The 56,906-nt window shown below is 72.0% G+C and carries 51 protein-coding genes and 1 riboswitch (2 of these 52 cut by a window edge); of the genes, 19 read left to right on the top strand and 32 right to left on the bottom strand.

The features are described from left to right. On the bottom strand, positions 1-136 hold the beginning of the coding sequence (locus FLX07_RS05690) for a trans-sulfuration enzyme family protein (protein WP_142568375.1). The gene continues 1,043 nt to the left of window position 1, outside the view; the window shows 136 of its 1,179 coding nt (coding positions 1-136); the start codon lies at positions 134-136; its stop codon lies beyond the left edge, outside the window. A gap of 112 nt (positions 137-248) precedes the next feature. On the opposite strand from FLX07_RS05690, the gene FLX07_RS05685 reads away from it, so the two are divergent. Further along, the gene (locus FLX07_RS05685; RefSeq protein WP_142568374.1) at positions 249-929 is read left to right on the top strand and encodes an alpha/beta hydrolase; all 681 of its coding nucleotides are present in this window, start codon (positions 249-251) and stop codon (positions 927-929) included. Between the two features lie 36 nt (positions 930-965). Here the strand turns inward: FLX07_RS05685 and FLX07_RS05680 are convergent, their stop codons facing one another. From FLX07_RS05680 to FLX07_RS05660, 5 genes are all read right to left on the bottom strand, one after another. After that, positions 966-2,261 (bottom strand): esterase-like activity of phytase family protein, encoded by a 1,296-nt coding sequence (locus FLX07_RS05680; RefSeq protein ID WP_229689627.1) that lies wholly within the window; start codon positions 2,259-2,261, stop codon positions 966-968. 86 nt (positions 2,262-2,347) lie between these two features. Beyond that, on the bottom strand, positions 2,348-3,019 hold the full coding sequence (gene npdG, locus FLX07_RS05675) for an NADPH-dependent F420 reductase (RefSeq protein ID WP_142568373.1): 672 nt from the start codon (positions 3,017-3,019) through the stop codon (positions 2,348-2,350). A gap of 75 nt (positions 3,020-3,094) precedes the next feature. Beyond that, a complete protein-coding gene (locus FLX07_RS05670) occupies positions 3,095-3,877 on the bottom strand; it encodes an ABC transporter permease (protein WP_142568372.1) in 783 nt (260 codons plus the stop codon). Continuing rightward, positions 3,874-4,638, bottom strand: coding sequence for an ABC transporter permease (locus FLX07_RS05665; RefSeq protein WP_142568371.1), 765 nt, complete (start codon positions 4,636-4,638; stop codon positions 3,874-3,876). Before FLX07_RS05665 ends, FLX07_RS05670 begins: the two co-directional genes overlap by 4 nt. Beyond that, positions 4,635-5,336, bottom strand: a complete 702-nt coding sequence (locus tag FLX07_RS05660; protein ID WP_142568370.1) for an ABC transporter ATP-binding protein — start codon at positions 5,334-5,336, stop codon at positions 4,635-4,637. The genes FLX07_RS05665 and FLX07_RS05660 overlap by 4 nt, the downstream gene beginning before the upstream one ends. Positions 5,337-5,467: 131 nt before the next feature. Here FLX07_RS05660 and FLX07_RS05655 point away from each other — a divergent pair, with 131 nt between their 5' ends. Further along, entirely contained in the window at positions 5,468-6,322 is an 855-nt protein-coding gene (locus FLX07_RS05655; RefSeq protein WP_142568369.1) for a sensor histidine kinase, read from the top strand. Beyond that, the gene (locus tag FLX07_RS05650; RefSeq protein ID WP_142568368.1) at positions 6,319-6,993 is read left to right on the top strand and encodes a response regulator transcription factor; all 675 of its coding nucleotides are present in this window, start codon (positions 6,319-6,321) and stop codon (positions 6,991-6,993) included. The genes FLX07_RS05655 and FLX07_RS05650 overlap by 4 nt, the downstream gene beginning before the upstream one ends. 81 nt (positions 6,994-7,074) lie before the next feature. On the opposite strand, the gene FLX07_RS05645 is transcribed toward FLX07_RS05650, so the two are convergent. Then, entirely contained in the window at positions 7,075-8,223 is a 1,149-nt protein-coding gene (locus FLX07_RS05645; RefSeq protein ID WP_208762091.1) for a lipase family protein, read from the bottom strand. A 130-nt stretch (positions 8,224-8,353) separates the two neighbouring features. On the opposite strand from FLX07_RS05645, the gene FLX07_RS05640 reads away from it, so the two are divergent. Beyond that, the gene (locus FLX07_RS05640; protein WP_189104941.1) at positions 8,354-8,932 is read left to right on the top strand and encodes a hypothetical protein; all 579 of its coding nucleotides are present in this window, start codon (positions 8,354-8,356) and stop codon (positions 8,930-8,932) included. Positions 8,933-9,064: 132 nt separating this feature from the next. Next, positions 9,065-9,367, top strand: coding sequence for a CBU_0592 family membrane protein (locus FLX07_RS05635; protein WP_189104940.1), 303 nt, complete (start codon positions 9,065-9,067; stop codon positions 9,365-9,367). A gap of 95 nt (positions 9,368-9,462) precedes the next feature. Here FLX07_RS05635 and FLX07_RS05630 read toward each other — a convergent pair whose 3' ends face one another. Further along, positions 9,463-9,639, bottom strand: a complete 177-nt coding sequence (locus FLX07_RS05630) for a hypothetical protein (RefSeq protein ID WP_223852875.1) — start codon at positions 9,637-9,639, stop codon at positions 9,463-9,465. Between the two features lie 43 nt (positions 9,640-9,682). Between FLX07_RS05630 and map the strand changes: the two genes are divergently transcribed. Next, a complete protein-coding gene (map, locus tag FLX07_RS05625; protein WP_142568366.1) occupies positions 9,683-10,531 on the top strand; it encodes a type I methionyl aminopeptidase in 849 nt (282 codons plus the stop codon). A gap of 76 nt (positions 10,532-10,607) precedes the next feature. Here the strand turns inward: map and FLX07_RS05620 are convergent, their stop codons facing one another. The 3 genes from FLX07_RS05620 to FLX07_RS05610 form a co-directional block, all read right to left on the bottom strand. Then, entirely contained in the window at positions 10,608-12,602 is a 1,995-nt protein-coding gene (locus FLX07_RS05620; protein ID WP_229689626.1) for a bifunctional copper resistance protein CopD/cytochrome c oxidase assembly protein, read from the bottom strand. Further along, positions 12,599-13,171, bottom strand: a complete 573-nt coding sequence (locus FLX07_RS05615; protein ID WP_142568365.1) for a copper resistance CopC family protein — start codon at positions 13,169-13,171, stop codon at positions 12,599-12,601. The genes FLX07_RS05620 and FLX07_RS05615 overlap by 4 nt, the downstream gene beginning before the upstream one ends. A gap of 394 nt (positions 13,172-13,565) precedes the next feature. Beyond that, a complete protein-coding gene (locus tag FLX07_RS05610; RefSeq protein WP_142568364.1) occupies positions 13,566-14,858 on the bottom strand; it encodes a helix-turn-helix domain-containing protein in 1,293 nt (430 codons plus the stop codon). A gap of 1,008 nt (positions 14,859-15,866) precedes the next feature. On the opposite strand from FLX07_RS05610, the gene FLX07_RS05605 reads away from it, so the two are divergent. Both FLX07_RS05605 and FLX07_RS05600 read left to right on the top strand, forming a co-directional pair. Continuing rightward, on the top strand, positions 15,867-18,785 hold the full coding sequence (locus FLX07_RS05605) for an AfsR/SARP family transcriptional regulator (protein ID WP_167748129.1): 2,919 nt from the start codon (positions 15,867-15,869) through the stop codon (positions 18,783-18,785). A gap of 91 nt (positions 18,786-18,876) precedes the next feature. After that, positions 18,877-21,696: an AfsR/SARP family transcriptional regulator gene (locus FLX07_RS05600; protein WP_167748128.1), complete on the top strand. Its 2,820-nt coding sequence runs from the start codon at positions 18,877-18,879 to the stop codon at positions 21,694-21,696. Positions 21,697-21,743: 47 nt separating this feature from the next. On the opposite strand, the gene FLX07_RS05595 is transcribed toward FLX07_RS05600, so the two are convergent. Then, positions 21,744-23,267, bottom strand: coding sequence for a PucR family transcriptional regulator (locus FLX07_RS05595; protein WP_142568361.1), 1,524 nt, complete (start codon positions 23,265-23,267; stop codon positions 21,744-21,746). Between the two features lie 107 nt (positions 23,268-23,374). Here FLX07_RS05595 and FLX07_RS05590 point away from each other — a divergent pair, with 107 nt between their 5' ends. Further along, positions 23,375-25,639 carry a molybdopterin cofactor-binding domain-containing protein gene (locus FLX07_RS05590; protein ID WP_142568360.1) on the top strand — a complete coding sequence of 755 codons (2,265 nt, stop codon included), beginning with the start codon at positions 23,375-23,377 and terminating at the stop codon, positions 25,637-25,639. 12 nt (positions 25,640-25,651) lie between these two features. On the opposite strand, the gene FLX07_RS05585 is transcribed toward FLX07_RS05590, so the two are convergent. From FLX07_RS05585 to FLX07_RS05575, 3 genes are all read right to left on the bottom strand, one after another. Continuing rightward, positions 25,652-26,362, bottom strand: a complete 711-nt coding sequence (locus FLX07_RS05585) for a hypothetical protein (protein WP_142568359.1) — start codon at positions 26,360-26,362, stop codon at positions 25,652-25,654. 133 nt (positions 26,363-26,495) lie between these two features. Beyond that, positions 26,496-27,011: a hypothetical protein gene (locus tag FLX07_RS05580; protein ID WP_208762090.1), complete on the bottom strand. Its 516-nt coding sequence runs from the start codon at positions 27,009-27,011 to the stop codon at positions 26,496-26,498. 231 nt (positions 27,012-27,242) lie between these two features. Beyond that, on the bottom strand, positions 27,243-28,817 hold the full coding sequence (locus FLX07_RS05575) for a SecDF P1 head subdomain-containing protein (protein ID WP_142568357.1): 1,575 nt from the start codon (positions 28,815-28,817) through the stop codon (positions 27,243-27,245). 178 nt (positions 28,818-28,995) lie between these two features. Here FLX07_RS05575 and ald point away from each other — a divergent pair, with 178 nt between their 5' ends. Further along, positions 28,996-30,114 (top strand): alanine dehydrogenase, encoded by a 1,119-nt coding sequence (ald, locus tag FLX07_RS05570; RefSeq protein WP_142568356.1) that lies wholly within the window; start codon positions 28,996-28,998, stop codon positions 30,112-30,114. Between the two features lie 83 nt (positions 30,115-30,197). Here the strand turns inward: ald and FLX07_RS05565 are convergent, their stop codons facing one another. Further along, positions 30,198-30,875 carry a DUF3105 domain-containing protein gene (locus FLX07_RS05565; protein ID WP_142568355.1) on the bottom strand — a complete coding sequence of 226 codons (678 nt, stop codon included), beginning with the start codon at positions 30,873-30,875 and terminating at the stop codon, positions 30,198-30,200. A gap of 106 nt (positions 30,876-30,981) precedes the next feature. Between FLX07_RS05565 and FLX07_RS05560 the strand changes: the two genes are divergently transcribed. Beyond that, positions 30,982-31,662, top strand: coding sequence for a DUF305 domain-containing protein (locus FLX07_RS05560; RefSeq protein ID WP_229689625.1), 681 nt, complete (start codon positions 30,982-30,984; stop codon positions 31,660-31,662). Between the two features lie 48 nt (positions 31,663-31,710). Here the strand turns inward: FLX07_RS05560 and FLX07_RS05555 are convergent, their stop codons facing one another. Beyond that, positions 31,711-32,559: an alpha/beta fold hydrolase gene (locus tag FLX07_RS05555; protein ID WP_142568354.1), complete on the bottom strand. Its 849-nt coding sequence runs from the start codon at positions 32,557-32,559 to the stop codon at positions 31,711-31,713. 102 nt (positions 32,560-32,661) lie between these two features. On the opposite strand from FLX07_RS05555, the gene FLX07_RS05550 reads away from it, so the two are divergent. After that, positions 32,662-33,489, top strand: a complete 828-nt coding sequence (locus FLX07_RS05550; RefSeq protein ID WP_142568353.1) for a helix-turn-helix domain-containing protein — start codon at positions 32,662-32,664, stop codon at positions 33,487-33,489. 137 nt (positions 33,490-33,626) lie between these two features. Here FLX07_RS05550 and FLX07_RS05545 read toward each other — a convergent pair whose 3' ends face one another. The 3 genes from FLX07_RS05545 to FLX07_RS05535 all read right to left on the bottom strand — a co-directional run bounded on the left by FLX07_RS05545 (position 33,627) and on the right by FLX07_RS05535 (position 37,591). After that, positions 33,627-34,715 carry a threonine aldolase family protein gene (locus FLX07_RS05545; RefSeq protein ID WP_142568352.1) on the bottom strand — a complete coding sequence of 363 codons (1,089 nt, stop codon included), beginning with the start codon at positions 34,713-34,715 and terminating at the stop codon, positions 33,627-33,629. Positions 34,716-34,779: 64 nt separating this feature from the next. Continuing rightward, positions 34,780-35,433, bottom strand: coding sequence for an SDR family NAD(P)-dependent oxidoreductase (locus tag FLX07_RS05540; RefSeq protein ID WP_142568351.1), 654 nt, complete (start codon positions 35,431-35,433; stop codon positions 34,780-34,782). 22 nt (positions 35,434-35,455) lie between these two features. Further along, the gene (locus FLX07_RS05535; protein WP_142568350.1) at positions 35,456-37,591 is read right to left on the bottom strand and encodes a DUF6421 family protein; all 2,136 of its coding nucleotides are present in this window, start codon (positions 37,589-37,591) and stop codon (positions 35,456-35,458) included. A gap of 176 nt (positions 37,592-37,767) precedes the next feature. Here FLX07_RS05535 and FLX07_RS05530 point away from each other — a divergent pair, with 176 nt between their 5' ends. After that, entirely contained in the window at positions 37,768-38,475 is a 708-nt protein-coding gene (locus FLX07_RS05530; RefSeq protein WP_142568349.1) for a hypothetical protein, read from the top strand. On the opposite strand, the gene FLX07_RS05525 is transcribed toward FLX07_RS05530, so the two are convergent. Together FLX07_RS05525 and FLX07_RS05520 are read right to left on the bottom strand one after the other, a co-directional pair. Beyond that, the gene (locus FLX07_RS05525; RefSeq protein ID WP_142568348.1) at positions 38,415-39,077 is read right to left on the bottom strand and encodes a response regulator; all 663 of its coding nucleotides are present in this window, start codon (positions 39,075-39,077) and stop codon (positions 38,415-38,417) included. The genes FLX07_RS05530 and FLX07_RS05525 overlap by 61 nt on opposite strands. Continuing rightward, a complete protein-coding gene (locus FLX07_RS05520) occupies positions 39,074-40,258 on the bottom strand; it encodes a sensor histidine kinase (protein ID WP_167748127.1) in 1,185 nt (394 codons plus the stop codon). Before FLX07_RS05520 ends, FLX07_RS05525 begins: the two co-directional genes overlap by 4 nt. 193 nt (positions 40,259-40,451) lie before the next feature. Between FLX07_RS05520 and FLX07_RS05515 the strand changes: the two genes are divergently transcribed. Both FLX07_RS05515 and FLX07_RS05510 read left to right on the top strand, forming a co-directional pair. Continuing rightward, the gene (locus FLX07_RS05515; RefSeq protein ID WP_142568346.1) at positions 40,452-42,080 is read left to right on the top strand and encodes a zinc ribbon domain-containing protein; all 1,629 of its coding nucleotides are present in this window, start codon (positions 40,452-40,454) and stop codon (positions 42,078-42,080) included. A gap of 28 nt (positions 42,081-42,108) precedes the next feature. Further along, positions 42,109-44,001, top strand: coding sequence for a serine/threonine-protein kinase (locus FLX07_RS05510; protein WP_142568345.1), 1,893 nt, complete (start codon positions 42,109-42,111; stop codon positions 43,999-44,001). Positions 44,002-44,073: 72 nt separating this feature from the next. On the opposite strand, the gene FLX07_RS05505 is transcribed toward FLX07_RS05510, so the two are convergent. The 6 genes from FLX07_RS05505 to FLX07_RS05480 all read right to left on the bottom strand — a co-directional run bounded on the left by FLX07_RS05505 (position 44,074) and on the right by FLX07_RS05480 (position 49,904). Further along, the gene (locus tag FLX07_RS05505) at positions 44,074-45,102 is read right to left on the bottom strand and encodes an aldo/keto reductase (RefSeq protein ID WP_142568344.1); all 1,029 of its coding nucleotides are present in this window, start codon (positions 45,100-45,102) and stop codon (positions 44,074-44,076) included. 171 nt (positions 45,103-45,273) lie between these two features. Further along, positions 45,274-46,173 (bottom strand): AraC family transcriptional regulator, encoded by a 900-nt coding sequence (locus tag FLX07_RS05500; protein WP_142568343.1) that lies wholly within the window; start codon positions 46,171-46,173, stop codon positions 45,274-45,276. A gap of 95 nt (positions 46,174-46,268) precedes the next feature. Continuing rightward, the gene (locus FLX07_RS05495; RefSeq protein WP_142568342.1) at positions 46,269-47,003 is read right to left on the bottom strand and encodes an adenosylcobinamide amidohydrolase; all 735 of its coding nucleotides are present in this window, start codon (positions 47,001-47,003) and stop codon (positions 46,269-46,271) included. Then, the gene (locus tag FLX07_RS05490; protein ID WP_142568341.1) at positions 47,000-47,815 is read right to left on the bottom strand and encodes an ABC transporter ATP-binding protein; all 816 of its coding nucleotides are present in this window, start codon (positions 47,813-47,815) and stop codon (positions 47,000-47,002) included. The genes FLX07_RS05495 and FLX07_RS05490 overlap by 4 nt, the downstream gene beginning before the upstream one ends. Then, a complete protein-coding gene (locus FLX07_RS05485) occupies positions 47,812-48,840 on the bottom strand; it encodes a FecCD family ABC transporter permease (RefSeq protein ID WP_142568905.1) in 1,029 nt (342 codons plus the stop codon). Before FLX07_RS05485 ends, FLX07_RS05490 begins: the two co-directional genes overlap by 4 nt. Before the next feature lie 113 nt (positions 48,841-48,953). Beyond that, positions 48,954-49,904: an ABC transporter substrate-binding protein gene (locus FLX07_RS05480; protein WP_142568340.1), complete on the bottom strand. Its 951-nt coding sequence runs from the start codon at positions 49,902-49,904 to the stop codon at positions 48,954-48,956. Between the two features lie 79 nt (positions 49,905-49,983). Then, positions 49,984-50,120: riboswitch (cobalamin riboswitch) on the bottom strand. Positions 50,121-50,613: 493 nt separating this feature from the next. On the opposite strand from FLX07_RS05480, the gene FLX07_RS05475 reads away from it, so the two are divergent. After that, complete coding sequence (locus tag FLX07_RS05475) at positions 50,614-51,882, top strand: acyltransferase family protein (protein ID WP_229689624.1); 1,269 nt, start codon at positions 50,614-50,616, stop codon at positions 51,880-51,882. On the opposite strand, the gene FLX07_RS05470 is transcribed toward FLX07_RS05475, so the two are convergent. Further along, the gene (locus FLX07_RS05470; RefSeq protein WP_142568339.1) at positions 51,845-52,717 is read right to left on the bottom strand and encodes a Gfo/Idh/MocA family protein; all 873 of its coding nucleotides are present in this window, start codon (positions 52,715-52,717) and stop codon (positions 51,845-51,847) included. The two genes, FLX07_RS05475 and FLX07_RS05470, sit on opposite strands and share 38 nt — an antisense overlap. Before the next feature lie 102 nt (positions 52,718-52,819). Here FLX07_RS05470 and FLX07_RS05465 point away from each other — a divergent pair, with 102 nt between their 5' ends. After that, positions 52,820-53,398 (top strand): histidine phosphatase family protein, encoded by a 579-nt coding sequence (locus FLX07_RS05465; RefSeq protein ID WP_142568338.1) that lies wholly within the window; start codon positions 52,820-52,822, stop codon positions 53,396-53,398. A 28-nt stretch (positions 53,399-53,426) separates the two neighbouring features. On the opposite strand, the gene FLX07_RS05460 is transcribed toward FLX07_RS05465, so the two are convergent. The 3 genes from FLX07_RS05460 to FLX07_RS05450 form a co-directional block, all read right to left on the bottom strand. Continuing rightward, on the bottom strand, positions 53,427-53,702 hold the full coding sequence (locus tag FLX07_RS05460) for a hypothetical protein (RefSeq protein WP_142568337.1): 276 nt from the start codon (positions 53,700-53,702) through the stop codon (positions 53,427-53,429). Positions 53,703-53,832: 130 nt separating this feature from the next. Then, positions 53,833-54,066, bottom strand: coding sequence for a DUF397 domain-containing protein (locus FLX07_RS05455; RefSeq protein WP_079314287.1), 234 nt, complete (start codon positions 54,064-54,066; stop codon positions 53,833-53,835). Next, a complete protein-coding gene (locus FLX07_RS05450) occupies positions 54,066-54,887 on the bottom strand; it encodes a helix-turn-helix domain-containing protein (RefSeq protein ID WP_142568336.1) in 822 nt (273 codons plus the stop codon). The genes FLX07_RS05455 and FLX07_RS05450 overlap by 1 nt, the downstream gene beginning before the upstream one ends. A 199-nt stretch (positions 54,888-55,086) precedes the next feature. Here FLX07_RS05450 and FLX07_RS05445 point away from each other — a divergent pair, with 199 nt between their 5' ends. Continuing rightward, positions 55,087-55,596, top strand: coding sequence for an ATP-binding protein (locus FLX07_RS05445; RefSeq protein WP_229689623.1), 510 nt, complete (start codon positions 55,087-55,089; stop codon positions 55,594-55,596). Between the two features lie 421 nt (positions 55,597-56,017). Beyond that, on the top strand, positions 56,018-56,906 hold the start of the coding sequence (locus FLX07_RS05440) for a helicase-associated domain-containing protein (RefSeq protein ID WP_142568334.1). The gene runs 1,499 nt beyond the window's last position; 889 of the gene's 2,388 nt are visible here — the first part of the coding sequence; it begins with the start codon at positions 56,018-56,020; its stop codon lies beyond the right edge, outside the window.

Below are 56,906 nucleotides of genomic sequence, written 5' to 3'. Positions count from 1 at the left end.
TGCCGTCGGCGAAGACCGCCGGGTCGTCGAAGACGAATCCCGACGTCTGATAGATCGGCATGGAGATCGGCGTGCTGGTCTCCGGCGTGGGCCGGGGCAGGTGGACGACGCGCGTCTCAGGATGCAGGGAGCTCATGCCGTCCAGAATGAACCAAAAAGGCCGCTCTTGTCAGATTGGCGCCTCGCGACCGGTTACGCGCCGAGCGGAGAACGGTCCCGGCCCCGCCGTCCATGGCGAGGATGAGGGAGTGGATGTCAGCTTCCTGCTCGTACACAGCCCCTCCGTCGGCCCCTCGACCTGGACCCCGGTCGCCGAGATCCTGCGGGCGCGCGGGCACACCGCCGTGATTCCCCCGCTGACCGACGTGACGGCCGGTCCGCCGCCCTACTGGCCGAGAGTGGTGAGCGAGGTGGTGGCGAGCGCACCCCGCGGGCCGCTGGCCGTCGTGGCGCACAGCAACGCCGGGCTGTTCGTGCCGCTGATCGCGCAGGCCCTCGCCGGGCAGGTCGCCGCGTGCCTGTTCGTCGACGCCGCCCTGCCGCCGCGCAGGGGCGCGTGCCAGGCGGCGGAGCCGGAGCACCTCGCCTTCCTGCGCGGGCTCGCCGACGACGCGGGCGTCCTGCCCCGCTGGACCGACTGGTGGCCCGAGGACGACGTCGCCGCCCTCCTGCCCGACCCGGTGGTCCGCCAGGTGGTCGTGGCCGAGCAGGCGCGGCTGCCCCTCGCGTACTACCTGGAGGAGATCCCGGTGCCCGCCCGATGGGACCACCTCAGGAGCGGCTATCTGTGGTTCGCGGACGCGTACGCCACCCTCGCCCACGAGGCCGGGGAGCGCGGCTGGCCGGTCGCCCGCGTCCCCGGCGAGCACCTGCACCAGCTCGTCGCCCCCGAGGCGGTGGCCGACTGGCTGCTCGCGAGCGCCGCGTAGCCGCGCCCGCGAGCGGGTGCCCGCAGTGGGCCGCGCTCAGCGGGCGTCGAGCGCGCGAGCGAGCCGGACGACGACGAGGCGGTTGGGCACGCCGCTGTCCACCAGCCTGCCGTCGGGGCCGAAGTCGCCGAGGCCGAAATCGTTGTCGTTGGCCAGCGCGATCGTGTGCGGGTCGAGCACCGCCAGCCCCTCGATCTTGCCGGGCAGCGACGGCACCAGCGCGTTCGGCTCCAGCACGAGCGACTTGGCGGGCAGCCTGAGGCCGGACGCGCCGGTCAGCTCCTCCAACGACGGGCTGGTCTCCGGGTCGTCGTACGGCCCGCCGAGCAGGTTCGTCGCCTTCTTCAGGTCGATGGAGTACACCCGCGCGACGTTGTCGGTGCGCTCGTCCACGAGCAGGCGGTCCCGCCCGGCGTACGCGAGGCCGGAGATCTTCATCTCGCTCTGGTCGCCGTTCACCTTCGGATCGAAGGTCGTGACGTCCTCGAACTGGTACGGATACTCCCCCGTCACCTTCCGGCTGCGCAGGTCGAAGGTGAGGATGCGCCCGAACCGCGACTTCTTCGCGGCCTGTTTGCCGGGGTTGGCCAGCGGGCTCTGCACGGCCAGGTACAGCGTGCGCTGGTCGGACGAGATCGCGAGGCCCTCGAACCCGCGGTTCTGCTGACGGCTCGCCAGGATCGCGGGCAGCGTCTCCTTCACCGGGTAGTCCGCGCCCGTCAGCCCAAGCCCCGCGGGGACGTGCCGCTCCAGCACCCGGCCGTCCGGCGACACCCGCACCAACGACGGGCCGTACTCGTCGACCAGCCAGAAGTCGCCGTCGCGGGTGCGCACGAGATCCTCGACGTCCAGCCCGCTCGGGTTGTACGGCAGAACCGTGCGGGCGTCCCAGGTGTAGGGCGTCTCGTCGTGCCCTGCCTGGTTCGACAGACCGGTCACGGACCGGCCGGAGGCGCCGACGATCGGAATGTACTGCTTGATCTTCGCCGTGCCGCGCGCGAGGGCGACCCGGACGATCGCCGGGGCGAACTCGGGCACCGGGAAGGTCCGGCGCTTCTCCCCGTCAACGGTCGGCTGGCCGTTCGGGCCGCGGTCGGTGACGAGCCAGAACTCCCCTGCCGGGCCGGCCGGGAACAGGCCGCTGCCGACGCCGCCGAGCCGCACGCCGCGGTCGTCCGCGATGGTCGGCTGCACCTGCTTCAGCGCGGGGGCGGGGAGCGTGACGTCGGCGACGACGACGGGGCCCTTGGCCGGGCCGGCGGCGGCCGTACCGGTGGTGGTGAGGGTGAGCGCGGCGGCGATCGCCAGACCGGCGGAGACGTGACGTAGCACTGGATACCTTTCAGACAGCGACGACAGCGCCCGAAGGTAGTGAACGACCACGTCTCCGACGTGACGATCAGATGAAGCGCGGGTGGCTAGACGTCGGTCACCCGGATACCGGCGTGGGCCTTGTATCGGCGGTTGACCGAGATCAGGTTCGCCGTGAACGCCTCGACCTGGTGGGCGTTGCGCAGCCGGCCCGCGTAGACGCCGCGTGCGCCGGGGATGCGGCCGGCGAGCGCGCGTACGACGTCGGTGGCCTCGCGGTCGTCGCCGAGCACGAGCACGTCGAGGTCGATCTCGGCCACCGACGGGTCGAGCAGCAGCACCGCCGACACGTGGTGGAAGGCCGCGACCACCCGGCTGCCGGTCAGCACCGCCGCCGCCTGCTGCGCCGCGCTGCCCTCCTCCACCGGCAGCGCGTACGCCCCCTGCTTGTCGAAGCCGAGCGGGTTGACGCAGTCCACCACGATCTTGCCGGTGAGCGGCTCGCGCAGGGACTCCAGCAGGGCCTTGTGCCCCTCCCAGGGCACCGCGACGATCACGACGTCCGCCTCGGCCGCCACCTCGGCGTTCGCGGCCCCGCGTACGCCCATCTCACGCGCCGCCTCCTGGGCGCGCTCGGCGCTGCGCGAGCCGATCAGCACGGTGTGCCCGGCCAGCGAGAACCGGCGGGCCAGTCCCTTGCCCTGGTCTCCGGTCCCGCCCAGGATGCCGATGGTCAGCGCGGAGACGTCGGGCAGGTCTACGGAGGTGTGCTCAGCCATGGGTCAGATCATGCCAGCAGGCCGGCGCCATGAGCCCTCGGGGGCGTCCCCGCCACGATGTCCGCCGATTGGGTGTCACACGTCCCATCGGCGGTATCCGAGCACGCCGGCGGCGATCAGGACGGCAGTCCAGGCCACGAGCAGCAGGGCACCCTGCGCCGGCGTCACCGCGCCTGCGTCGCCGGCCGACGGAAACCGCGCCGACGGAAACCACATGGCGAATCCGGCGCTGTCCGGGAGGTACTTCGCCGCAGGGACATGGTCGCGCAGGAGCGGTCCGGCGACGAAGAGATACCCCAGCAGGACGACGACCGCCGCAAGAGTCCGGCGCACGAGCGCACCGACGGCGGCGCTGATCAACGTCGTGAGCGCGAGATACGCGGTCACACCGATCAGTGCCCCCGCGACGTGACCTGAGGTCACCGGCGCGGCGGTGCCACCGAGCACACCGGCCGTGAGCACGACTCCGGACGCAGCCGTGCTCGCCGCCGCGGGAAACACGACGATCGCCAACGCGAGGTGCTTGGCGGTGAGCTGAAGGGCGCGGCGGGGCATCGCGGTCAGAGTGGTGCGGATCTGCCCGCCGGTGTACTCGGAGCAGGCGGCCAGGACGCCGAGGATGACGAAACCGGCCTGCGCGTAGCCGATCGACGCCAGTCCGATGTCGACGGCGCTCTTGGTGCCGGTGGAACCCTGAAGGCCGGCGGTCGTGAACGCGGTCGCGAGGATCAGATTCACCACCAGAGTGCCTCCGAGCGTCAGCCAGGTCGCCGGTAGAGACACGAGTTTCGACAGCTCCGCCGCGAGCGCCTGGGCTCCTTCCCGGCCACGGGTGCGAGTCGCCGGGGGGACCGTCATGCGTCCCTCCGCGTGAACGAGATCGCGGCGACCACGAGCAGCACCGCCACCCAGGCGGTCATCACCAGTCCTCCGGTGAGCGGGCTCATCTCGGCGGTGCTGCCGGGGAGCTTCCGGATGAACATACGGACTCCGGCCATGTCGGGCAGATAGTTCGCCAGCGGTGTGATCTTGGTCAGCAGGTAGGTGACGGAGACGACCGACGTGTTCGCGATGAGCACCGCGAGCGGAACGACCCCGTGGCGGGTGAGCACGGTGATCCCGGAGGCGAGGAGCGCGGTGCACACCCAGTAGCAGACGACACCGGCCAGCCGCGGAACGTCGTCCGCTCCCATTGCCGGGGTGTGCTCGCCGAGCACCACGTGGATGACGCCCATGGTGGTCCCCGACGCGATGATCGCGAGTACCGCGCCGGTGATCGCCACTGCGGCGACCTTCGCGAGCAGGAACCGGAGCCGGGAGGGAACGGCGGTCAGGCTGGTGGTGATCTGACGCCCGCCTCCGGACTCCGCGCTCTCGGTGAAGTGCTCACTGCTGATGGCGACGACACCGAGGATGATCGCGCCGACCACGCCGAACGCCAGTTCCTGATATCCGGTGTCGGCCCCCGCGACGGTCGCGGCGCCGCGGGCGATCGCGCCGCGGGTCGACGACGCGGTGATCGCGGCGACGACGCCCGGCACGAGCACCCCGGCCGCCGCCGCGATCCACGCCGCCGGCAACGAGGCGAGCTTCGAGACCTCCGCGGCGAGCGCCCTCATGGTGCACCCGTGGTGAGGGCGAAGAACGCGTCCTCAAGGGTGCGGTGGGAGCCGGTGACCTCGTCGAGGGTGCCGTCCGCCACGACCGTGCCCTCGTTGACGACCACGACGTCGTCCACTGTGGCCGCGAGCTCCTCCATCAGGTGGCTGGACAGCAGCACGGTCCGGCCGGACGCGGCGCGTTCGCGCAGGAGGGTCCTGATCCACCGGATGCCGTCCGGGTCCAGCCCGTTCACCGGCTCGTCCAGGACCAGAATCTCCGGGTCGCCGAGCAGCGCCGCCGCCAGCCCGAGGCGACGCCCCATGCCCAGGGAGTAGCCGCCGACCCGCTTCGACGCGGCGTTCGTCAGGCCCACGATCTCGAGCACCTCGTCGACGCGCGCACGCGGCAGTCCCGCGGAGCGGGCCACCCACCGCAGGTGCGCCCGGCCCGTCCGCGCCCGATGCGCGCCGGAGCCGTCCAGCACGGCCCCGACCGTGGCGAGCGGATTGCGAAGCTTCACGAACGGGACGGAACCGATGAGCGCCGTGCCGGAGGTGGCCCGATCCAGGCCCAGCAGAACGCGCAGTGTGGAGCTTTTGCCCGCGCCGTTCGGGCCGAGGAGCCCGGTCACCCTCCCGGGGCGGGCCTGGAAGCTGATGCCGCTCAGAATCGTTCTGGAACCCCGCCGCTTGACGAGGTCGTCGATCGTAATCACCTCCACATCTGAACGCGGAGCATCACCTCCGGTCATCGGACCGGCGACCGGACTCGGATTCGCGGCTCGGACCCAGATCTCTCGGACCCTGGTCCGATGCGCCGTCCGGGGCGCGTCCGTAGATTTGGAGCATGGGGGCCGATCAAGCACTTCCGAGTCGCGGGCGGCGAGTCTGGCCACCGGCCATCGCCGTTCACGTCGTCCTGTTACTCGTCCTTCTCTCGGTCAACCGCGGAGGGCGGGCCGCGGTCGTTCTCCCCGTCGTCATCGCCGCGCTGGCGTTGGCGGTCACCGTGTGGGCGGCGTTCCACGCGCGCCGGCAGCGCATCGCGTACGAAGCGCGGATCGCCGCGTGGGCCGGTGAGCGCGCGGCACAGGCGGAACGGCTCCGAATCGCGCGCGAGCTGCACGACATCGTCTCCCACGGCCTCGGCCTGATCACTGTCCGCGCGAGCGCGGCACGCTATCCCGGCACCGGGGACGACCCCTCTGCGGCGCTGTCGGACATCGAGCGCATCGGACGGCAGACCACGACGGAGCTACGCCGCATGCTCAACGTGCTGCGTGACTCGACTGGCACGACCGCGCCTCTGCGGCCCGCGGAATCCCTTCACGACCTGCCGGCCATCATCGAGGACGCCGAAAGGGCGGGCCCGGCCGTCACCCTCAAGCTCGGCGAGATCGACGACATCAGCTCCGGGGCACAGCTCGCGGTCTGTTCCATCGTGCGCGAAGCCCTAACGAACACCGCTCGGCACGCCGGACCGACCAGCGCGAACGTGTACGTCCGCCGCGACGGCGACTGGATCGTCACGAGCGTCTGGGACGAAGGCCCGGTGGACGGATGGACCCCGCACCCGGGAGCCGGGCACGGAATCGAGGGGCTGAGGGAACGCGTCACCGCGATCGGCGGGACCTTCGACGCCGAACACGCCGACAACGGCTTTCGCGTCACCGCCCGTATTCCCGAGGCCGGAATGTCATGAACGACGGCGGAACCTCGATTCGCGTCGTCATCGCCGACGACCAGCCCCTGCTGCGCCACAGCCTCGCCGCCGTCATCAACGCCAATCACGACATGACGGTCGTCGGCGAGGCGGGCACCGGCGATGAGGTCGTCGGGCTCAGCGCCGAACTGCGTCCCGACGTCGTGCTCATGGACATCCGGATGCCGGGCACCGATGGAATCGCGGCCACCCGCCGCGTCACGACCGGCGCAGGAACCGGATCCGTGAAGGTCATCGTGCTCACGATGTTCGAGCTCGACGAGTACGTCCGCGCCGCCCTCCACGCCGGCGCCAGCGGCTTCCTCCTCAAGGATTCCCACCCCGACGCCCTCCTTGACGCGATCCGCCGGACTCATCGGGGCGAATCGCCGTTCGCCCCGAAGGTCCTCACCCGCATGATCGAGGCGTACATCGCGCAGCCGGCGCGCGCGAAGCCGGCGCGCCTGGACGCTCTCACCGCGCGGGAGACCGAGGTCCTCACCCTGGTCGGCCACGGGCTCTCCAACGACGAGATCGCGGCGCGGCTCACGATCTCGATCAAAACCGTCAAGACCCACATCGGCAACCTGCTGAGCAAGCTCCAGGCACGAAATCGCGCGCACCTCGTCATCGCGGCCTACGAGGGCGACCTCGTCCACTCGGCTCGCTGAAGCGCGCGGGCGATCGGCGTCATGGCCACCCGCCCGGCGTTCCGCGCCCGAGGAGCGCGCCGGCCGTGGTTTCCGGGGCGCTCAGCAGTTCGGAATCGCGGGGAGGCCGGCGACGCGGGTGGCCAGCCACGCGACCGCCGGCGGGCCGCCCTCGACCGCGCCGAGCACGTGGCTGCCGGCCGGCAGGCCGGTCCACAGGACGTTCGCGCCCTGAGCGCAGTATTCCTTGCGCAGGGTTGTGCCCACCTCGTACGGGATGATCTCGTCGCCCGTCGCGTGGTAGAGGAACAGCGGCACCCGCGGCGCGGACGCGCCGAGGCGGTTCTCGGCGAGACGGGCCCGCCAGTCCGGCAGATTCAGCACGTCGGCGGTGGTGAATTCTGCCAGCCGCCGCCCGCCTAATTTCGCCCGCAGGTCGCCCACGCAGTCGTCGCGGGCGTCGCCGAACAGCGTCGCGCCTTCGGGGGTCAGGTAGCCGTCCAGGTGCAATTCGGGATAGGCGGCGTCCAGCCCGATGCCGGCGGCCGCGGCGAGCCCGAAGTCGCCGGTGCCGTCCAGGTGGTCGGCCACGGCCCGCAGGTCGGCCGGCACCCCGCCCGCCGCGACGCCCTTGAGCCGCAGCTCGGGCGCGTACGACGGCTGGAGCTGGGCGGCCCAGGCCGCCGACGACCCGCCCTGCGAGTAGCCCATGACCACGACGGGGGCGGCGGCGGACAGGTTCGCGCCCGGCACCCGCGCCGCCGCCCTGATGGAGTCGAGCACGGCGCGCCCCTGGGACAGGCCCGCCATGTAGGTGTGGTCGCCTGGCGTGCCGAGACCCTCGTAGTCGGTCACCGCGACGGCCCAGCCCTTGAGCAGCATCAGGCTCATGATGGCCAGCTCGGCCTCGGTGCCTCCCGCCATGGCGGCCGACGGGGCGCACTGGTCGCCCATGCCGTGCGTGCCGACCGCGTACCCCGCTATGGGCCGCTTGCCGAGGGGATAGGGAGTGCCGGGCACGAGCAGGGTGCCCGAGACGACGTTCGGCCGCCCGGTGGCGGATGTGGATCGGTAGCGGAGGTGCCAGGCCTTCACCGGCACCTCCAGCAGCTTGCCGGGCACGAGGTAGACCGTCGTACGGCTCGCTTCGACGACGGCGCCGGCGGAGGTCGCGCGTGCGGTGCCGGTGAGCGCGGGCAGCAGCAGGAGAGCCCCGATCATGGACAGGGTGGCACGAACGCGAAGGTTCATGAAGCCGCCTTCCGGCTGTTGGATCACGTTCCGTACTCGGCACCGCCGACCGATCGTCACGTGTTGGTAACGGTGTGTCAAGGACCGATTGGCGGGACTTCATGCGCTCGTGTCAGGCACCATGACGTTCATGGACGCCGCATCGGTGAACCTCTTGCGCGAGGTGCTCGCCTCCACGGGATGGCTCGAACGCACCCGGGAGCTCGGCCTGGCCCTGCGGGCCACCCGGTCACCCGGGGGGCTCCTCGTCGTCGGCACCCCCGAGGACGAGCCGTGGCACGTCACCGCCCACCTCGCCGACGAGGCTCAGGTGTCGGGGCTCGCCCAGCTCTCCCCCACTCTGGTCCGCTGGGCGCCGCCGCCCGGCGCGCCCGCCCATCTGCGGGTAGGGATGGAGCGCCTGCGCGGCACCGGCAGGGGCGAGACGGTGTTCGTGGTCGCCGAGCAGCGGGCGCCCGTGCCCCTGCTGGAGCGGGTGGACGACGCCCGCCGCAGCGGCGCCACGATCCTCGCCGTCGACGGCGGCGACCCCGAGCTGGAGTCGCTGGCCCACGACGCGATCGCCGTGCCGGCCAAGGGGGCCGTCCTGAGCTTCGACGCGGCGCAGCACCTGGTGAGCAGCGCGGCCGGGGAGGTGCGGCAGCTCGGCCTGCGGGAACGCCTCGCCCGCCTGGCCGAACGGATCACCGGCCCGCACGTGAGCGACTGAGCGAACGGCGCCCGGCGTCGGTATCGATGCAGGAGACCTTATCTTCGGATCAAGAATGCTTCACTTGCTCTTCACTCTCCAAGGGCAGGATCATCGCACCATGACCATTTGTGCGGACGGCGAGCCGTCCTGATGTCCACCTTCATCACGATCATCGGCACCGCGGGCGCGGTCGTCCTCCTGCTGGCGTACGCGATGGTGTCTTCCGGCAGGATGTCCGCGGACGGGCTGACCTACCAACTGCTCAACTTCGGCGGGGCGGCCACCTTGATGATCAACAGCGCGTACCACTCGGCCTGGCCCTCGGCGATCCTCAACCTGGTGTGGAGCGGCATCGGCGTGTGGACGCTCAGCCGGTTCGTCGCCCGCCGCGCCACGGCCCGGCGACACACGGCCGAGCCCGCCCCGGCCCCTGCCCCGGCCCATGGACAGTGAGACAGGGCACGCTGAGATCCGGGGCAGGTGAGGCAGGGAGAACCGGGCCCGGGGAGAGACTCCTGAGGGCCGGGCCCGGGAAGAGGGTCAGGGGATCAGTCGTCCCAGTCCTTGTCCTGCTCCTTCCAGCGCTCGTTGCGCTCGGCCGCCGTCTGCAGAGCGTGGGCGGCGGCGTCGCGGGTGTCGTAGGGGCCGAGCCGGTCCTTGTTCGGGCAGCCCTTCTCGGGCTCGACGCTCATGTGCTTCAGACAGAACCACCATTGATCGCTCACGTCCTCAATCGTGCCCCCTTCACACGCAACTAGACTTGCCCGCATGACCACGCTGCTCCGCCCCGGGCGGATCTCGCCCATCCGTAAGGTTCCCGCCAACATCCCCCGGCCCGAGTACGTGGGGAAGGCCGAGCCCAAGAAGGGCGACAGCGACATCCAGACTCCCGAGACCATCGAGAAGATGCGGATCGCGGGCCGGATCGCCGCGCAGGCGCTGGAGGAGGTCGGCAGGCACGCCGCCCCCGGCGTGACCACCGACGAACTCGACCGCATCGGGCACGAGTTCCTCTGCGACCACGGCGCCTACCCCTCGACGCTCGGCTACCGCGGCTACCCGAAGTCGCTGTGCACCTCGATCAACGAGGTGATCTGCCACGGCATCCCGGACGACACCGTGCTGCGCGACGGTGACATCGTCAACGTGGACATCACGGCCTTCATCGGCGGCGTGCACGGTGACACCGACGCCACCTACCTGGTGGGGGAGGTCGACGAGGAGTCCCGCCTGCTGGTCGAGCGGACCCGCGAGGCGATGATGCGGGCGATCAAGGCCGTCGCGCCGGGCCGCCAGCTCAACATCGTCGGCCGGGTGATCGAGGCGTACGCCAAGCGTTTCGGCTACGGCGTCGTCCGCGACTTCACCGGGCACGGCATCGCGACCTCGTTCCACTCCGGGCTCATCGTCCCCCACTACGACGACCCCTCGCTGTCGGTGACCCTGGTGCCGGGGATGACGTTCACGATCGAGCCGATGCTCACGCTCGGCACGATTGACTACGAGATCTGGCCCGACAAGTGGACCGCGGTGACCAAGGACCGCAAGCGGACCGCGCAGTTCGAGCACACGATCGTCGTGACCGAGACGGGTCACGAGATTCTCACTCTGCCGTAGCAGCTTCAGGAGCCGGCGGACCGCCCGGCCCGGGTGTTCCGTGCCCGGCGCGCGAGCTTCGGGACGGCGGGGCGGTCTACTCGGCGGCCCTGTCCCGCTTGTTCAACTTCGCCAGGTAGTCGTTGTAGGAGTCCAGCTCCGCGTCCCCGGTGCCGCCGGATCTGGCGGCCGCGGCGTCGGCCCGGCGGTCGGCCCGGCGCGCGACGCGCTCGTCGTCGCGCCACCACTGAAAGCCGAGCGCGAGCAGCACGATCAGTGTGGGGATCTCGCCGAAGGCCCAGGCGATTCCGCCGCCGGTCTGCTGGTCGATCAGCGCGGAGGCGCCCCAGGTGCGCCCGAGTTGGTCGTAGTAACCGGACGCGAGCACCGTGCCCATGCTCATCAGGGCGATCCCGAAGAACGCGTGGAACGGCATGGTCACCATGAGCAGCAGCAGCCGCCCGTAGTAGGGCAGCTTGTACGGCGCCGGGTCCACGCCGATGATCACCCAGAAGAACAGGGAGCCGCTCAGCAGGAAGTGCACGGTCATCGCGATGTGACCGAGGTGCTCCTCCATCGCCGCGGCGAACAGCGGGGTGAAGTACAGGGCGAAGGTCGACACCACGAAGATCGAGGTCGCGATGGCGGGGTGGCTGACGAACTTCATCACCCTGCTGTGCAGGATCACCGTGAGCCACTCGCGCGGGCCCCGGTCGCCCCGGCGGGTGGCGGGCTTGACGGCGCGCAGCGCCAGCGTGACCGGAGCGCCCAGCACCAGGAAGATCGGGACCAGCATCGACAGGACCATGTGCTCGGTCATGTGCACGCTGAACAGCACGGGCGAGTAACGCGCGATGCCGCTCTGCGTGCTGAGCACGAGGATGACGACGCCGAGGTACCAGCTGACCGTGCGGCCCACAGGCCACCGGTCGCCCCGGCGGGCCAGCCGCACGACGCCCGCGCCGTACAGACCGGCCATGACGACGGCGAGCACGGCGAAGAACAGGTCGAACCACCACAGTGTCAGCAGGTTCGCGAGCGTCAGCGGCGGCGGGACCAGATAGCCGAGCAGCTCGAAGGCCCGGTCGACCGGCGTGTCGACGGGCGGCGGGGCGGTCCGGGACAGCGCCACGGCGAGGCCGATCGTCGCCCCCATGACCAGGACCTCGCCGAGGGCGAGGCGGAGGAAGGCGTGCGGCTCCCCCGCCGACAGCCTCGGCAGCGTACGGCCGCGGTGGCGCCAGCCGACGAGCCCGAGCACGGTGAACGCGACGATCTTGGCCAGCAGGAGCAGGCCGTAGTTCGAGGTGAACAGCTCGCCGATCGAGGTGAGGCGCGAGGCGGCGGCGGCGAGCCCGGAGACGCCGACCCCGGCGAAGCACCACAGCGCCATCCGGGAGAAGCGCGCGGCGGCGACGTCCAGGAGCGGCTGCCCGCGCAGCGCGTGCACGCAGACCACCCCGAGGCCGCCCACCCACAGCGCGAGGAAGAGCAGGTGCATGGCGACCGAGGTGGTGGCCAGCCCGTGGTTGGGCGAGGAGGAGGAGTGCCCGGTGAGCGCGGGCGGCAGCAGCGTCACGAGCGCGAAGACCAGCAGGCCCCCGGCGGCGCCCGCTGTGATCGCGCCCCGGGCGAACAGCGCGATGGCGACGGCGAACAGCACAACCAGGGTCAGCGCGATGCCCTGCGGCACCTGGCTGGCGTAGCTGGTGAGCTCGTTGCCGGCGAGGATCTGCCCCACCGGCGCGCCGAGGGTCTCCGACAGGCTGAAGACCAGCGCCACCGCCGCGGCGACCGCCCAGGCCAGCGCCGACCATGACGCGCCCTTCACGTAACTCTGCGCCTGCTTGCCGAGCAGGCCCTTGTCATTCGGCAGGAACCCCGCGGCCGCCGCGAGCAGGCCGACGGTCAGGACGCCGGAGACGTCCATCGCGAGCTTCGACAGCGGCAGCATCCAGCGGGTCAGGGTGCCCTCGTCGGGCAGGCCGGGGATGATCCGCGGCGTCGCGGCGCCACCGAGCACCATCGCGATGACGAGTGCGCCGACGGCCGCGCAGAGCGCCGCGGCGGTCAGGCGCACCGCCCTGTTCACGGCTTCTTCCGCAGGCTCAGGAACATCCCGATGCCGATGCCGGCGATCCCGAAGATCACCGCCCAGATCCACCCGGGGACGCCCCCCTGCCCGCCGTCATCGGCCTGCGCCGCGGGCGCCGCCGCAGGCGCGGCGGCCGCCGGCGCGGATGCCGCCGGCGGGTCGCCGGGAGCCGCCGCCGAGGTCGCCGCCCCCACGGACTGGTCGCCGACGACGGTGAACGGGATCTCCCCCTCGAGCGGGTGCCCGTCGGGAGAGACCACCCGCCAGGCGATCGTATAGCGACCTGGAGGAACCGGCTCGGTCACCGCCTCGGTGACCTTGGGCCCGTCGACGACCGGCTCGCCTTTCTCGTAGCTTTTGCCGTCCTCACCGCGGACGACCACGACCGGGAACTGGACGGAGTCCGCGAATTCGAGCGTGACCTTTTGCAAGGTCTTGACCTGCGCGTTCTTCTGCGGGTCGCTACTCTTGAGCGAGGTGTGCGCCTGAGCCGGCAGGGCCGGCGCGACACATAGCAGGAGAGCCGCCACGAGCGCGGCGAAGGCGGCGAGGAAGGGTGTCTTCATGGCACCTCCCAGGCTACCGAGGTGGGGGCCCGGTCCATACCTCGCACCGGAGTACTGAGGATGACCCCGGCGAGCCCCTTGCCGGCAGACCAGGGACAGCCGCAAAACCCGTGGCGCCTCCGCCGGTGTCCCGGAGGCCCACCGTTCGGGAACGCGCCGGGAAGCGTCCCGAGGCGGGATCCGTCCGCCATCGCCGGAGCGCCAGTGCGGCGGCGATGACGATACGCGCTCCTCACCGGCCGGAGACGGGCTGAGCGGACGACTCAGACGGCCGGGACCGCTCAGACCGACGGAAGGCACGGGTGCGTCCACGCCGCTCGAGGCCCGGCTCCGGGCCGTGCGGGCCTTTCGAAGCACCGCACGCGCTACCAGATCGTCCTGAAACGACGGCTGGTCACAGTCCGGCGGAGGCAAGGGCGCGCTGATAGGCGGCCACACTCTGCGACTCGTCGCCGATGCGGCGGCGCATCTCCGCGATCGTCGTCCAGTCTTCGGCCGCTTTCCGTGTGGCCCGTGCGCTCTCCAGCCAATGGCTCACATTGTCCAGCTCCGCGGCCGCCTCCTCGTCCTGGTGGAGCAGGAAACGCGCCTGGCTGAGGATCAGGGCGGCCCGCGTCTCCAGCCACCCCGAGGTGCCGCGCACCAAATCGACGGCGGCCTGCGCGTACTCGACGGCCTGCTCGGGGTGGTGAAGGACGATCTCCACCCATGCGAGGTCGAGAGCGCCCTGCGCTCTGTCGAAGGCGCTGGTAGCGGCGCCTTCCATGTCCCGCTGCGCCCTGAGCAGGAGGTCGCGTGCCTTCTCCGACTCCTCCGGGTGCAGCCTCAGCACCATGTTCGCGTGCGTCTGCCGGAGGCGCGCCAAGTTGCGCGGCTCGCCGGTCTCCGACTGGATCACCAGCGCACGCTCAATCAGGGCAAGGGCCTCCTCCCCGCGTCCCGCCCGCTCGGCCACATGAGCGGCGTTCCAGGACGACGCGACCGTCGCACGGGGGGTTCCCAGGGCTTCCGCCGCCGCGATCAGTTCGGCGGCGAAGTGCCCTGCCCGCAGCAGGTCGCCCCGCGCCAGGTAGACGCTCAGCAGCGTGGCACCGAGCTCCACTAGAGCGTCGCTCCATCCGGATCGGGACATGGTGTCGAGCGCGTGCTCACCCACCTGTACGGCGGCCGAGTAGTCGCCCCGCTCCCGATGGCACCGGCACAGCGCCAGGGCCACGGCGATCTTGCGCTCCTTCGGCATCGCGTCCGACTCGGACTCGCCGAGTTCCTCGAGCACGGAGATGGCCTCGGCGAGCTCGCCACACGCCTCGGAGGCCAGTGCGTAACCGTAGCGGGCATCCACCCGGAGCGACGCGAGACCCTGCAGGTTGCCGTCGGCGAGCAACTCCGCGTACCGGCGGCGAGCCTCGGCGACCTCGCCGTTCTCCAGCGCCATGCGAGCGAAGCTGAGGCCGACTTCCAGGTCTTCCATCTGCTCGGCCGTGACGCCGTTGACGAGGTAGGTCAGCGAGCAGTCCAGCTTCTGCGCGAGCAGTTCGAGGACGGCAGGGGTGGGCGTGCGCTTGCCACTTTCGATGAGCGATACATAACTGTCGGAGAGTTCGGGATGCGCCAACTGGGCTTGCGAGAGCCCACGCTGACGGCGAATCGCCTTGATGCGCTGTCCGACCAGATCTTGCGCCGCCATTGGCAACTCCTGCAATATTGTAGGCCCGGCAGTCTGAGCTGATGGGAGATCCACCGTGCGCCGCCTTGCCCTACCCGTTCTTACCGTCATCATTTCCGCCATACTGGCGGTTGGTGGTGATGTTACGCCCGCGAGCGCTTCCTCGTCTCCTACGGAGGCGAAAAATCTGCTTCGGTTGGACTGCTGCTGATCGAAGCCGCCTGGTAGCCGCGCCGGGACGCCAGAGATGCACATCAGGAAGCGCCCCGTACCGTCCATGCATCCTCTCTGGCGCCCGGTGGACAGCGGCACCCCACCCAGAATTGTTCAGGATTTGCGACGCCGCCCGATTCAGGACTATCGCCATTCCAATTTTCATTCGATCGGCCGGCCCCAGACGCCCTCATTGTTCGTCGAACGATAAGTGCCCCTTCCGTCGATCGTTTTCATTTTTATGAATCATCTCCATACACTCGGAAAATGGGGCTCGACCGGTGATCCGGAGTTGCAATTCGGCGGGCTCGGACCGAGCATTGTTGATTGAAAGATCATGACGGCAGACGCTGAACCCCGTCTCGGCCGCCCTCCCCGGTCTCGCCCGTGGCGGGCTCAACACCGACGTACGCCCGACTCAGACCTACGTTCACACAGGGCGCAGACCCCCCGTCGTAGGGGCGCATCAGGCTCAGACCGGACGGAGCCCTCCCGCGTTCAGTCCGAGCGACGCGGCTGTCGGCGGGGAGGTTCCCTCCTTGAGTCCGACCACGAGGGGCGTGACCTCAGGGCCTACACATATCTAGACGAAATTTAGATACCTGCTGGCATATTTGAGGTTCTGTCGAAGTCGGCGGGCCTGGGCCGCCGCGAGCGGCGAACACGGGATGACTTGGTAATGCAGTAGTAGTGGAGGAACGTCGAGGGACGCTGTGAGTGATGGAGCGCGGGGTTCCCGCACCAGCGCCGCCAGCCGGTCCCGACAGTTCTCCACAGAACGCGTCTGTGCCGCTACCGCATGGAGTCCGACGACGTATGGATAACGCGAAAGAGCGTGAAACACCCCAGCACTTACCTTTTCGCCTCCAGTTGCTGGGGCCCGTCGCCGCATGGCGCGAAGGCCGGCCCGTCGAACTTGGGCCGCCTCTGCAGCGCGCGGGCCTGTGCCTCCTCGCCGCACGGCCCGGTCAGGTCACGACCAAGGACATGCTGATCACTGGTCTTTGGGGGGATCGCCCCCCGAACACGGCCGAGCAGAGCGTCTACACCTACATCGCCGGCCTCCGGCGGGTGCTGGAGCCCCACCCCGGCAGGCGCGGTCCATACGCCGTCCTGGTGAACCGGTCGCGCGGCTACGCGTTAGAACACGGGCCCATGCAGGTGGACGTGGAGGACTTCGAACGCCATCTGGCCGAGGCGCGCCGGCTGCACGGCGCGGGCGACCGCCGCAGCGGCCTGCGCGCACTGGACGCCGCCCTGTCGTGCTGGTCGGGGCCCGCCCTGTGCGGCATCCCCGGCCCCTTCGCGGAGGCGGAACGGGCCCGGCTGGAGGAGTTGCGCCTGTCGGCGCGGGAGGACCACGCCGACACGCTGCTCGACCTCGGGCTGCACCAGGAGGCGGCGGCGGCGCTGACCGAGCTGGCCGCGGAGGCTCCCCTGCGGGAGCGCACCCGCGACCTGCTCATGCTCGCGCTGTACCGCTGTGGCAGGCAGGCCGACGCTCTCCAGGCGTACATGGACGTCAAACGCCTGCTGGCGGAGCGGCTCGGCGTGGATCCCGGCACGCCCCTGCGTGAGCGGTACGAACTGATCCTGCGTGCCGATCCCTCGCTCGCGCTGGCGCGGGACGGCGTGCGCGGCGTCGAGTCCCCGGCGCGGCCTCCCCGCCAGCTGCCGCGGCCGACGAGCGGCTTGGTGGGCCGGACCGAGGAACGGGTCCGCCTGCGGTCCCTGCTCTCCCCTTGGGACGGCGGACCCCCGCAGGCGGTGGTCGCGATCACCGGGGCCCCCGGGTCGGGCAAGTCCGCACTTGCCGTACAGGCCGCCCACGCATCCTCCCATGCGTTCCCGGACGGACAGCTGTACGTCAACCTCCAGGGGGCGACGCCGGGGGTCGAGCGCCTGAAGCCGATCGACGTGCTCAGCCGGCTCCTGCGCGCCCTGGGGCTGCCGGGCGGGGCCGTGCCGTCCGAGGAGGACGAGGCCGCCGCGGTGCTGCGCGACCGGCTGGAGGGACGCAGGACCCTCATCCTGCTCGACGACGCGGCGGGGCCCGGGCAGGTGCGCGCCCTGCTGGGTCTGCCGTCCGGCAACGCCGTGCTGATCACGAGCCGCGAGTCGCACGCGGAGACCGACGACTGCGTCCAGCTCGTGCTCAGGAGGCTGCTGCGGTCGGAGGCGGTCACCGTGCTGGCGAAGCTCGTGGGAGCGGAACGGATCGCGGCGGACCCGGCCGCCGCTGACCGCCTGGCGCACCTGTGCGACCTGCTGCCGCTGGCCCTGCGCCTGGCCGCCGCCCGGCTCGCCGAACGTCCGGACTGGACGGTGCGGGATCTGGGCACGAGGCTGGAAGACCGGCGGCGTACGCTGCACGAGCTGGAGGCGGGCCGAAGGGCCGTCCGCTCGAGTCTGGAACTGAGCTACGAGGGTCTGGCCCATGGCGGCGAACTCGACCGGCTGGCCGCGCGGACGATGTGTCGCCTCGGCGCCCTGCACGTGGCGAGTTTGACCCCAGAGCTGGTGTCCGCCCTCCTCGGCGAACCGGTCGACGCCGCCGAGCGCGCCCTCGACCGCCTCGCACGCGCACACCTGCTGGAAATCTCGGGACCAGGCCGCTACCGCCTCCACGACCTCGTGCGGCTGTTCACGATCGAGCTCGCGGACGCCCGTCTCACGCCGGAGGCGCGCAAGGACGCGCTCATGGGCGCGCTCGGTTTCTACGGGGCGACCGCACGCCACGCCAGCACGGTGCTCGACCCCCACCGCGTGCAGCTTCCCTGGCCCGCCGTAACACAGCCTCCGCTCGCGCTCGCGACAGGGGACGAGGCCAGGGACTGGCTGGAGGAGGAGCTGCCGGACGTGGTCGCCACCGCCACACAGGCGATGCAGAGCGACAACGACGACGTCGCACGGCTGGGGGCCTACGTCGGGTTCGCCCTCACCTGGCAGCTGGCGAGGGGCGCGCACCGCCGCGAGCAGCGCGACCTCAACAGGCAGGCCCTGGCCGTGGGCGAACGGACCGGCGACCAGGAAATCCAGTCCCTGGCCCACGGCCAGATCGCCTTCGCGCTGCTGAACCTCGGCAGGGCGGCCGAGGCCCTGCTGCACCAGCAGGCCGAGCTCGAACTGAGACGCCGCCTGCGCGACCGGTTCGGCGAGATGCGCGCCCTGGGCAACCTGGGCGTCGCCCTTCTCAAGCTCGAGCGGTACGCGGAGGCCCGTGAGCAGACGGAGGTCCAGCGCGCGATCGCCAGGGAGATCGGCTCCGAGGTCGGCGAGCGTCATTCGCTGCTGACCGGGGCGATTGCCTGTCGGAAGCTGGGCGACCTGACGGCGGCCATGAGCCTGGTCGAGGAGGGACTCGCACTCGCGCAGGCCGCAGGAGACCGCTACCACGAGACGATCGGCCTCTCGTTGCTTTCCGAGCTGTGCCTGGACCGAGGCGATCCGCAGACGGCGAAGTCCTACCTCGAGCGCGGCCTGCGTCAGGCCCGGGAGATCGGCTTCCGGGTCAACGAGTGCGAGTCGCTCGCCTTGCTCGTCAGGGTGCACCGTCTCCTGAACGAGCCGGCACAGGCCCTGGCCTACGCCCGGGAGGCGCTGGCGGTGCGGCAGCGGTCCGGGGACGAGCATCTCTCCCGGTTGCTGGAAGACGAACTGCGCGTCATCGAGACGGCCTTCCCCGAGCTGAGCCTGGCCCGAGGGGTGCCGCCCCGCGCGGCACTCATCAGTTGATCGTCGGCGGGGGAGGGACAGGACGTCCATGGGGACGGCACAGGGTGAATTCGGCGGGGGTGGTGGGCTCCGGCTCCGGGTCCTCGGACCGGTGACCGCGTGGCTGACGGACCGGCAGGTGAACCCGGGGCCGCCGCTACAGCGGGCCACCCTCTGGGTGCTCGCCGCGCAGGCGGGCCGCCTCGTCACGAAGGACAGGCTCATCGACGCCCTGTGGGGTGCCGCCGCCCCGAAGACCGCCGAGCAGAGCCTCTACACCTACGTGGCCGGGCTGAGGCGGCTGCTCGAACCGGAGCGCGGCAGGCGCGGGCCGTTCACGTTGCTCACCCAGTCCGCGAACGGCTACAGCCTGGCGCGGGACGCGTGCCGGACCGACGCCGAGGACTTCGAGCAGCGCCTCGCCGAGGCCCGCCGTTTCCAGGCCAAGCAGGACCTCCCCGCCTGGCTGCGCGAGCTGGAGGCCGGGCTGGGGCTGTGGGCGGGCCCCGCGCTCGGCGGCCTTCCGGGCCCCTTCTGCGAGGCCGAACGGGCCCGGCTCGAAAGTATGCGCCTGACGGCGCGGGAGGACTACGCCGACGCGTTGCTGCGACTGGGCCGGCACCAGGAGTCGCTCGACGCGCTCACCGCGCTGACCGCGGAGGCCCCGCTGCGGGAACGCCCCCGGGAACTGCTGATGCTCGCGCTGTACCGCTGCGGACGGCAGGCGGAGGCACTGGAGGTCTTCCACGACACGAGGCGTCTGCTCGCCGAACACCTCGGCGTCGATCCCGGCGAACCCCTGCGGCGGGCGTACGAGCTCATCCTGCGAGCCGACCCCTCCCTCGCCGTCCGGACATCCGGGGAGAGCGCCCTGCCACCGCCGGCCCGGGCCCCTCACCAGCTTCCGCGCGACAGCCGTGTCTTCGTCGGACGGACCGCGATGCTGGTGCGCCTGCGGGCGCTGCTCGCGCCCTGGGACGGGGGCGACCCGCAGTCCGTCGTAGCCGTCACCGGCACGGCCGGAGCGGGCAAGTCCACGCTCGCCGTGCATGCGGCGCACGCGGCGAGCGACCACTATCCCGACGGCTGCCTGTATGTGAACCTGCTCGGGGCGACACCGGGGGTCACCCGGCTGAGCTCTCTCACCCTGCTCGGCAGACTGCTGCGGGACCTCGGGGTGCATGCGGAGGCGGTGCCGTCCGACCCCGGCGAAGCCGCGAGCATGCTCAGGGACCGCCTGCTCGGGCGGCGCATGCTGATCGTCCTGGACGACGCCGCGGGTCCCGAACAGGTCCGCCCTCTGCTGGGCCTGCCGGCCGGGAACGCCCTGCTCGTGACGAGCCGGGAGTCGTTCGCGGTGGCCGACGACTGCGTCCAGCTCGTCCTCGGCAGGATGTTGCGGTCGGAGGCGGTCACTGTGCTGGCGAAGCTGGTCGGCGCCGAGCGGGTCGCCGCCGACCCGGCCGCCGCCGCCGAGCTGGCGGACCTGTGCGGCAGGCTGCCCCTCGCCCTGCGCCTCGCGGCGGCACGCCTCACGGAAAACCGGCACATGCCCCTGTCGGAGCTGAACTCCCGGCTGCGCGACCAACGGCGGGCGCTGCACGAGCTGGAGTCGGGCGATCTCGCGGTGCGCGCCAGCCTCCAGCTCAGCCACGACCTGCTGGCGGCGGGCCCGAATCAGCTCGACCGGGCGGCGGCCGCGGCCCTGTGCCACCTGGGGGTTCCACACGTGCCGGACGCCACGGCCGACGTCGTGGCGGCCCTCCTCGACGTGCCGCGGGACGCGGCAGAGCGCACCGTGGCCCGCCTGGTGCGGGCGAATCTGGCCGAACCAGGCGAGCACGGCCGGTTCCGTCTCCATGACCTGGTCCGGCTCTTCGCGATGGAACTGGCCGAGCGGCGCCTGAGCGAGCGCGACCGCGACGACGCCCTCGACCGCGTGATCGGCCTGTACGGGACGACCGCGCGCCTGGCCATGAAACTGATCGACCCGCATCGGGTGCATCCACCACACGAGTTCGCCGGGTGTGAGCAGTTCGCGCTGACCGGCAGCGCGGACGCGTCCGCGTGGCTGGTGCGGGAACGCGCCAACGTCATCGCCGTGGCCGCCCAGGCGATGGCGTCCGGGAACTCGTGTCTCGCGCGTTCCGGCGCCCACCTGATTTTCTCCTTTCACTGGCCCCTCGTGTTCACCGGCCACAACCTTGACATCCTGACCCTCAGCCGCAAGGCGCTCGAGGTGGGCGATCGGCTCGATGACCAGGGGATCTCCGCCCTCGCACACGGTTACCTCGCACAGGGTCTGGACCACAGCGGACGCTACGAGGAGGCCCTCCTCCACCAGCGTGCCGAGGTGGCCCTGCGGCGCACGATCGGGGACCCCTTCTCCCGGATGAGGGCCCTGGGAAACCTCGCCGTCATGCTCACCTCGCTCAAGGTGCACGAGGAGGCCCTGTCGTCGGCGCGGGAGCAACTGCGCATCGCGAGGGAGATAGGCGCGGCGGTGGGCGAACGCCACGCCCTCTTGTGCGTCGGCTCGGCACAACTCGGCCTGGGAGACGTGGCGGCCGCCGTGGCGGCGTACACCGAGATGGAGTCGCTCGCGAGAGAGGCCGGGGACGCCATGCACCGCGCGGACGCGCTGATGGCCATGGCCGAGGTCCACCTGGTCCAGGAGGATCACCCGTCCGTGGCAGAGCTCTACGAGAAGGCCCTCGTCCTCATGAGGGAGAACCGCTTTCGCGGCATGGAACCGAGGTGCCTCGGCCGGTTGGGCCAGGCCGAACGCCTCATGGGCAGGTTCGACAGGGCGCGCGCGTACCTGCGGGAGACCTTGGCGGTCGCGCAGGGGTGCGGGGCCGGCTACTGGGTGGACTTCGCCCGGGAGGAGCTGGCCCTGCTCGACGGCGGGCGCGCCGCCCCGGACGGCTGAGCGGCGCGGGCGGCTCACCGGCGCGGCCGGCTGACCAGCGCGGATGACTATCCGGCGCGGAGGGCGAGGAAGAGGTCGACGCGGTCGGCCATGGATGACAGGTCCTTGCCGGTGAGCTCCTCGACCCGCCTGATTCGGTAGCGCACCGTGTTGACGTGCACGTGCAGCCGCTCGGCGCAGGCGTTCCACGATCCCGTGCAGTCGAGGAACGCGCCGAGCGTGCGCACCAGCTCGGCGCCGTGCCGCCGGTCGTAGTCGAACAGCGGCCCGAGCAGCCGCCCGGCGAACGAGGACCGCACGTCGCCCGGCACGGTCGCCAGCAGCAGCGCGTGCGTGTAGATCTCGTCGCTGGTGACCACTCCCCCGCCGCGCGCCTCGGCCATCCGCCGGGCGTGGCCCGCCTCCTCCACGCCGCCCCGGATGGCCTGCGGCCCGGTCAGCGCGCCGCTCAGCCCGGCCGACACCGTGGTCGAGGGCAGCCCGCCGGCCAGCACCGCCGTACGGGCGCGCAGCAGCGCCGCGAGCGCGTCGCGGTCACCCCAGAGGGTGTCGTCACGCAGCGGGACGAGCGCCACCGACGCGTCGGCGCCCGCGGCGGCCACCACTCCGCGGTCCAGCAGCTCCTCCATCACCTGACCGCCCAGCAGGGCGGGGTCGGGGCCCTCCGTCGCCCCGCGCCTGCCGGCCGTGGCGGTGACCACCGCGTACGGCTCGGCCGGGTCGATGCCGCAGGTCCGCAGCCGGGCCGACAGCTCCGCGAGGTCGCCGCCCGCGCAGGCCAGGGCGATGAGCTGCTCGGCCAGCCGGCGCTCCACCCGGCGGCCCTCCTCCGCCCGGGTCCGCTCCATCGCGACGCACGCCGCCAGCTCGTAGCCGATCTCCGCGTCGACCTCGCCCCGGCAGACCAGGGCCCAGCCGGCGGCCCGGTGCGAGCGGTCCACGGCGAACAGCGTGAACGGCCCCCCGCGGTCGACGACGACCGGCAGGCGGACGGCGGCGAGATAGTCGTGGGCCAGCCGTACGGCCTGCTCCTCGGGCAGCGCGCCCGCGACGACAGCGCCGCAGGCCGACACGGCCGCGGCCGTGACCCCGAGCTCGGCCTGGACCAGGGTGAACAGCTCGCCGAGCCCTGCCCCTTCGGCCACCGCCGCGACGATCCTGCGGTGCCGCCCGAGCGCGCCGCGCAGGTCGCCCGCCTGCGCGGCGGCGACCCGCCTGCCGACGAGTTCCGTGACCGCTCCGAACGACACCTCGACGGGCACTTCGAGGAGCGGCAGCCCGCGCGCCCGGCACGCCTCCACCAGGTCGTCGGGAACTGTGCCCAGCCGCGCGTCGCCCGCGCCGAGCGCGGCCACGCCCGCCTCGGAAAGGGCGTCCACGAACCGGGCGGAGTCGGCGGGCGACTGGCGCCACATCAGGCCGGTCAGCACCAGTTCGCCGCCCGACAGGTATCGCCGGGGATCGGGCAGGTCGGTGATGAGCACGCCCTTGATCTCGCGGTCCAGCCGCTCGTCGCCCGCGAGCAGGGTGAGCCGCAGTTCCGGCGCGGCGAGCAGATCATGCAACAGCACGAATGACAGCGTATTTGGAGATATCTACAAGCATCGACTACGCCCGTCCCCCGGTTTCATCGCCGCGCCGATAGGCCTCGCCGCCGCCCGGTTGCTGTACTACGACCATGGAGCAGCGGATTACGACCGAGGAGACGGCGGGCGAGCGGACGAGGATCGGGACGCGTTCGGGCCTCGGTGAGAGCGCGCCGCGCCCCGACGGCACGCTGAAGGTGACCGGGGAGTTCGCGTACTCCTCGGACCTGTGGCTTGAGGGCATGCTCTGGGGCGCCACGCTGCGCAGCCCGCACCCGTCCGCGTGGATCCGCTCCGTCGACGTCGGCCCGGCGCTCGCGATGCCCGGCGTGTTCGCGGTGCTGACCCACGAGGACGTGCCCGGCGAGAAGTTCCACGGGCTTGAGCTCCGCGACCAGCCGGTGCTCGCCGTGGACCAGGTCCGCTACCAGGGCGAGCCCGTCGCGATCGTGGCCGCCGACCATCCGGAGACCGCGCGCCGCGCCGCCGCCGCGATCGTCGTGCGCTACGAGGAGCGTGAGGCGGTGACCGACCCCCGCCGGGCCGTCTTCGACCCCTCCTGCCCCGCCGTCCATCCGCGGGGGAACCTCGTACGGCACCAGCCGGTGAGGGTGGGCCGGACCTTCGAGGCCGAGGTGGTCGTCACCGGCGACTACGAGGTCGGGATGCAGGACCAGGCGTTCCTGGGGCCGGAGTCGGGCCTGGCTGTGCCCGCCGAGGACGGCGGGGTGGACCTGTTCGTCGCGACCCAGTGGCTGCACGTCGACCAGGACCAGGTGGCGCCGTGCCTGGGCCTGCCGAAGGAGAAGGTGCGACTGACGCTCGCCGGGGTCGGCGGCGCGTTCGGCGCCAGGGAGGACCTGTCGATGCAGGTCCACGCCTCGATGCTGGCGCTGCGGACGGGCCGCCCGGTGAAGATGGTGTACGGCCGCGAGGAGTCGTTCTTCGGCCACGTCCACCGGCATCCGGCGCGGATGCGCTACGAGCACGGCGCCACGGCCGACGGGCGGCTCGTCTACGTCAAGGCGGAGATCCTGCTCGACGGCGGGGCCTACTGCTCGTCCACCCCCGCCGTGGTCGGCAACGCCGCATCGCTCGGCGTCGGTCCGTACGAGGTGGGCAACGTCTGGATCGACGCGTACGGCGTCTACACCAACAACCCGCCCTGCGGGGCGATGCGCGGGTTCGGGGCGGTCCAGGCGTGCTACGCGTACGAGTCGCAGATGGACCGGCTCGCGGCGGCCTGCGGGCTGTCGCCGGTCGAGATCCGCGTCCGCAACGCGGTGTCGCAGGGGTCGCGCCTGGCCACCGGGCAGGTGATCGACAGCCCGGCGCCGCTCGCGGACATGCTGGCGGAGCTGGCCGCGATGCCGCTGCCGCCGGCGCCGGCGGACGAGCCCGACCTGCGCCTCCTGCCGGGCGGCGTCGCGCAGACCACCCACGGCGAGGGCGTGCGGCGCGGCGTGGGCTACGGCGTCGGCATCAAGAACATCTGCTTCTCCGAGGGCTTCGACGACTACTCGACGGCCCGGGTGCGGGTCGAGCTGGCCGGGGACGAGCCGCAGGTGCTCGTGCACACCGCCGCCGCCGAGGTGGGCCAGGGGCTCGTCACCGTCCAGGCCCAGATCGCGCGTACGGAGCTCGGGATCGCCAGGGTCACGGTCGCCCCGGCCGACACCGCGGTCGGCTCGGCCGGGTCCTCCTCGGCCTCCCGCCAGTCGTACGTCACCGGCGGGGCGGTCAAGACGGCGTGCGAGGCGGTGCGGGCGCGCCTCGACGCGCTGCGGGCGGCGCATCCGGAGCTGTCGCTGGAGGAGGTGCTGGAGCGGTTCGGGCCGGTCGAGGAGACGCGGGAGTATCGCCACCGGCCCACGTTCCCCATGGATCCCGTCACCGGTCAGGGCGACTCCCACACGCAGCTCGCGCTGTGCGTGCACCGGGCCGTGGTCGACGTCGACGTGGAGCTCGGCCTGGTCAAGGTCGTCGAGCTGGCCGCCGTGCAGGACGTCGGGAGGATCCTCAACCCGTCGGCCCTGGAGGGGCAGATCCACGGCGGCTCCGCGCAGGGCCTGGGCCTGGCGCTGATGGAGGAGATCCAGGTCAGGGACGGCCGGGTGCGGAACCCCTCGTTCACCGACTATCTGATCCCCACCATCCTCGACATGCCGCCGATGCGGCTGTCGGTGCTGGAGAACCCCGACCCCCACGCGCCGTACGGCCTGCGGGGCGCGGGCGAGCCGCCCACGCTGTCGTCGACTCCGGCGGTGGCCGCGGCGGTCAGGGCCGCGACCGGGCTGGATCTGCCCCGTGTCCCGATCCGGCCCGAGGACATTGCGCTGTCGCCCGTCGCCGGCTGAGCCCCCACCGGATCAGTCGGCGATGTAGCCGATGGACGTCACCTCGTAGCCGCGGCTCTTCGAGCCCCGCACATGCATGAACATGCCGCCGCCCTCGTAGGAGTAGGCGCAGCTGTGGCCCTTGGGCTCGGAGTTGCAGCCCTGGAAGAAGTACTTCACGCCCTTCGGGTCGAACTTCGTCCGGAACAGCGTCTTGACCGCCGTGCTCGTGGCGATCTCCAGGCCCTTGTTGCGGTCGCCCTTGCGCCAGGCGTCGAACAGGTGTCCGGCGGCGGCGGACGGCTTCACGAGGTGGCGCGATTCGTACACCTTGGTGACCTTGCCGCCCGACACGATCATCAGGATCCCGTCGAGCCCGCCGGGCACGCGCACGCTGGTGTGGACGAACCGGCAGGTGTTGCCCGAGCAGCCCGCGAACTTGTCCGGCGCCCGGAAGGGATAGGAGAAGAGCGTGGAGACCGCGCTCGCGGTGGCGACTCGGGAGGCCGCGTGGCGGTCCGCGCGCAGCCAGGCGCGCAACAGCTTCTTCGCGACGGCCGCCGGTGCGGCTGTGCCGTGCGCGGACGCCCGCGCAGGGGCCTGCATCGGAGCCCGCACAGGGGCGTACGCAGGGGCCTGCGCTGTGTGGGCGAGCGCCGGGCCGGCGGCAAGCAGGGAGGCGGGGACCAGGAACGCGGCGGTCGCGGCCGTGGCGGCCGTGCCTCGCAACCATCGTGCTGACACGTGCCGCACGCTACGGGGATCTGCTTGCACCCGGATTGACCCCGGCTTGCACCTACTGCCCCCGTCCTCGCGACGGCCCGCACGGGGCCTGTCACGGGGCCGTCGCCGGGCCGTCTCCGGGCCGTCTCCGGTGTCAGCCCGAGGCGAGGGACCGCTGGGCGGCCAGGCCGCGCCCGGCGGCGGCCAGGCATCCGGCCAGCAGCGTCACACCGGACAGCACTCCGCTGACCAGGGGCACCCACGCCACGGCCGAGGTGGCGGTCATGACGAGCCCGGCGACCCCGAGCACGGTGAGGACCGCGCCGGGCACCATGATCGTCCTGTCCCTCCAGATCGGTCCGAGGGCGACGAAATGGACGCCGACGACGACAGCGATCCAGGCGACGTTGCTCTCCTCGGGGCGGTTCAGGGCGCGCAGCACCGCGATGCCGCCGAAGAGCGCGACCGCTTCGATCACGACGACCACCGCGAAGCCGACGCCGAACATCTTTCCGGCCTTACCGCCTTCACCGATGCCGGGTTCGGCACCGGTGGACCTGGCGCGTCCGGCGGAGAGGAACCACGTGGCGACGACGCCGGCCAGGGCGACGGCCGCAGCGATCCGGAGGACGAGGGCGAGCGCATGGCCGAGGGGCGGTTGCGAGTTCACGAACACGAAAACAACCCCGAAAACCCCACCTATCAACAAACCAGTCATACGCCGCATGGCGGTGACTCTACCGGAATCTTGATCATCGGCCGGGCGCGCCCCGGCCGTCGGCCGGTCGGCTCAGGTCCGGGAGGGGCGGTTCGGAGGGGCCGTTCGAGAGGGGTTGGAGAGGGGTTCGGGAGGGGCGGTTCGGGAGGCCGTTCGGGGGGCCGTTCGGGTCGCGATGAGCGCTCACTGGAAGCCCTCAGGGGTGGACTGCGTGCCTCCCGGCTGTCCCGCGCCGCCCGGTTGCGCCCCGCCACCCTGCCGGGTCCCGCCCTGCTGGGTGCCGCCCGTCTGTGACCCTCCCGGCTGGCCGCCCTCGTACACCGTCCCGCCCGGCTGCGTTCCGCCGGGCTGGGTGCCATTGGTCTGGGTGCCGCCGGGCTGCGTTCCGCCGGGCTGCGTTCCGCCGGGCTGGGTGCCGCCGGGCTGCGTGCCGCCTGGCTGGCCGGCGTCGGTGGCGGCGGGCGAGGCGCCCGGGTTCTGCTGGCCCGCCGGCGCGGATCCGGTCAGCAGCGCCATGATCGCATCGGCCTGGGCCTTGTCGAAGCCCGCGACGCCGAGGCTGTCCTGGGTGATCTCCTGGGCCACCCGCGGCGCGGCCACCACCTTCTCCCCCACCACGATCGCGAGCTGCTGTTTGACCGTCTCCCGGGTGAGCGCGGCGATCTGCTCCTGGCTGGAGGGAGACAGCACGAGCCTGATCGAGTAGGTGCCGTCGTTGTCCGGCACCTCCTCGATCTTCTGCACGGTCGTGACCGTGACACCCGGGTCGAGCTGGTAGCAGGAGGTGCCCTTGTCGTCCGGGATCGCGTCCGTTCCGCTGCAGGGCGCCGCCCCCACTCCGGTGACCGGGGCGAAGTGCACGGGCGTCAGCAGGGTGCGTACGGGCGTCTGCGCGAGCGGCGGGGCGTCCGGGTTGCGGGTCATCATCACGGCGACGGCGCCGAGGACGCCTGACATGACGACCACCAGCACGAGGGCTGCGACGAGGGCGATCGTCGTCCCCCTGGTCGCCCTCGGCTCCGTGGGGCCGGCGGGGGCGGGCGGCCCGTCACCCGGCCCTGCGGCCCCCTCTGGGGGCGCGCCGTCGGGTGCGTCCGGCGTCCCGGGCACGGCAAGCTCCACCGGCTCATCGAGCGGGGCGGGGATGTCGGCGACACCGGGCACGCCGGCGAGTTCGCCGGGAACCCCAAGCGGGTCACCCGGCATGCCGGGCGCGCCGAGGGGGTCGCTCAGTCCACCGGGCACGCCGAGGGGGTCGTCCAGTCCACCGGGCACGCCGAGAGGCTCACCCTGCAGACCGGGCACACCGGGTACACCGAGGGGGTCGTCCGATCCGCCGAATCCGTCCGGCATGCCGAAGGGGTCCCCATGTCCCGGAGGCCCGCCGGGCTCACCCGGCACACCGGCCGGGCCACCGACCGGGCCGATGAGCGTGTCACCGAGCGGATCTCCAAGCCCGTCCGGCGGCTCACCGCGCACACCGCGCACACCGAGCGGGTCGCCGGACCCGCCCACAGGCACGCCGTACGTGTCACCGCCGCCGGCGGCGGGCAGGACGGCCGTCTCTCCCGTCGCGCCGGACGCGCCGCCGAACCAGCCACCCCACTCGCCGGACGTCTCACCGGACACCTCGCCGGGCACGCCGTCGCGATCCTCAGGGCCGACCGGCTTCGGCACGGGCGCCGTCTCGGCACCCGATGTCAGGCCGCCGGGCCGTGGGCCCGACTCCTCGTCTCCCGGCACGGGCGCGTTGTGCATTCCCACCTCGATCCCTTACACCGCTCGCAGAGCCTACCGAGGTCTGCCAACCACGGGTAACCGGCCAACCATGGAACGTTCAACACCCCCCTTTTCTTGACAATTTGTCATGAATATCCGCCAAATGGTTGCCCGTTGCCCGATGCCCACACGGACGTGGGGAGCAGACAGTGAAGACATGAAGGTGGGAGTTCCCCGAGAGATCAAGACGCACGAGTACCGGGTCGCGCTCACACCCGCGGGGGTCAACGAGTTCGCGTGCAAGGGGCATCGGGTCCTCGTCGAGAAGGGCGCGGGACTGGGATCCGCGATCCCGGACGAGGACTTCGCCGCGGCCGGGGCCGTCATCATCGGCACGGCGGACGAGGTGTGGGCCGAGGGCGACCTGATCCTGAAGGTCAAGGAACCGGTGCCGGAGGAGTACCACCGCATGCGCAAGGGCCAGGTGCTGTTCACCTACCTCCATCTGGCCGCCTCGGAGTCCTGCACCCGGGCCATGCTGGAGTCGGGCGTGACCGGCATCGCGTACGAGACCGTGCAGAAACCCGACCGCACGCTGCCGCTGCTCGCGCCCATGTCCGAGGTCGCCGGACGGCTCGCGCCGCAGGTGGGCGCCTACCATCTCATGCGCCAGGGCGGCGGGCGCGGCGTGCTGATGAGCGGCGTCCCCGGCACCTACCCGGCCAAGGTGGCGGTGATCGGCGCGGGGGTGTCGGGCATGAACGCCGCCGCGGTCGCCGTGGGCCTGCGGGCCCAGGTGCTGCTGCTCGACCGCGACGTCGACCGGTTACGCCACGCCGACCTCGTGTTCCGGGGAGGCTGCCAGACGGTGGCGTCCAACGCGTACGAGGTCGAGCGGGCGGTGGTGGACGCGGACCTGGTGATCGGCGCGGTGCTCGTGCCGGGAGCCAAGGCGCCGACCCTGGTGAGCAACGATCTCGTCGCCCGGATGAAGCCCGGGTCGGTGCTGGTGGACATCTCCATCGACCAGGGCGGCTGTTTCGAGGACTCGCGGCCGACCACGCACGCCGACCCGGTCTACCGGGTGCACGACTCGGTGTTCTACTGCGTGGCCAACATGCCGGGGGCGGTGCCGCACACCTCGACGTACGCCCTGACCAACGTCACGCTGCCGTACGCGCTGGCGATCGCTGGCCTGGGCTGGCGCGAGGCGCTGATCGCCGACCCCGCGCTCGCCCTCGGTCTGAGCACCCACCAGGGCCACCTCACGAGCCGCCCGGTGGCCGAGGCCCACGGGCTGGAGACCGTGCCCGTGGACCGCGTGCTGATTCCCTGACCCGGCCGGGTGGATCAGGATTCCCCGAGCCCGGCCGGGACGTCCGGATCAGGATTCCCTGACCCGGGCCGGGGACGTCCGGATCAGGAGGACGGGGCCGTGCTGGGCATCGGCTCCTGCGTCGTGTCCCCCTGCGGCGGCGGGAGCGGCTGCTCGTCGGTGGTGCCGATCCCGCCCGAGCAGGAGGCGCCGTACTCGGGGGTGGTGGTCGGGTTCTGCTTGTACTTCTTGATGAACTCCGGCAGTCGGGGGTCCTCCGCCGAGTCCAGCGCGATCTGGTGGTTCCAGGAGCTGGCGACAATCTTGGACGGCAGGTTCGGGTAAGGGCTCAGCAGCATGTAGTCGGCGGAGGCGAGCGTCTTGAGCTTGTCCACCTCGGCCTTCGGCAGGTCGGGCCGGTAGGTGATCCACACCGCGCCGTGCTCCAGCGAGTGGACGCCGTGCTCGTTGTGGATGGGCTTGTCGTAGATGCCGCAGTTCTGCCAGTAGAAGTTGTGCTGGCCGCCGACCGGCGGAGTCTCCTTGTAGGACACCTTCGTCCAGGAGTGGTCGGAGCCCTTGTAATTGAAGGTCTTGGCGGCGCTGAGCGACTTGGCCGAGCGGTCGTTGACCACGTAGACGGCGACGAGGGCGACCAGGACGACGATCACGAGGCCGCCTATCCCCCACATGAGAAGCGCGGCGCGCCGCTCCTTGCGCTTCTGATCGGCGCGCATGCGGGCGAGGTGCTCACGCCTCGCCTGCGCCTTCTCCTTGGTCATCGCTCCTCCAACCACTGATCACTGACACCCCCGCTGCGTATGGAGAATAGTGGCTAAAGGTATTGCTTCGGGCAGAGCGACGGCGGTGGCGAGTAGCCTGTGGGCGGTGAGCACTGACATCGACGCGGTAGGGGACGACACAGTCGAAACCGCTCCCCCGGCCGGACGCCGCCTCCCCGTCCTCGGGCTGGTCGTCGTCCTCCTCGCTGCGGCGGCGCTCGTGCTGTTCTTCACCAGGCAGGCAACGCCCGGGGACACCTCCCCCGAGGCCGGTTTCGCCAGGGACATGGGGGTCCACCACGCGCAGGCGGTGGAGATGTCCTTCGTCCTCAGGGACAAGACCTCCGACGAGCAGCTGCGCAGCCTGGCGTACGACATCATCACGACGCAGAGCACCCAGCGTGGAATTTTCATGGGCTGGCTGCAGCAGTGGGGGCTCGACCAGAGCTCCGACCGCCCGGCGATGGCCTGGATGTCCGGTCACGGGCACGGCGGCGGATCCGCGACCGGCCTGCTGCCCGACGGCAGGATGCCGGGCATGGCCTCCGAGGAGGAGATGAACCGGCTCCGCCAGGCCACGGGCAAGGACGCCGAGATCCTCTTCCTCCAGCTCATGATCCGCCACCACCAGGGCGGCGTGGACATGGCCCAGGGCCTGCTCAAGCTGTCGGACCGCGACGAGGTGCGCGCCCTGGCCCAGCACATCGTGGACGGCCAGAACGCCGAGATCCGCGTGATGAAGGACCTGCTGGCCATGCGGGGAGCCCAGCCGCTCCCCGCGCCGTGACCCTCTTCATCCGGTCCGCCGCCGGCCGCGGCGGACGATGGCCGGGCTTCAGTCCCGCGCGGCGTGGATCGCGGTGAAGGCCAGCAGGGGGCCGGCGGTCCGCGCTGGGTCCTCGAGCATGGGCGAGTGCCCGAGACCGGGCAGCATCTCGACCTTCGCGCCCGGAACCTTCAGGTAGTCGGCGGCGGATGAGGATCGCCATCTGCGGTCGTCCTCGCCGAAGATCACCAGGAGCGGCTTGCCGAGGGTCGTCAGCCGCTCCGGGAGCGCCCGCTGCTCCAGGTAGTCGCGGGTGGCCCGCATCGTCTCGGTGAACGTGTGGAAGGTCATCATGCGCACCTCGTCCAGAAGCTCCTGGGGGATCCGGTAGCCCGCGCGGCTGAAACCGCTGCTCGCGAGCCGGCGGATCTGCTCGTCGGTCGGCGGCCACTGCGACGGTGCGACCGCCGCGGACTCCGACGCGATGAAGGCGTCCATGCGGGGTCCGGTGTTGATGAGCGCGAGCGCGATCACCAGGTCGGGCCGTTGCTCGGCGAGAGCGGCGGCGACCGTGCCGCCGCTGGAATGGCCGGCCACGACCGCCTGCTCGACGCCGAGCCGGTCCAGCGCCACGCCGACCCGGCGTCCCTGGTCCGGGGGCGCGTAGCTCGGACCGGCCGGTTTGGCGGACCGGCCGTGCCCGAGCAGGTCGATCCGGATGACGCGATGCGACCCGGTCAGCAGCGGAACCAGGCAGTCCCACGAGCGCGCCGAGGAGGCGGACCCGTGGATCAGCAGGAGTGCCGGGGCGTCGCGGGGGCCGTCCTGGCACACGTGGATGTCGCCGTCGTCCAGGGACAGCGTCGAACTCTCGGTGGTCTCGGCTTCCGTGAGCCGCTTGCCGTCGGAAACAGTCATGCGCCCACTGTCGCCGCCGATGCGCGCCGGCGTCTTGGACGAATGTTCCCCCCGCTTGTTCCCCCCGCGTGTTCCCCTCGCTGCTCGCATAGCCTGGCGGCTGTGTCGACATTCGTGCACGGTGCGGCGGTGTGGGACGTCGCCTCCCCGCGGCGGCCCAGCCGGGTGGCCGGTGTCACCATGGCCGGGTTCCGCGTCGGCGACCTGAACGCGCTCCGGATGGTCCCGCACCCGGCCGTGACGCTGCTGCTGGAGTTCGGCGCCGGTTCGCCCGTCGTGGACCACGCCGGGCGACGGCAGCGCGGAAGTCTCGTCGCCGGGCCCGGACTCGGGTCCGGAGGCGCGGCCTGGGCACGGGGGGAGAACGTCGAGTGCGTGCAGGTGCGCCTGTCCCCGGTCGTCGCACGCGCGGTCCTGGGCATCTCCCCCGCCGACATCGACGGCGCCGTGGTGGCCCTCGACGACCTGTGGGGCCGGGAGGCGTCACAGGTCCGCGAGCGGCTGGCGGGCGTCTCCTCCTGGGAGGATCGCTTCGCGTTGACCGGCGCGCTGCTCGCCCGCCGGCATGAGGCGGGGCCTCCGGTGGACCCGGAGGTGGCCTGGGCCTGGCGCCGGATCGTCGCGGGACGCGGCCTGGTCCGGGTCGACCGGCTGGCCGCCGAGCTCGGATGGAGCCGTAAGCGCCTGTGGTCCCGATTCCACTCGCAGATCGGCCTGCCGCCCAAGCGCGCCGCGAAGCTGATCCGCTTCGATCACGCCGCCCACCGGCTGGTCGCGGGTGGCAGCGCGGCCCGGGTCGCGGCGGAGGCCGGCTACGCCGACCAGTCCCACCTGCATCGAGAGGTCGTGGAGTTCGCCGGAGTGACCCCGGCGAACGTGGCGGGCGAGCCGTTCCTGGCGGTCGACGACATCGCGTGGCCCGGCCGGTAGGCGCCCGCCACGCCGGATCCCTCGCCGGCCGGCGGTGCAGGTCCCTGATCCCGGGGCAGACGCGGCCGCGAAGACGTCCTCGGCCGGAGCCGGCCGCCGTCGATCGGCCGCGTCACCGACTTGCCCGGGGACTACGGCTAGGCGCGCAGCTCCTCGGCCAGCGCCGCGGCGAACGCGTCCACGTCGGCCTCGGTGGTGTCGAAGGCGCACATCCACCGCACCTCGACCATGCCCCCGCCGACCTGCTCGTTCCAGTTGTAGAACCGGAACCGCTTGCGCAGCCGGTCGGCCACGTCGGCCGGCAGGACCGCGAAGACCGCGTTGGCCTCGACCGAACGCGGCACGCTCACCCCGGGCAGGTCCCGTACGGCGTCGGCGAGCCGCCGCGCCATCGCGTTGGCCTGGCGGGCGTTGCGCAGCCACAGGTCACCGCCGAGCAGGGCCTCGAACTGCACCGACACGAAGCGCATCTTCGAGGCGAGCTGCATGCTCGTCTTGCGCAGGTACGGCAGGCCGCGCGAGGCCTCCGGGTTCAGCACGACGACGGCCTCGCCCAGCATCAGACCGATCTTGGTGCCGCCGAAGGACAGCACGTCGACCCCCGCGTCCGTGGTCAGGGCGCGCAGCGGCACGTCCAGGGCGGCGGCGGCATTGGTGATCCGCGACCCGTCGAGGTGGACGAACATCCCCAGCTCATGGGCGTGGTCGCAGATCGCCTTGATCTCGGCCGGGGTGTAGAGCGTGCCCAGTTCGGTCGCGTTGGAGATCGACACGGCCCGGGGCTGCGCCCGGTGCACGTCGCCGAGCCCCCACGCGTACCGGTCGATCAGGCCGGGCGTGAGCTTGCCGTCGGGGGTCGGCACGGTCAGCAGCTTCAGCCCGCCGGTGACCTCGGGCGCGCCGCCCTCGTCGGTGTTGATGTGCGCGGTCTCGGGGCAGACCACGGCCTCCCAGTGGGCGCACATGGAGCGCAGCGACACGACGTTGGCCGCCGTGCCGTTGAACACGGGGAACACCTCGGCCTGCTCGCCGAAGTGCCTGCGGAAGACGCCCCGGACCGCCTCGGTGTAGACGTCGTCGCCGTAGGAGGTCTGGTGTCCCCCGTTGGCGAGGGCGATCGCCTCCAGGACCTCGGGGTGCACCCCCGCGTAGTTGTCGCTGGCGAACGTCCGGTTCGCCGGGTCGTGCCGGCGTACGGCATCGGTTGTCACGAGATGTCTCCCCATCGCGGTTTCGGCCCCGCGGCGGGCCCGTACAGGCCGGGCCGCGGGTCCGGGTCATCAGCGTAGATCAGGGTGTGAGGTCGATCCTGCGGCCGTTGACCGCAGCCGGCTCCTCATCCCACAGGCCCGCGATCGCCGCCGCCAGATCCTTCACGTCGGTGAAGGTCCGATACGGCTTGTCCGGATTCGCGGCCCTCATCTCATCGTGCACCAACGCGTTGACCACCAGGACCACCGCGGCGGCGGAGGTGTCCTTCAGCGCGTCGGCCAGCGACAGCGTCCACGCCTCGGCGGCGGCCTTCGCGGCGGCGTACGCCGCGCCGCCCTGCGTCGGCTTCTGCGCGGCCCGGGCCGACACGATCACGAAACGGCCGTTCCCGCTCGCCCGCAGCAGCGGCTCGAACTCCAGCGACACGTTCTGCAGGGTCCTGATCAGCAGATCGTGCAGCAGGTCCCAGTCGTCGAGCGAGGTGCCGGCGAAGGTCTTCGACCCGCGCCAGCCGCCGACCAGGTGGACGACGCCGTCCACCCGGCCGTGCTCGGCCCGCACCCGCTCGGCGAGGCCGCGTACGGCGTCCCGGTCGAGCAGGTCGACGGCCAGACAGCCCTCGGCGCCGGACCTGTCCACCCCGATGACCGTGTCCCCGAGCTCGGCGAACCTCCCGGCGACGGCGCGGCCGGCCGGGCCGCCCGCCCCCATGACCACGATCACCCTGCTCATCGCACGCCCTCCAGATCCGCGCTCACGCCCGGATGCCCCGGGTCGACTCCACCACCTCGGTGAGCTTACGGCGCAGGGCCTCATAGAACATGCTCAGGGGGAACTCGTCGGGCAGCACGGCGTCGACCATGGCCTTCTGCTCGGTGGGCAGCGCCTGGGCGCCCTGCTTCCACGCGGACGCCGGGTCGGGCTCGACGTAGGTCGCGACCAGCTCGTGCGCGGCGAGCCAGTGCGCGCGCTTGGACCGGTCGATGCCGTCGCGGTAGAGCTTGTCCACCTCGCCGCGCAGGTCGGCGACGCCGTCGGCGACCCGCGACCAGTCGATCGTCAGACGGTTGTCGGTCCATCGCACGATGCCCTGCCGGTGCAGGTAGGCAAACAGCAGCTGGCCGCCGAGCCCGTCGTAGTTGCGCACCCGCTCGCCGGTGATCGGGAAGCGGAACAGCCGGTCGAACAGGATGGCGTACTGCACGTACCGCGCGTGCGGCACGCCCGCGGCCTCCAGCTTCACGGCCTCGCCGTACGCCGTGAGGTCGCAGCGCAGCTCCTCCAGGCTGTAGAGCCAGTACGGCATGCGCTGCTTGATCATGAACGGGTCGAACGGCAGGTCGCCGTGGCTGTGCGTGCGGTCGTGGACGAGGTCCCACAGCACGAACGTGTCCTGGGCGAGGTCCTGGGACGCCAGCAGCCGGGCGGCGTCCGGCGGCAGCTCCAGCTTCAGCGTGGCCGCGGCGGCCTCGCTGACCCGGCGGAACCGGGCCGCCTCGCGGTCGCAGAAGATGCCGCCCCAGGTGAAGCGCGGCGGGGCCTGGCGCACGACCACGGTCTCGGGGAACAGCACGGCCGAGTTGGTGTCGTAGCCGGAGGTGAAGTCCACGAACGCGATCGGCACGAACATCGGGTTGTCGTAGCCGCCCCGCTCCAGCTCGGCCAGCCAGTCGGGCCACACGACCCGGATCCAGACCGCCTCGACGTTGCGGTTCGGGTTGCCGTTCTGGGTGTACATCGGGAAGACGACCAGGTGCTCCAGGCCGTCGATCCGCTGGGCATCGGGGTGGAAGACGTTCAGCGAGTCGAGGAAGTCGGGCTTGCCGAGACCGGCCGCCACCCACGCGCGGAAGTCCTTCATCACCGCGTCGAGATACTCGGCGTCGTGCGGGAAGTGCGGCGCGAGCCGTCCGACGCCGTCGACGATCTCGCTGATGCACGCCACGGCCTCGTCGTGGTCTCCGCTGATCGAGCCGTCCTTGGCCTGGAGCGGGCGCAGCCGCTCCACGGCGGCCTTCAGCCGGGCGAACTCCTCCACCGCCTCGGGGCGGGACACGCGGCCGGCGCCGGACGCCTCGGGCACGCGGGCGGCCCAGGTCGTCAGGTTGCCCCACAGCTTCTCGTGGTCGTAGTCGCGGATCGAGTCGTCTCCGAACAGGTCGGAGTCGGCCAGGACGACCACCCGGCCGCCGCCGTGCCGTACGGCTGCGGCGAGCGGGGCGTTCGCGGGGTCGGCGGACCCGGAGGTCGTGAACAGCACGCTCGCCCCGGCGGGCACGCCGAGGGTGCCCGCACGGTAGAAGCAGGCCCGCCCGACCCCTGCCAGCAGGTCCTGGGCCGGCAGGCCCTGGACCGGCAGGCCCTGGACCTGCTGGCCCTGGGTCGTGCCGCCCCGCTCGGTCACGGCCTGTGCGGAGGGGACGCCGAGGATCCAGGTGGCCACCCTGTTGTGGCAGTTGCCGGGGTCCTGCACGGTCGTGTGCTCGACCGTCACCCCGAACCGGGCGAGCAGCTCGCCCAGGTTGCTGCCGTACTTCTCCTGCTCGTGCTCGGCCAGCACGATGAGGCCGCCGCCTCCCGCGACGTACGCCTCGACCGCGTCGATCTCCTCGGCGGAGAAGACGGGGCTGCCGACTCCCGTGGTGCGCTCCCAGCGCTCGGCCGAGGGATGCGCGACCACGAGGACGTCACACCCGTCCAGCACGTCCCGCGTGATCGGGCCCTCGGTGTGCGCGCGCACCGTGTGGCCGAGCCTGCGCAGCGCCCCGGCGGCCTCCGCGTAGCTGTTGTCGTCGGGGTGGGCGGGGTTCATGGCCTCGGCGACCTCCCGCCGGATCGTCCATGCCTCGCTGTGTGCCTCGTCGAACAGGACCGCCGGGAACGCCTTCATGAAAAATCTCCCGTAGTGTGAGCCGTCTTCCGAAAAATATACACATATCTAGCCTTATGGCGATAAGTCGCTCTAGCGGATGAGGAGCAATCATCCGGACGGCGGACGAGTCCCCGAGGGTCGCCCACCTACCGTCACCGGCCGTAGGGAGAAAGACCCGAAGGGAAAGATCGATCATGAAACTGTCCGACTCGGTGGCCTTCCGGCGCACCGTCACCGGCGTCCTGCTGTTCGTCGCGCCGCTGCTGCAGTTCGTCGCGCTGCTCGTCGACCCCGGCACCTGGGGCGCCGACCGCGAGATCCTCAGCTACGGCGACAACCCGGCCCTGGCCCAGCTGGAGTCGGCGCTCTACCACTGGAGCTGGGTGCTCGTCCCGATCGCGGCCGTCGGCCTGCTGCACCTGGTGCGCAGGAGGTCCGTCGCCTTCGGGCACATCGCCGGAGGCATGACGATCATCGGCTACATCAGCGTCTCGGCGCTGCTCCTCATGGACCCCGTGGAGTGGTGGTTCGGGCAGCACTACCCGGTCGAGCAGGGCCAGAAGATGTTCGACGAGGTGTTCAACCTGCCCGGCGTCATCTTCGGGTTCACGCTGCCGTGGATCTACCTCGGCATGGTCGGCCTGCCGCTGCTCGTGCTGGCCGTCTCGCGCACCGGCTTCGTCCACTGGTGGGTGCCGGCCGTCGTCGCGGTGGGCTACCTGGGCGCGATCCCGGTGCCCTACAGCCCGCTGACGATCCCGTTCTGGGGCGCCCCCGTCATCGCCATGGGCTACCTCGGCCTCAAGGTGCTGCGCATGACGAACGCCGAATGGGCGTCGTACTACCCGAGCGCCGACCCCGGCGTCACCACGCCCGACTCGTACGCGAACACGACCGCCTGAGCGCGGTCGCGCAGGTTCAGCTTCATGAGCACGCGGGCGACGTGGGTCTTGACCGTGGCCTCGCCGACGAAGAGCTCCCTGGCGATCTCGGCGTTGGTGAGGCCCCGGGCGAGCATCCGCAGCACCTCCAGCTCGCGCGGGGTGAGCTCGGCGAGCTGCGGCGGCCGGACCGGCTCGTGCCGGCCCGCGAAGGAGGCGATCACCCGCGTGGTGACGGCGGGGTCGAGCAGGCCGTCACCCGCGGCGACGACCCTGATGGCCTCCACGAGCTGCTCGGGCGGCGACACCTTCAGCAGGAAGCCGCTGGTCCCCGCGCGCAGCGCGGCGTACAGGTTCTCGTCGGTGTCGAACGTCGTCAGCATGACGACCTTGGGCGGCCGTGGCGCGTCGAGCAGCCGCCTGGCCGCGGTGAGTCCGTCCATGCGCGGCATCGCGATGTCCATGAGCACGACGTCGGGCTGCACCCGGCGGGCCAGGGCGACCGCCTCGGCGCCGTCGGCGGCCTCGCCCACGACCTCCATTCCGGGCTCGCTCTCGACCACCATGCGCAGGCCGGCCCGGATCATCGCCTGGTCGTCGGCGAGGACGATGCGGATGGTCAATTCGTCGCCTCGCTCATCGGCACCCCCTGGGAGATCGGCAGCGTCGCGCGCACGCGGTAGCCACCCCGCGGCAGCGGCCCGGCGTCGAGGGAGCCGCCGAACAGCTCGGCCCGCTCGCGCATGCCGATGAGCCCGTTGCCGGTGGACAGCGCCGGTCCGGCGCCCCCGCCATTATCGGTGATCTCCAGCTCCAGCCGGTCGGGGTGGTAGGCGATCCGGATGCGCGCGTCGGCGTCCCCGGCGTACTTGACCGCGTTGGTGAGGGCCTCCTGCACGATCCGGTAGGCCGACAGGTCGAGACCGGGCGCGAGCCGTAGCCGCTCGCCCTCCGTCTCCAGCGTCACGCGAAGCCCCGACGATCCGACCGTCGAGATGAGGTTGGGCACCATGTCGAGCCCCGGCTGGGGCAGCGCCTCGTCCTGCGGCATCCGCAGCGCGCCCAGCATGATCCGCAGCTCCTCGACCGCCTCCCGGCCCGCCTGCTCGATGCCGCTGAGCATCTCGGCCTCCGGGGAGGGTCCGTCCGCCTGCGCCACGCCCATCCGGCGGCGCAGCACCCCGGCCTGCATGACCATCATGCTGACGCTGTGGGCCACCACGTCGTGCAGCTCCCTGGCGATCCGGTTGCGCTCGGCGGCGACGGCCTCGGCGGCCCGGCGTTCCCGCTCCACCTCCAGCCGCGCCGCCCGCTCGCTCATCCGGTGCGCGCGCAGAAGGTAACCGCGCAGGGCCAGGCCCGTGGCGTACGCCGAGCCGAACATCACCGTGAGGTAGACGACCTCCTGGAACGGCAGGAACCGGTGGTCGACGGCCCCCGAGTCGAAGACGAGGATGCCCACCAGGGCCCAGGTCCCGCCCGGTTTGAACGGCAGATGCGCGCCGATCGTGTGGAAGACGATGAGCAGCGCGGCGAGCTGCCAGACCGGGCACGACTCGTTGCCCTGCCGGTGCCAGGCGTACTGCGCGAGGATCATCAGGATGAAGACCGCCACCGGGGCCCTGCGGCGATACCAGACCAGGACGCCGGTGACCAGCGCCTGCCCGACCCACCACAGCTCGGGGTTTTGGGCCGCGCCGTAATCCTTGGCGTCCGTGAACGCCTCAAGGGTGCCCAGCGCGATGATCGCGAGGCCGATCAGGAGGTCGACGCGGGGGACGGAGCGGAGGGGGGACGAGCGCATGCGCGCAGAGTAATCCCTGCCCGGGGCGGCGCGCATCAGGCAACAGACGTCCGCAATCGACCTGCAAGCCAACGTCAAGTGACCGCGCGATCATCGCCCTGTATCAAGTGGGTGTCGGTCACGATGCTCACCTTGTCGAGCACTGTCCGCGCTGAGACGCTTTAAGCGTTCCGAACAGGCCTAGGAGAAGCAGATGCCCCGCCTGCACTCTGTCATCGCGGGGCTGGGCGCGCTCTCGGCGCTCGCGGCGCCCTTGCTCCACCCGCACCCCAGCGGTTCCACCGACCGGGTCACCCCCGGCGCGGTACGTGTGGAGTCCTCCTCACACGTCCGCATCACGCTGCTCGACGACCGCGGTGTGATCAAGCAGATGGCCCGGGACTACGACGTCGACCTGGCGAAGGGCAGCGGCTTCACGGTGACGCCCGACGGCGTGGTCGTCACCGCGACCCAGATCGTGCAGGCCACCGACGACCCCCGGGTGTACGCCGCCAACCGGGTGTTCGCCGAATACTTCAAGGTGAAGATCCCGGCCGACTTCAAGCGGCACTCGCTGGGCGACGCCGACCTCGACCGGCGACTCCAGTCGTGCTACCCGCCGCAGCAGACCGACTCGACCTGCATCGCCGACGTCACGACGAACGTCAGCGTCTTCCCCTACCTCGACCCGCCGCCGCCCGGAGGGCTGCCCGCGCAGATCCTGACCTCCGGGGCGTCCCCCGCGTCCCCGGCCGTGCTGAAGGTCACCAAGGGCGGCGAGAAGCAGTCGCTGCCCACGGTCCCGCTGGGCACGACGATCGGCGGCGCGGTCGAGTCGCTCGACGTCATGTCGCTCCCGGGCAGGCCCTCGGCGAAGACCCCGCCCAAGCTCGACACCGCGCATCTCAACCCGCCGGGCAGCCGGACCGTCAAGGAGCGCGACAAGGTCCTCAAGCTGCTGGACGCCGGCGCGCCCGGCGCGGCCCTCATCGACGACGGCAGGAGCGAGGTGGTCGGGTTCGTCTCCGGGGGCGGCGGCGAGCCGGAGACCATCACCCCCGCCGACGACATCCGCAGCGCGCTGGTCGCCGCCGGCGTCACCCCCCGCCGCGGCCCGGTCGACGTCGTGTACGAGAACGCGCTCGCCTCCTACCACAACAAGCTCTACACCGGCGCGATACCGGCGCTGCAGCAGGTGCTCAACCTGCGGCCCGACCACGCGGTCGCGGCCGATCATCTGCGGGTCGCCCAGTCCAAGGCGGGCACGGGGGAGGACGCGGGCGTCGGACCGACGGCGCGCCCGGCCGCGGTCGAGCAGCCGAAGTCGTCGCTGCCGCCGTACGTGTGGGCGGCCGGCGGCGTTGTGGTCCTCGCGCTGCTGGTCGTGGGCGTCGTGCTGCTGCGCCGCAGGGGCACGAAACGACCCGCCGCCGGCGGCCAGACGGACCCGGGGATCGACGGGCACGGTCTCGCCGCGCAGGGGGGCCTCGCCGGTGAGGCCGGGTCCTACCCGCCCAAGGAGAACTCCTGGCCGCCGTATGCTGTCACGAGGGTGTTCGGGGCCGAGGCCGCCCGGTCTCCCGAGGTCGTGGGGCCGGCTCCGGCGGCTCCCGTGGCCGCGGACGCGTCCCTGCCCGGCGGGCAGGCGCGCCCCGCGGACCCATCGCCGCCGCGCGGGCACGCGCATCCGGCCGACCCCTCGCCGCCGGCCGGGCAGTCGTACCCGCCGAACCCGTCGCCGCCGCGCGGGCAGGCGCAACTAAAGTTCTGCACGCAGTGCGGCATGCGGCTGGGCCAGGGGCATCGCTTCTGCGGCTTCTGCGGGAACCCGACCGATTCGTGATCAAAAGAATGCTCAAGGGGGAGACCGGATGACCGAGGGGCCCGTGATGCCGCCGCTGGTGGGGCGGCGGCTCGGCGACTACACGGTCGAGGCGGTCGTCGGGCGGGGCGGCATGGCGACGGTCTACCGGGCGCGCGACCAGCGGCTCGGGCGGGCCGTGGCGCTGAAGGTGCTCGCGCCGCAGCTCGCGCACGACGACCGCTTCCGCGACCGGTTCGTCCGCGAGTCCCGGATGGTGGCCAGCATCGACCACCCCAACATCATCCCGGTGTACGAGGCCGGCGAACGCGACGACCTGCTGTTCATCGCCATGCGCTACGTCGAGGGCAACGACATGCGCAAGCTCGTGCAGTCGGAGGGCCCGCTGCCGGTCGGGCGGGCCAACCCGCTGTTCGCGCAGATCGCCTCGGCGCTGGACGCCGCACACGCCCACGGCCTGGTGCACCGCGACGTGAAACCCGCCAACATCCTGGTCACGCGATCCGACCACGTCTACCTGACCGACTTCGGGCTCACCAAGAGCTCCTCGGCCGAGGCCGGGCTGACCAGCCACGGTCACTTCATGGGCACCCCGCGCTACGTCGCCCCCGAGCAGATCCGGGGTCTGCCGGTCGACGGCCGGAGCGATCTGTACGCCTTCGCCTGCGTCGTGTACGAGGCGCTCGCCGGGCAGCCGCCGTTCCAGCGGGACACCGAACTCGCGCTCCTCTACGCGCACGTGTCCCACGACCCGCCGCCGCTCACGCCGTACCGGCCCGACCTGCCGCACGCGGTGAACGCCGTGATCACGCGGGCGCTGGCCAAGTCGCCGGGCGAGCGGTTCGAGACGTGCCAGGCGTTCGTGTCCGCGCTGCGCGACGCGATCAGCGGGGGCGCGGGCGACCCGGCGTCGGCCTCCCCGTCGTATCCCCCGGTTCCCCAGGGCTCCTCGTCGTACCCCCCGGTTCCCCCAGGCTCCTCGTCGTATCCCCCGGATCGCGCGCGCTCCCCGGTCTCACCGGTCTCCCCCGTCTCCCCGGGACCTGCCGGGTCCCGTCCGCAGGGGTCCTACCCGCCGGTCACGCCCTCCTCGTTCCCTCCCGGCACCAGGCCGCCCGTCTCCCATCCCTCCGGCTCGGTGCCCGCGGAGTCCCGCCCGCCCGTGAGCCACCCGTTCGCCGGCCCACCGCAGGACCCAACGCAGGGGGCGGTGCAGGGGGTGGTGCAGGGGGCGGTGCAGGGGTACGGGTCGTACCCGCCCGGGTCGCCGCACTCGCAGGCGACGGTCGCCTCGCCTGCCTCGCGCGGCCAACGGCGGGGGCTGCCGCTCGGGCCGCTGATCGGCGGCCTGGCGGTCCTGGTGTCGATCGCGGTCGCCGCCGCGCTGCTGCTCACCAGGGGCGGGGACGCCGCCGCGACGTGGCTCACCTACCCGGGCAGCACCGCGGCGCCGTTCACCATGTCCTACCCCTCGGCCTGGGGCGAGGCCAAGACGAACGCCGACCAGTGGATGATCGCCTCTCCGTCCCTGGAGGAGTTCAACGCGCTGTTCGCGGTGCCGGGCAACACCGACTGGTCGAAGGTGAACCCCATCATCTCGGCCCATCCGGACCAGGCCACGGGCGTTTTCGCCCAGGTCAGCAACACGCTGAGCACCGCGGACTCGCCGATGGAGCTCCAGGAGAGCCTGGGCCCCGCGCTCCCCGGCGTGACCACCTACTACGGTGTGCCGACGCCGACGACCGTCGGAGCCAGGCCGGCGTTCCGGATCGAGGGCGTGCTCAGCGACCCCCAGCAGGCCGGGCGGCTCGACTTCATCGCCTACCTGGTCCGGCAGGGCGACACGGGCACGACCGTGCTGATCACGTTCTTCTGCCCGGCAGGCAGGTTCGACCGGTCGAACATCGACCACATGGTGAACACGATCACTTTCATGTCCTAGCCGGTGGGGTGCCCCACCTGGGCTCGCCGGGCCGCTCCCGGGCCTTCGACCGGGTGTGCCTCCGCCGGTCGGTCAGGCCGCGGAGCGCTCGGCGGCCGGGCGGCGGCGCCAGATCACGTGTGAGACGGCCGGTGGGGTGTAGGACACGTCGTTCGGGCCGGCGTCGGTGCCGGGCGGAGCGATCTCGTCGATCCGGTCGAGGACCTCGTCGTCCAGGGTGACGCCGACGCCGGCCAGCAGGTCGTCGAGCTGTCCCATGGTGCGCGGCCCGATGATCGCCGAGGTGACACCCGGGTGAGCGATCGCGAACGCCATCGCGAGGTGGGTCATCGGCAGGCCGGCCTTCTCGGCGAGCGGGATGAGCTGTTCGACGACGTCGAGTTTGCGCTGGTCGGTGAAGTGCTGCGGCATTCCGCCGGACCGGTGGGTGTCCGTGTGCTGCCCCTTGCGGAAGCGGCCGGTGAGCAGGCCCTGGCCCAGTGGGCTCCAGACCAGGGTGCCCATCCCGTAGCGCTGACAGACCGGCAGCACCTCTCGTTCGATGCTCCGGTTCAGGATCGAGTACGGCGGCTGCTCGGTCCGGAAGCGCTCCAACCCGCGCCGCTCGGCGGCCCACTGCGCCTCGACGATCTCCGAGGCGGGGAAGGTCGACGCACCGATCGCCCGCACTTTGCCGCTGCGGACCAGGTCGGACAGGGCCGACAGCGTCTCCTCCACGTCGACTGCCGGGTCGGGGCGGTGGATCTGGTAGAGGTCGAGGTGGTCGGTCTGCAGGCGGCGCAGCGAGTTCTCGACGGCGGTCATGATCCAGCGCCGTGAGTTGCCCCGGTGGTTCGGATCGTCGCCCATCGGATAGTGCACCTTGCTAGCCAGCACGACGTCGTCGCGGCGGCCCTTGAGCGCCTTCCCGACGATCACCTCGGACTCACCGGCGGAGTACACGTCGGCGGTGTCGACGAAGTTGATCCCCGCGTCCAGGGCCCTGTGGATGATCCGGATCGAGTCGTCGTGGTCGGGGTTGCCCATGGCCCCGAACATCATGGTGCCCAGGCAGTACGGGCTGACCGCGATTCCGGTCCGGCCCAGCGTGCGGTATTTCATGAGTCCCCCTTGGAAGCGTTCGCGATCGGCATGGTGACGCGTCGCGAGCGGGTCGGCCTGCACCCCGCGCTTGAGGGCAGGTTCCGCTACATCCATGCAAGCAACGAGGCGAGCGCCGGGCCTTCACGATCCTCCTCCGTGGTTGCACAATCCTCTTCGCTCAGGTGGGAGTCACGGCAGCGCGACCGCTGCGGGGCCGGCTCCGCCCCGCAGGCGCACCGCGTCGACGCTGGGCGGAGCACCGAACTGGCGCCGGTACTCCCGGCTGAACTGGGACGGGTTGTCGTACCCGACGTGCCGGCCCACGCCGGTGACGTCGTTCGGACTGTTCGCCAGCAGCAGCCTCGCCGCCTGCAGCCGCATCTGCTTCTGGAACTGGATCGGACTCATCGTCGTCACCATCTGGAAGTTCCGGTGGAAAGCGGAGACGCTCATCCCCGAAAGCCGTGCCAGCTCCTCGACCCGGAACGGCTGGGTGTAGTTCTCCCGGATCCACCGCACGGCACGTTCGATGTGGCTCAGGCTGCTGTCCGCGAGGCCGAGCTGACGGACGGCGTCGCCCTGTTCCCCGGTCATCAACCGCCAGAGGATCTCCCGCTTGACCAGCGGGACGAGCGCCTTCCGGTCCCCTGGCCGGTCGAGCAGGCGCAGCAGCCGTACGACCGCGTCGAGCAACTCGTCCGGGGCGTCGCTGACCGCGATGCCCGGCGGTGCGGCGCCGGTGGACCGCGGCTGCTCCCCCGGCCCGGTCCGCAGCAGCAACTCGGCGATGACGGCGGGTTCCAGGGTCATCCCGAAACCGAGCGAGGGGCTGGCGGTGTCGACGAAATGCCCCGTCACCGGGAGGTCGACCGAAGCGACGAGATACTGGCCGGCGCCGTACTCGTAGACGCGGTCTCCCAGCGCCAGACGCTTGCCGCCCTGGGCGATGACCGCCAGCACCGTGCCGGACATCGAGGACACCGGCGGAACGGCATGGTCGGCCTTGCAGACCCGGACGCCGTCGATGGCCGTGGTCAAGCCGGGACGCGCATGCCGTTCCAGCAGGGTACGAAGCTCGTCCAGAGACATGCCACCATTGCAGCACCCCGCCCGACCCATCCCGCCGGCCGATCGAACGGCACATCCAGCCCGGCGGCCCGCTCCTGATCCGAAGTGATCCAGAGCTAGAGATCGCGGAAGCGGGCTGTGGTGCCGGCCCGCCGGGTGCGCCAGTCCCCCGCACCGTCGAGGACGGCCCGGTGCACCGCGCGGGCGATCCGCGCGCCCCAGACGGAGCGCGGGCCGCCGAACGCCTCCGCCGGGCCGTCCTCCCGTACGGCGACGCAGACGGCGTCGGACGCGGTCCCGGTGCAGGGGAATCCCGCCTCCAGCAGCGCCTGCGTCTTCGCCTCGGTAACCGTCATGACGGCGTTGACCAGCGCCGGGTCGGAGAACGCGACCGGCACGGCCACCAGGATGTTGATCGTCCCCGGGCGCGGCACGCGCCCACCGGTCTCGCACACCCCGGCGTGCTCCCGCCCGGACTCCGGGGCGGCCGGCAGGCCGGGGTCGGCCACGCCCTCGGGCGCGGCCGCCCAGGTCGGCACGCCCAGGCCCACCGTCGCGACGGCCTCCGCTCCCCCGTCGGCCGCCACGGCGTACCGCTCCACCAGCGCCGCCGTCATCATGCCCACACCGGGACCGCCGGGACCGAGCGCCTCCATGTGCTCGACGGGGTCCATGCGCGAGTAACCGGCGGCCACCTGCGCGTTCAGCACCCACTCACGGGGGCCGATGCCGCCGCCGAGCATGGCCGAGGAGATCATCCGCCAGCCGGGCCCGAACCGCCACAGCAGCGCGCCCAGCCGCAGGCCGTCCTCCGTTCGGTAGCTCAGGGACGGCCGCGGGACACCCGTCATGCCTTCTCCGTCGCCGAGGAGACCGGCGGGCGGACCAGGTGGACGACCGGGCGCCCCTCGGGGCCCGGCTCCACCCGTACGCGGGCGCCGAAGTGCTCGGTCAGCAGCGGCTCGGCCAGCACCCGCGCGGGCGGCCCGGCCGCGACCGCGCGCCCCGCGGCGAGCAGCACGAGCGCGTCGGCGTACTGCGCGGCGAGGCTGAGGTCGTGCAGCGTCGTCACGACGGTGAGATCGTCGGCCAGGCGCAGCCGGTCGACGAGTTCGAGCACCTGCTGCTGGTGGCCCAGATCGAGCGCCGTGGTCGGCTCGTCGAGCAGCAGCACCGGCGCCTGCTGCACCAGCGCCCTGGCGAGCACGACGCGCTGCCGCTCGCCGCCGGACAGGTGCCCGAGCGGCCGGGACGCGAAGCCGTCCAGGTCGAGCCGTTCCAGCACCGACCGCGTCACCTCGCGGTCCCGCGCGCTCTCGCTGCCGAGATAGGCGATGTACGGCGTGCGGCCGAGCAGCGCGTAGTCGTAGACCGACATGTCGGGCGGCAGCGCCGGGCTCTGCGGGGCGTAGGCGATCAGCCGGGCCCGCCGGCGCGGGCGCAGGTCGTCGACGGCCGTCCCCTCGACGAGCACCTCGCCCTCCCTCGGCACCAGCCCGGCGACGGCCCGCAGCAGCGTGGACTTGCCCGCGCCGTTCGGCCCGATGACCGCCAGCCACTGGCCCGGCGCGGCCGACAGCGTGACGTCCGTGAGCACCGGCCGCCCGCCCAGCGTGACGCCCACGCCGCGCGCCTCGACGGCCGGTACGGCGCGCCCGCTCACGTCTCCACCCGCCGGGTCACGCGCAGGACGGTGACGAAGAACGGCGCACCGACGAACGCCGTGACCACCCCGATCGGCAGTTCGGCCGGCGCGAGCACCGTACGCGCGATCGTGTCGGCCAGCACGAGGAACGCCGCGCCGCCCAGGAACGACAGCGGCAGCACGATCCGATAGGACCAGCCGGCGAGCCGTCGGACCACGTGCGGCACCACGATCCCGACGAACGCGATCAGCCCGCTCACCGCCACCGCCGAGGCGGTGGCGAGCGAGGCGGCCAGCAGCACGACGAAGCGCACGCGCGCCGCGCGCAGGCCGAGGCTGACCGCCTCCTCGTCGCCCACCGACAGCACGTCGAGCAGTCTGCCGTGCAGCAGCATGACGACGGTCGACACCACGGCGTACGGCGCGATCATGCGGAGCTGGTCCCAGCCGCCGCCGACGTCGCCGAGTATCCAGGAGTAGATCCGCTGCAGTTCGTCCACCTTGAGCTGCTGCACGAAGGTCTGGACGGCGGTGAGGAACGAGGTGACCGCGACCCCGGCGAGCACGAGCGTCGCGGTGCCGCCGCCCCGGCCCGCCGTGTGGCCAAGCGCGTACGCGAGGAACACCCCGCCGACGCTCCCGGCGAAGGCGGCGATCGGCACCGCGCCCACCCCGGCGTCTCCGCCTATGAAGACCACGACGAGCGTCACCGTGAGGCCGGCCCCGGCCGCCGCCCCGAGCAGGTAGGGATCGGCCAGCGGATTGCGGAACACGCCCTGGTAGCCGGCCCCGGCCGTGGCCAGCAGCCCGCCCACGACGGCGGCGAGCAGCACCCGCGGCACCCGGAGCTGGAACAGCAGCCCCTCCTCGACCGGTGCGAGCCCCGAGTGCACGGACACCAGCGGCAGCCGGTCGAGCAGCGCCAGCGCGATGGCGCGGGGCGAGATGCCGGCCGCGCCCGCCATCAGGCCGAGGGCGAGACTGGCCACCAGCACGGCGGACGCGACCAACAGCGCACGGCCGCGCGGCCGGGCCGGCGTCATCACGCCACCACCGGCCTCACCGCGTCACCGCTCACCGCACCACCGCTCACCGCACCACCGCTCACCGCACCACCGCTCACCGCACCACCAGGGGCGTCCGCGTCACCACCGGCTCAGCTCGCCGCCTTCTGCACGGCGTCGCTGACGGCCTGGGCGAGGTCGGCGACCCGCGGCCCCCAGCGGGAGGCGACGTCGTCGTCCAGCTCCACCACGCGGTCCTTCTTCAGGGCGGACAGGCCGGACCAGCCCGGCCGCTTGGCCAGCGCGGCGGCGTTCTGGCCGCAGCACTTGGTGTCGCCGAGGAAGATCAGGTCGGGGTCGGCCTTGGCGATGAACTCCGCCGACAGCTTGGGATAGCCGCCCGCCGCGTCGGGCGCCTCGTCGGCGATGTTCTTCAGCCCGAAGAGGCTGTAGACCTGCCCGATGAACGTGCTCGACGTCGCCGCGTAGGGCGTGACGTCCAGCTCGTGGTAGTACATCAGCTCCTTGCCCTTGGGCGCCGCCGCCGCGAGGGCGTCGATCTTCTGTTTGACGCCGTTCGCCACCTCGTCGGCCTTGGCCGCGTTGCCGGTGGCCGCGCCGAGGTCCCTGATCTGGTCGTAGGTGTCGTCCAGCTTGGCGGCGGAGGGTTCGAGCAGCACCGGCACGCCGACCTTGGCGAGCCCGGCGACCACGCCCTCCAGGTCGTTGGCGAGCACCACGAGGTCGGGCTTGGCGGCGACGATCGCCTCGACGTTGGGCTTGAACCCCGACAGCGACGTCTTGGGCGCCTCGGGCGGGTAGTCCGACTGGTCGTCCACCGCCGCCACCTGCGCGCCCGCGCCGATCGCGAAAAGGATCTCGGTGGCCGTCGGGGACAGCGACACGATGTGCTCGGGCCTCTTGGCGATGGTCACCGCGCCGTTGCCCGCCTGGATCGTGGCGGGGAAGGCGCCCTGACCGGCGCTGTCCGAGGCGGCGGGGGCGGGGGGCGCGGACGTGGCGGCGCCGTCGGTCTGGCCGCAGCCGGCCAGAGCGAGCACGCCCAGCACCACACCCGCGACGGCCGTGCGTACGGGCCTCACGAGGGTCCTCCATCAGGGGGAATGCCGGGAATCGAGGGACCCGCTGGAAGCGACGGATCACCCTTTTCCACGAGGGTCGATTGCGTCGGCGCACAGCGCAGGCGACCTGGCTCGTCCTCGGAGAACGGGGAACCACAGTTGCGGGACAGCGCCGGAGTCTCACCGGACTTCGCTGCGCGGCGCGCGTCGGACGCAACGGTACCAATCCCTCACGCGGCGTCCACCCCCGCCCCGTCCTGCACCGCTCAGCACGCCGGGGGGATCAGCCCGGCGCCTCCCCTGGCCCTCCCAGGTCGAGCGCGACCGCGCGGACCGCGTCCACGACGGGCGGGCAGACCCCGGATGGGTTGATCATGCCGCCGGCCTGCGCGTACGCGGGAGTGGTAGGGCATACCCCACCCCGTCGGTAGGGGGTCGCCCATGGCCGGATGTAGGGACCGCGTCGCTGTGCCGGAGGGGGCCGCGGCGGGACGCTTGACGTGCTCGGCGGGACCGGAACCACGAGACCGCGAAGCCTCACAGAGCCCGAACCCGAGCCCGAAGATCCAACCCTCAGACCCCGAGCCCCAGACCCCCAGACTCCGAGCCCCACAGACCCAAAGCCACCAGGATCGAGCCCCACAGGCCCGCGCACCGGGGAACCCCACCCCGGCCCCGCCACCCGCGTGACTCACCCTCGTGGCGGCACGACACAGCGAAGGCGGCCCCCGTGTCCCTGACCATGCTTCCCCCCGCCCCCGAACGGGCCCCGGCCGCGCCACGGGACCGCTTCATCGACGTCCTGCGCGTCTTCGGGATGGTCCTGGTGGTCGTCCAGCACTGGACGATGCCGGTCCTGTCGTACGCCCAGGGACGGCTGACCACGGGCAACGCCCTGGCGGCGATGCCGTACGTCACCTGGATCTCGCAGGTCATGCCGCTGGTCTTCTTCGCCGGAGGCGCGGCCAACGCGATCAGCTTCAGGTCCGCCGCCCGCCGCGGCGGGACGGCCCGGGAGTGGACGGCGCGGCGGGTGCGCCGCCTGGCCTGGCCGGTGGTGCCGCTGGCGGTCGTGTGGCTGCCGCTCCCCCACCTCCTGGTGGCTCTCGGAGTGCCCGCGCAACCGGTGGACGTGGCCGCGCGGACGGTCGGCCAGCTGCTGTGGTTCCTGGCGGTCTACCTGCTGGCCGTGGTGGCGACGCCGCTCCTGCTGCGGGTGCGGACGAGCGTGGCTTTGCCGGTGCTGGCGGGCGGCGCGGTGCTGATGGACGTGGTCCGGTTCTCCGGCCTGGAGGCCGCCGGCTACCTCAACGTCGCGTTCGTCTGGCTGGCGGTCCATCAGGTCGGGTTCCGGTACGCCGAGGGCGGCCTGGAGCGGCTGACGGGGCGACGGGCCGCAGGCCTCGCGATCGCCGGGTTCGCGATGGTGGCGGCCCTGGTGGCGACCGGACCCTACCCCGCCAGCATGATCGGGATGCCCGGGATGATCTCCAACATGGCCCCGCCGAGCGCCTGCCTGCTCGCGCTGTTCGCCGGTCAGCTCGGCCTGGCGATGCTGCTGCGCCCCGCCCTGAACACGCTGGCCGCCCGGCCGAGGGCCGAGGCGGTGCTCACCGCGCTCGCGCCGCGCATGATGACCGTCTACCTGTGGCACATGACCGCGCTCGTCGCGGTCGCCGGTGCGGCGACCATCGGGTTTGGGCTGGCGACCCCGCACGCCGGCTCGGCGGCCTGGTGGAGCGCCGTCCCGCTGTGGCTGGCCGCCCTGGCGCCGGTCCTGGTCGGGCTCACCGCGATGCTCGGCCGATTCGAGAACCCCGCGGGCGCCGCCGCCCACCGGCTCGTGCCGGTGGCCGTCCCGCTCGTCGGCGGCGCGCTGCTCACCCTCACGATCACCGGCTTCGCGCCCGGACCGGCGCCGGTGATCGCGTCCCTCGCCCTGGTCGTGGGCCTGGCCCTGGTCAGCCGGCCCGCAGCTGCCGCTCCACGTCGTCGATGATCTCCTGCATGCGCAGGCCGTGGCGGGCGTCGAGCGGATGCCCGCCGCCGTCGCGTACGGTGCCCGCGAACTGGCGGACCACCTCGGGGAAGACGTCGCCGAGTTCGGAGCCGAGCAGCGAGGCGCTGCCGAGCCGTCCGTACACGTCGATCCGGCTGGGCGGGGTCTCGCCCTCGGCGGCCATGCTCAGCGACGCCTCGCTGACCGCGCCGCCCTCGTGCTCCAGCAGCAGGCCGACCCAGCGGAGCGGGTCGCCGTGTGCCTTGACCGCGACCACCCGGCCGAGCGCGGCGTCGAGCAGGTCGATCGTGTGCGGGCCCACGTCGAGCACCGCCCCGCGCTCCAGCCGCCAGGGGGTGGCGAAGGGGCCGCTGCGCAGGCTTCCGGAGACGTTGGCGGCGTGCCCTCCGAAGGGCTCGATCCGCCGGACCCGGTCGAGGAAGCCGGCCGTCGCCGCCGAGTAGCGGAACGTGAAGAGCATCTGGGAGGCGACGCCCGCCTCCTCGATCGCCCCGGCCAGGCGCCGGGCGCCGTCGAGGTCCGCCGCGAGCGGCTTCTCCAGCAGCAGCGCCCTGCCCGCCCGGGCCGCGAGCACGCCCAGCTCGGCCTGCACGGCGGGCGGAACGCAGAAGGCGACCGCCTCCGACGCGGCGAACAGGTCCTCCAGCCGTTCGAAGGAGGGCGCGCCGTGGGCGCCCGCCAGCGCTCGCGCCGCCTCGGGCCTGCGCGCCCACACCCCGGACAGCGTCGTGTGCGGCCCGGCCGCGAGGGCGGGCGCGTGCACCATCTCCGCCCACGGTCCCGCGCCGACGAGTCCCACCCGCACCGGCTCCATGGCGCCCCCTTTCCGCCGGGGACCCTACTGCAGGCCGCGGGAGGGCGGTCAAGGGGGGCCTTCGCGCGTGAACTCGACACCGGCGGGCAAGATGGACCCTCTATGAACGTCATCCTGCTGAGACACGGCGAGACCGAGTGGAGCAGGGCCGGGCGGCACACGGGCCGCACCGACCTGCCGCTGACACCGCACGGCGAGGAGGAGGCGCGTGCCCTGTCCCGCCTGGTGGCGGGCCGATCCTTCGCACTGGTCCTCGTCAGTCCCGCGCAGCGGGCCCGGCGCACCGCCGAACTGGCCGGCGCCGGGCCGTACGAGGTGGACCCGAACCTGTGGGAGTGGGACTACGGCGGCTACGAGGGCATCTCCACCCCCGGCATCCGCGAATCACGCCCCGGCTGGTACGTCTGGCGCGACGGCGTCATCCCGGGAGACGAGGCGCACCCGGGTGAGACCGTCGAGCACGTCGGGGAGCGGGCGGACAAGGTCCTCGCCCGGATCCGCTCGGCGGACGGCGACGTGCTGGTCGTCGCGCACGCGCACATCCTGCGCGTGCTGGCGGCCCGCTGGCTGTCGCTGCCCGCCGACCACGGCAGGCACCTGCGCCTCGACACCGGGACGTACTCCGTCCTCGGCCACGAGCACGACGAGCCCGTTCTGCTCCGCTGGAACGCGCCGACCTGAAACGTGCCGGCTTGATACGTGCCCCGTGTCACACCTGGGCGACCGGCTGGGGTTGCGGGCCTCGGCCGGTCAGCCACTCCAGGACCTTGTGGTGGCCGCGCCGGGCGTCCTCGAAGTGCCCCCACTGCCAGTACCTGGGCTGCTCCCGCACCCCGGTGACCCACGTCCGGTACGCCACCGACCTGGGCCGCCCGCTCGCCGGGTCGGCCGGTGCCGCCACTCCGTAGGTGCGGATCACCACGCGGCCTCCGGGTGCGAACAGCACGTCGTCGGCCACCGGGTAAAGAGTCATCTGGTCCAGCACGGGGTCCCCCTTGTGAGCTTTCCTGGGACCAACTGTGCCGGATGCGTGTTACGCCTCCCGCGTCGCGCTGTTACGCCCATGAGAAGCGGGCGGACAGGGGGCTGCCCCAGAACCGGTCAGACCATATCGATCACACCAGGAGGCCGTCGAACTCGCCGTCCTTCACCCCGAGCACCAGAGCCCGTATCTCGTCGCGGGTGTAGATGAGCGCCGGCCCGTCGGGATAGCGGGAGTTCCGGACGGCCACGCCGCCGTCGGGAAGCTCGGCCAGCTCCACGCAGTTGCCGGTCGAGTTGCTGTGGGCACTTTTCCGCCAGGTGACCCCGGCGATGTCGGTTGCGGGCATCCCGTTATATGTCTGCATTATGTCTCTCTGAGAAGTTCGCCGAGGATCTCGGCAGTGCCGCCGGGCGTGGTGCTCTCCACGCACAGCTGCTCCATGGCCGTGAGGTAGGGATCGATGTCCTCACGTTTGTCCAGGTAGAGCGCACCCCAGAGCTGCTCGACGTAGACCACGTCCGAAAGGTCGGACTCCGGGAAGCGGAGAATGGTGAACGCGCCTCCCTCGGCCGCGTGCATCCCGTAGCGGAGGGGCATCACCTGAAGGGTGATGTTGGGCAGCGTGGACACCTCCAGCAGGTGCTGGAGCTGTTCCCGCATCGTCGGACTCCCTCCGATGGGCCGCTTGAGCGCCGCCTCGTCGATGACGGCCCACAGCCGGGGGCCGTCCTTGCGCGTGAGCCGCTCCTGCCGCTGCATCCGCAGATGGACGCGCTGTTCGAGCTCGGCCTCCGATGCGTCCGGATAACCGAGCATGATCACCGAGCGGGCGTACGCCGCCGTCTGCAGCAGGCCGGGCACGAACTGCACCTCGTAGGTGCGGATCACGCTGGCGGCCTCCTCCAGGCCGACGTAGGTGACGAACCAGTTCGGCAGCACCTCGCCGAACTTGTGCCACCACCCGGGCGTGTTCGCCTCGCGGACCATCTCCAGAAGGCCACGCCGCTCGGCGTCGTCGTGGACGCCGTACAGCGTGAGGAGGTCTTCGACATCACGTGTCTTGAACCCGACCCGGCCGAGCTCCATCCTGCTGATCTTCGACTCCGAGGCACGGATGTGGAATCCGGCGACCTCGCGGGTCAGGCCCCGCTGCTCACGCAGCCGGCGAAGGCTCGCGCCGAGCATGATGCGTCGAACGGTGGAACCGGATCCGGGCGGATCTATGGACACGTGCTATTCCTCCGCTTTGTGGACTGGTTCACAGTCTGTCAAAGATCGCCCCCTTCGTCCCAGTGGTGTCGGGGGTAACCGTAGCGCTTGCACAACGCGCTTGCACGTGCATTCGCCCTTGCACATGCACGGGAGTGTCCCTCATCATGATCTCGTGCAGTCCACGAACCTGACTCGTGGCCAGAACCAGTGGTCGACGCTCGACTGGTGGCCGCCTATCGGCTGGTGGCCGGAGCCCGCCCGCGATCTCCTCGAACCCGGGATGGCCACCGCCAGCGCCACCTTCGCCCTGCCGCCCCGCGCGGAATCGGTCCACTCGGCGCGCAGCTTCGCCGCCGGGACCCTGGCGGGGTGGCAGCTGGCGGACCTGCTCGACGGGATGGAACTGGTCGTCTCGGAACTGGTCACCAACGCCCTGCGGCACGGCATGAGGCTCACCGGCAACCGCGCGCGGGAGGCCATGCGGCTGTCGCTGATCCGGAGGGGGGCCAACGTGACCTGCGCGATCACCGATCCCGGATCGTCCGCGCCGGTGCTGCGGGAGCCGACGCCGTTCGAGCCGGGCGGCCTCGGGCTGCACATCGTGGAGTCGCTGAGCGTGTGCTGGGGATGGTGCCCGCTCGTCCCGCAGGGCAAGGCGGTGTGGGCCGTACTGGCGGCCTGAGCACCGGCCTGCGGCCGGACGGCGGGGCCACGCGCTTCGCCGCCGGCTTCGGCCGCCCCGCGCGGGCAGTGACCTCTCTCCGGCCGGGGGCGCCGGAAAACCTAACCCGATCGCCAGACCTACCTAACGCCGGTCCTGGTCCGTCGGCCGAAGAGCGCTCCCGTGCAGCCCGGAATGCATGGGAGCGCCCTCCGGCCGACGGCCCGGATTCCCCGGAACACACCCCGAATGCCGGCGCGGCAGGCGATGATGTGCTGAGATCGGGCCGTATCGGCCGATCGGCATGCCCTCTTCTCACCGGCCGGCGGAGAGATATCGTGATTCCGGACTTCGTGACCGCCCCCTCCTCGCCGGCGCACGGACCCGGCCGAGACCGTGATCTGCACTACGGTGGCTTCCTGGGACTCCCGAGAGATCAACTATGGACGATCACCTAATCGGCTGGCTGACCGGCCTCGACGAAGACAGGCTCGCCCGCGTGCTGGCCAACCGGCCGGACGCGATCGCCGCACCGTGGCCCCGGCGCCTGGACGCCCTCGCCCAGCGTCTGACCGACACCTTCGCCGTCATGGAGGTCATGCGCGGCCTCCCTCTCCCCCCTCTCGAACTCCTGCAGGCGTGCCTCGTCATCGGCGGCCGTCCGACGGAGGACGAACTGGCCCGTTTCCTCGGGGTGAGCGCCTCCACGGTGATCCCCTGGCTCGACCGCCTGTACGACCACGCCGTCGCCTGGCCCGGGCGTGACGGCAGGATCAGCGTGGCCGAGGCCGTCGCCCGCTGGTGGACCGCGCCCTGCGGCCTGGGCGAGCCTCTCAGCGCGTACCTCGACTCGTGGAAGCTCAGCACCGACGCGCTGCGCCGCATGTGCCGCGTGCTCGACCTGTCTCCCCACGGCGGCAGGCGCCAGGTGATCGCCAGGATCACCGCGCTGCTCGGCGACTGCGAGCGCCTGGGGTCGCTGCTCGACGACGCCCCCGACGGCACGCTCGGCATGCTCGACGACTTCGCGTGGGACGGCCCGGTCCGCAGCGTGAACGGCAACCGGTTCATCACGCCGGGCACGCCGGAGAAGTGGGCCCTCGACCACGGCCTGCTCTTCCGCACCCAGTGGGACCTGGCCGAGATGCCCCGTGAGGTCGCGCTGGCGCTGCGCGGCCCCGACTACCGCGGTCCGTTCACGCCGTACCCGCCCGATCTGGCCACGGCCGAGGCGGACGCCGACGCCGTCGAGCACGCGATGTGCCTGGCCGCGCCGCACGTGCTCGACCGGGCCACCGCGCTGCTGGAGAACGTCGACAAGACGCCGCTGC

The sequence above is a fragment of the Microbispora bryophytorum genome (genome assembly GCF_006874465.1).
In the GTDB taxonomy this organism is placed as follows: domain Bacteria; phylum Actinomycetota; class Actinomycetes; order Streptosporangiales; family Streptosporangiaceae; genus Microbispora; species Microbispora bryophytorum.
The sequence above is the reverse complement of the archived record's forward strand: the minus strand, read 5'-3'. Positions and strand labels throughout refer to the sequence as shown.

Coding starts and splice junctions, on each gene's coding strand:
- npdG (WP_142568373.1), bottom strand. CDS start 3,019: ATGGCTGAGCACACCTCCGTAGACCTGCCCGACGTCTCCGCGCTGACC.
- FLX07_RS05670 (WP_142568372.1), bottom strand. CDS start 3,877: ATGACGGTCCCCCCGGCGACTCGCACCCGTGGCCGGGAAGGAGCCCAG.
- FLX07_RS05665 (WP_142568371.1), bottom strand. CDS start 4,638: ATGAGGGCGCTCGCCGCGGAGGTCTCGAAGCTCGCCTCGTTGCCGGCG.
- FLX07_RS05655 (WP_142568369.1), top strand. CDS start 5,468: ATGGGGGCCGATCAAGCACTTCCGAGTCGCGGGCGGCGAGTCTGGCCA.
- FLX07_RS05650 (WP_142568368.1), top strand. CDS start 6,319: ATGAACGACGGCGGAACCTCGATTCGCGTCGTCATCGCCGACGACCAG.
- FLX07_RS05645 (WP_208762091.1), bottom strand. CDS start 8,223: ATGAACCTTCGCGTTCGTGCCACCCTGTCCATGATCGGGGCTCTCCTG.
- FLX07_RS05640 (WP_189104941.1), top strand. CDS start 8,354: ATGGACGCCGCATCGGTGAACCTCTTGCGCGAGGTGCTCGCCTCCACG.
- FLX07_RS05635 (WP_189104940.1), top strand. CDS start 9,065: ATGTCCACCTTCATCACGATCATCGGCACCGCGGGCGCGGTCGTCCTC.
- map (WP_142568366.1), top strand. CDS start 9,683: ATGACCACGCTGCTCCGCCCCGGGCGGATCTCGCCCATCCGTAAGGTT.
- FLX07_RS05615 (WP_142568365.1), bottom strand. CDS start 13,171: ATGAAGACACCCTTCCTCGCCGCCTTCGCCGCGCTCGTGGCGGCTCTC.
- FLX07_RS05610 (WP_142568364.1), bottom strand. CDS start 14,858: ATGGCGGCGCAAGATCTGGTCGGACAGCGCATCAAGGCGATTCGCCGT.
- FLX07_RS05605 (WP_167748129.1), top strand. CDS start 15,867: ATGGATAACGCGAAAGAGCGTGAAACACCCCAGCACTTACCTTTTCGC.
- FLX07_RS05590 (WP_142568360.1), top strand. CDS start 23,375: ATGGAGCAGCGGATTACGACCGAGGAGACGGCGGGCGAGCGGACGAGG.
- FLX07_RS05575 (WP_142568357.1), bottom strand. CDS start 28,817: ATGCACAACGCGCCCGTGCCGGGAGACGAGGAGTCGGGCCCACGGCCC.
- ald (WP_142568356.1), top strand. CDS start 28,996: ATGAAGGTGGGAGTTCCCCGAGAGATCAAGACGCACGAGTACCGGGTC.
- FLX07_RS05565 (WP_142568355.1), bottom strand. CDS start 30,875: ATGACCAAGGAGAAGGCGCAGGCGAGGCGTGAGCACCTCGCCCGCATG.
- FLX07_RS05555 (WP_142568354.1), bottom strand. CDS start 32,559: ATGACTGTTTCCGACGGCAAGCGGCTCACGGAAGCCGAGACCACCGAG.
- FLX07_RS05545 (WP_142568352.1), bottom strand. CDS start 34,715: ATGGGGAGACATCTCGTGACAACCGATGCCGTACGCCGGCACGACCCG.
- FLX07_RS05540 (WP_142568351.1), bottom strand. CDS start 35,433: ATGAGCAGGGTGATCGTGGTCATGGGGGCGGGCGGCCCGGCCGGCCGC.
- FLX07_RS05535 (WP_142568350.1), bottom strand. CDS start 37,591: ATGAAGGCGTTCCCGGCGGTCCTGTTCGACGAGGCACACAGCGAGGCA.
- FLX07_RS05530 (WP_142568349.1), top strand. CDS start 37,768: ATGAAACTGTCCGACTCGGTGGCCTTCCGGCGCACCGTCACCGGCGTC.
- FLX07_RS05520 (WP_167748127.1), bottom strand. CDS start 40,258: ATGCGCTCGTCCCCCCTCCGCTCCGTCCCCCGCGTCGACCTCCTGATC.
- FLX07_RS05515 (WP_142568346.1), top strand. CDS start 40,452: ATGCCCCGCCTGCACTCTGTCATCGCGGGGCTGGGCGCGCTCTCGGCG.
- FLX07_RS05510 (WP_142568345.1), top strand. CDS start 42,109: ATGACCGAGGGGCCCGTGATGCCGCCGCTGGTGGGGCGGCGGCTCGGC.
- FLX07_RS05505 (WP_142568344.1), bottom strand. CDS start 45,102: ATGAAATACCGCACGCTGGGCCGGACCGGAATCGCGGTCAGCCCGTAC.
- FLX07_RS05500 (WP_142568343.1), bottom strand. CDS start 46,173: ATGTCTCTGGACGAGCTTCGTACCCTGCTGGAACGGCATGCGCGTCCC.
- FLX07_RS05495 (WP_142568342.1), bottom strand. CDS start 47,003: ATGACGGGTGTCCCGCGGCCGTCCCTGAGCTACCGAACGGAGGACGGC.
- FLX07_RS05485 (WP_142568905.1), bottom strand. CDS start 48,840: ATGACGCCGGCCCGGCCGCGCGGCCGTGCGCTGTTGGTCGCGTCCGCC.
- FLX07_RS05470 (WP_142568339.1), bottom strand. CDS start 52,717: ATGGAGCCGGTGCGGGTGGGACTCGTCGGCGCGGGACCGTGGGCGGAG.
- FLX07_RS05465 (WP_142568338.1), top strand. CDS start 52,820: ATGAACGTCATCCTGCTGAGACACGGCGAGACCGAGTGGAGCAGGGCC.
- FLX07_RS05455 (WP_079314287.1), bottom strand. CDS start 54,066: ATGCAGACATATAACGGGATGCCCGCAACCGACATCGCCGGGGTCACC.
- FLX07_RS05450 (WP_142568336.1), bottom strand. CDS start 54,887: ATGCTCGGCGCGAGCCTTCGCCGGCTGCGTGAGCAGCGGGGCCTGACC.